Genomic DNA, 57,671 nt, shown 5'->3' on the forward strand with positions numbered 1-57,671 from the left:
TCGACAAAAATTGGCAGTCATCAACCGTCATCAACATTATCTTTTTTACATGTCTCCAAGGATTATTCCTTTACATAGTTTTAAATCCAAATTTAAGTTTTCAGAAGCTTTCCGCATTTCTGACACTTCACAAAAAAAGTCAGAAATGATACACTTTATCTATCAGTCCGGTTTCGGAGATAAGATTAACAGGCCATTTGCGGACTGACAGATACCAGCTATTACCATTCGTAAGGTCGCAGGCATGGCGTTTTGTTTCGTCAGGAGAAAACGGCGCCGCCTGGATGAAAGGAGTATTTATGGTAATTTTCTTTCTCGTTGTCCTGATTTTTATTGCTCTGTGCATCGTGTTTTCCTGTGTGCGGGTTGTTCCGCAGGCAAATGCGTATATTGTGGAGCGGCTGGGAAAATACACGGCCACCTGGGGTGCCGGACTTCATCTGAAAGCCCCTTTTATTGAGAGAGTGGCAAAACGTGTATCCCTGAAGGAACAGGTACTGGATTTTCCGCCTCAGCCTGTAATCACCAAGGATAATGTCACGATGATGATTGACTCTGTTGTGTTCTGCTACGTCTTTGATCCGAAGCTTTTTACCTACGGCGTGGAAAACCCGATTGCCGGACTGCAGAATCTTTCCGCGACTACCCTGCGTAATATTATCGGGGAGATGGAGCTGGATCAGACGCTTACCTCCCGCGACAGCATTAACCGGAAGATGCAGGCCATTCTGGACGAGGCGACAGATCCCTGGGGAATCAAGGTAACACGTGTAGAAATTAAAAACATTCAGCCGCCGAAGGAAATTGAAGAAGTTATGACGAAGCAGATGCGTGCCGAGCGTGAGCGCCGTCAGACGGTTCTGGAAGCACAGGCCCATCAGGAGGCGGTTGTCAGCCGTGCAGAGGGTGATAAAAAAGCCAAGATACTCAGTGCCGAAGCCGAGAGAGACGCGCAGATCGCGCTGGCGGAAGGCCGCGCAAAATCAATTCTTCTGGTCTACCAGGCAGAGGCAGACGGACTGAAGGCACTGAAGGATGCGCAGGCGGATGATTCTGTCCTGAAACTGAAGGGGCTGGAGGCTCTGAAGGAGGTTTCCGACGGCCGTGCAACAAAGATTTTCATGCCCTCTGACCTCTCCGGTATTATCTCTACCCTGGGCGTGGCTTCGGAAGCTCTGGGAATCGGAGATTCCACACCTGTAGACCATAACCCAAAACCCAGAACCCTTCCGGCTGCGGATCCCTGCATTACCCCGGAAACCAGCCGCGGAGGCAGGGAGGCTGCCGCAAGCAACGCGATGATGCAGGCGAATCTCACGGATCAGGCCAAGGAATAGGAGCTGCTGAAGTTGAAGAAACTATCTGCTATATCCGACCCAGTTCTGCACGCGGAAGAAAAATATCGGGAGAGCTTTTTCACCGCTGAGACGGTTTTCCCCTGGCAGCCATATGCCTCCTACTGTACAACCGGACAGTTTGCCAGACTGGAAAAGGGCTTTGTCCGGCACTGCGGACCCACGGCTGTTACAAACCTGGTGCTGATGCTCCGTGCCAGATTTCCTGAAGCTGCGGAGACCGCCTCCCCGGAGGAAATATTCTTGCGGTCAGCCGCCATCGGAAAAAGGCTTTTGATCTACCACAACATGGATCTTTTTCATTTGTACGGCGGAACCAACAATCTGCTGGCCGGAATCTATATAGAGAAATGTCTGCAGTCCTTTGGTTTTCCCTGCCGGATCCTGAATTATTTCGGCAGTCGGCCAATAGCGCATGACGGCAGGCTGAGGCTGATCCGGAGAATTCCGGCAAACCCGGCCACCATGGAGCAGGAGCTGCGGAAGGGAAGGATTCTCTACCTGATGCTGCACCATCACCGCTGCTATGGAAGCCACCATGTCATATGCAGCGGATTCCGGATTCTGAAATCCGCTTCTTCGGGAAGGGAGGAGCGTTATTTCCTGATCGCTGACGGGTGGAGCAGGGCTCCCCGGTATCTGGCGGCTTCCGAACTGGGATTCTGCAGCTACTACTCTGTTTTCTGAAGAGGTTATCCTGTCTGTACAGAGTCCGTATGTAGATAAAGTGGATAAATCCGCCCAATCGGACTGCCCGGACGAGGAGCCCGACAAGAAAAAAGATATCGGTCAAAAGCAGGAATCGAGAGGTAAGAATTGAGAGAGCAAAACCCGCACCGGTAAGAATACGGTGCGGGTTTTTGAGACTGAAACGGTGTTTTACTGCATTGCCTCTTTAATGGCCGCCTCCAGGATATCCAGTCCTTTTTCCATCTGCGCGTCGGTGATGCACAGCGGCGCCAGGAAACGAATGACATTGCTGTAGGTTCCGGCATTTTCCATCAGCAGGCCTTTCTGAAGGGCAATCTGGATAATCCTTGCCGTGAGTTCTGTGGCCGGCTCCTTCGTCTGCGGATCCTTCACAAACTCAATACCGATCATGGCACCCATGCCGCGGATATCGCCGATGACGGGACATGTCTTCTGCAGCTGTTCCATGCGGCTGCGCAGCATTCCGCCGATATGGTTTGCCTTTGCCGGATAATCCTCTTTTTTGAAAATCTCCATGGTTTTCAACGCAGAGGCGCAGGCAAGCGGATTTCCGCAGTACGTGCCGCCGATGGTTCCTGCCGGAGCCGCATCCATAATTTCCGCCGAGGCTACAATCGCGCTGATCGGGACACCGGCTCCCAGTGACTTGGCAGTCGTCATGATGTCCGGCGCGCATCCGGCTTCTTTCCAATATTCGGAGGCATAATATTTTCCGCTTCTGCAGTTTCCGCACTGAACTTCATCCGCGATCAGCAGAATACCGTTCTCATCACAGATTTTACGCACTGCCTTTACCCAGGCCATCGGTGCGGGGATAAAACCGCCTTCGCCCTGAATCGGCTCCACGATCATGGCGGCTACTTCCTTCGCCGGCGCACCCTCGTCAAACACCCGGTTCAGCTCGTCCAGATAGTACCGGACAGCCTCTTCCTCCGTATAGCCCTTCGGCGCGCGGTACAGATAGGGATAAGGCGCACGGTAAATTCCCGCCGGGAATGGTCCCATGCCCTGTGCGTAGGCTTTTTTTGCCGTAAGCGCCATGGTCAGGTTGGTTCTTCCGTGGAATGCCCCGGTGAAGCAGATAATGCTCTGCCTCCCGGTATATGCCTTTGCAATTTTAATGGCATTCTCATCGCACTCCGCCCCGGAATTCGCGAAATAAGCTTTTTTCTTGTCTCCCTTTACCGGAGCCAGCTCCGCCAGCTTCTCCGCCAGCTCGACATATCCTTCGTGAACAATGACATTGAAGATGGTATGAAAATATTTCTCTGACTGCTCCTTCACAGCCTCTACAACCTCCGGCCTGGAATAGCCGATATTCAGAACACCGACTCCCCCGACCCAGTCCAGAATCTTATTTCCGTCCAGATCCTCAATCATAGCGCCTTCGCCGCGCTTGATGCAGACCGGATAGGTCTTTCCGCAGAGCGCCTTCGGGATCGCCGCGTCCCTTCTGGCAAGGAGTGCCGAGGATTTCGGCCCTGGTATTTTTTCGGTAACAACCTCTGGTAATTCTTCTGCAAGTGACATTTTCTTCTGACTCCTTTGCAAATGATATATTCTGCCTTGAAGTATACTTTGCTTTTTTTTGCTCTACAATACTTGCACTTTAGCACAGTGTACTGTTAAACAGGCAGTTTCTGCTTCCCGCATTTTACAGAGAAACAGCCCTTGGGATTTCCAGATCCTCCCCCCGAAGCGCCAGCCGATAGAGCTCCGCTATCTCATCTCTGGAAAGAGCCGCCGGATTATTTTTCAGGTTTGCAGCAGATACCCGGATACAGTTATCGGCCAGCCAGTCGGTATCCTTCTCCTCAATGCCCAGATCCGCAAGCGTGACATCCAGTCCGATAGCTTTCAGCAGTGTGCGTACTTTCCACGCGCAGTCCTCTGCCGTATAGCCTCCCAGAATTCTGGCCAGGCGTCCGTATTTATAACGGCTTTCTCTGCAGTTAACCTCCAGGGTGACAGGCGTAATCGCCGCCAGTCCCAGCCCGTGTGTTACATTCTTCAGGCCGCTGACCGGATGTTCCATGGCATGGGCAAGGGTCACCCCGGCCGTACCGATCACCATCCCTCCGATTGTGCTGGCAATCGAGAGTTTCTCCCATGCCTCATCGCTCTCCCTGCCGTTGACCAGATCCGGAAGGTTATCCGCAATCAGAGGAATAGCATACAGACACAGGGCGTCCGTAAACGGGGTAGCGTTGTGAGCCGTGTAAGCCTCCATGCAGTGGCAGAGCGCGTCGAATCCGACGGCCGCCAGCGTCCGCTTCGGCATGGTCTTCATGCAGTCCGGATCCACCAGGGATGCCTTTGCCACAATGGCAGGACAGCGCAGTGATTTCTTGTCTCCGTTATCCGGGTTGGTAAAGACAGCAAATCCGTTTCCCTCCGAGCCTGTTCCGCAGGTTGTCGGGATAAGAACCAGCGGAAGCGCGCTGTCGCTGCTCTTCTTGCCGTAAATGTAGTCTCTGATATCCCCTTCGTTGACTGCGGCAAAGGCAATTCCTTTCGCGGCATCCATAATGCTGCCGCCGCCGACGGCGACAACCACATCACAGCCCTGTTTTCTTGCCAGCCCGGCTCCTTCCATCGCCGTGGTGGTCAGCGGATTGGGCTCTGCCTTATCAAAGAGAACTGTTTCCATTCCGGCTCTCAGAAGGCTGTTGTTGACCTTGTCATAAAGCCCGGATTTTTTTGCGCTGGAGCGTCCGGTCACGATCAGGGCTTTTCTGCCGTATTGGCAGGCAAGATTTCCGGCCTCCGCAATCTTCCCTCTTCCGAACACAATATGCACCGGAAGGTAGTAGTTGAAGGACAGTTCCGGACGGATCTCCTCTGCCTTCCTCTCAAACGAAAGCGCAACCAGGGGCTTTTCTCCGGAAACAGCGGCGGCAGCTTCTCCGCCTTCTTCCTGCGCGGCTTTCTGCGCCGAGCCGTCCAGCTCCGCGTTCCAGATTTCCTTCAGTGTTCCGAACTTTTCTTTGTAACGGTATTTGCAGACAGCGTAGAATACGACGCCGATGCCCGCCCATCCGAGGATCAGGGACCACTCCACAGGAGCCAGTGTAGCGCCGGAACCCGGAATCATATACATCACACACATCATGCCGGACATGGCAATGGCCATAAACCCAACAAATTTATAATATTTTACTTTGTAGGGCCGTTTCATCTCCGGTTCCTTTTTCCGGAGAATCACAAAAGAAATGGCGACCATGCAGTAAGCCAGACAGCAGGCAAAATTTCCGGCATCCACAACCCAGACCAGCATTTTCCGTCCGAGGAAGGGAGCCAGCATACTCAGTACGCCGATCAGCAGAAGAGCCGCAATGGGGGACTTGTATTTTTTGCTCAGAGTACCGAACACCGGCGGGAGCATGTAGGACTTTGCCATGGAATACATAGCCCGGCTTCCGCCGATCAGGAAGGAGTTCCAGCTGGTGATGATTCCGCAGAGTCCTCCGACAATCAGCACCTTGGCCATGACAGAGCTGTGAAAGGCCAGAGCCATGGCATCTGCCGTGACCAGGCCGTTTCCGCTGTTGGAGGCGGCAATGGTCTGCGCGTTCATCACGTAACCTACGGCGAAAATAACCAGTACATAAAAGCCGACCGCCAGAACAATAGACAGAAGCAGCATCTTTGCTATTTTTTTCAGGGGAACATTGATTTCCTCCGCCGCCTGCGGAATTACATCAAACCCGATAAAGAAGAAGGGGCTCATCATGGCGACCTTGATAATGTTGCTGAATGCCTCGCCGCCGGAATTTCCGACAAATTCCTGTCCGGCAAGGTTAGCCGGGCTTCCGCTGAACAAAGATGCCACAATCAGCAGTATTCCGGCTCCCCCAATAATAACGGTAAGTACCGTCTGCAGGACAGCGGCTGTCTTCGCGCCAAGCAGATTGATCAGTGTGATAACCGCCGCGGTGATAATTGCGACGCACAGCCAGGAGGCATAGACATCAAAACCGGCCACGGTGTACAGATATCCTTTCAGGAAGGGCGGATATAAATAGGTAATAATGGTCGGCATGGCGCATGCCTCGAAGCACACAACGCTGACATACCCCAGAATAATTGCCCAGGTGCAGACAAAAGAGCCTGTCGGCCCCATCGCCCGGTAGCTGAACACATGCTCGCCGCCGCACTCCGGCATGGCCGGCGTCAGTTCCGCGTAGGTAAGCCCGATAAAAAAGATCATGATTCCGCCGATGACAAATCCGAGCATTGCCCCGAATACGCCTCCTGACTGAATCCAGTCCCCGGAGGAGACCACCCATCCCCAGCCGATCATGGCTCCAAAGGCAATTACCAAGATGTCCCAGGCACTGAACACCTTGTTAAATTCCGATTCCTGTTTACTTCCCATACTCTCTGTCTCCCTTCTTTGCAAAGCCACCGGCCGCTGCCCGTCCGCCGGGAAGAAAAAGGATGCCGAAAAAGGAGTTCTGTCCTCTTGCGGCATCCTTGCCCTGACTGTTTTTTTATAGAATGATACGGATGTCAAAAGTATCTTCTGCCGCCTGCCTGCAGGCATGCCTGGCGCCGGACTTTTGACACTGTACTCATAGAATGTTACTTCTCGTGCAGCATTTCGATCAGCATCAGAATATATTTAGCGGTTCCCTCCCAGCCCAGCATACTGCTGTCAATCAGCAGATCTCTTCCATGCCGGTCTCCGCGGTAGGTTCCGGTAATATATTTATGCCGCTCATGCAGCTGGATATCGTTGCTGTCAATCATATCCAGTGCTTTCCCCCGATCCACGCCCAGCTGCTCCATGACAGAGCGGACACGAGTTTCCTTTGGCGCGTAGATAAAAAGATTCAGCACATCTTTGCGATCCTGAAGAATATAATTGGCGCTTCTTCCTATGATGACACAGGGACGCTCCGCCATCTTCTCGATCGCCTGCTGCTGCAGGTAAATGACCTTGTTGGTGAGATTTGCGTACCGCGGTCCCAGCGTGGTCTCAAATTCATACTGCACCCGCTTCTCCGTGTCCGCCTTCTCCACCAGTTCTTTGTCCACACCGAGCTGATGTGCGATTTTATCCACCAGATCACGGTCGTAATATTCGATCCCCAGCGTTTCCGAGAGCATCTTGCCAATCTGGGGGCCTCCGGCTCCAAACTCGCATCCGATGGTAATTACCTTTTTATCCATCGTCTCCTCCTTTCTTCCTGAAAGCTGTACCTTCTCTTTCAGGCAGAAAGCGTTTCAATGGATTTGCGGATAATATCGACTGCCTCATCACACTGTTCCTTTGTGACAATAAGCGGAGGAACCATCCGGATGACGCTGCTTCCGATCGCCGTGATAAGCAGATGGTTGTGGAAGCACTCATGCTTTACATCCACGGAATTCAGGGTTCCGTCAAATTCCACGCCTACAAAGAGTCCCTGCCCTCTGGCCTCCTTTACATGAGGAAGTGTTCCGAGTTTTTCAATAAAGTATGCGCCGACCTCTCTGGCATTTCCCGCAAGATCCTTATCCAGAATTTCATTGACCTCGGCAAGCGCGGCCGCACAGCAGACCGGATGTCCGCCGAAGGTTGTTCCGTGGGAGCCCGGTGTAAACGCCGCCGCCACTTCTTCCGTCGCGCAGATGGCGCCGATCGGCATTCCGCCTCCCAGAGCCTTTGCCATAGAGACGATATCCGGTTTAATTCCGTAGTTCATATAGGACATAATCGCGCCGGTGCGCCCCCATCCGGACTGAACTTCATCCAGAAGCAGAAGAATGTTCTTTTCATCGCAGAATTTACGGAGTCCTGTCAGGAATTCCTTTGTGGCCGGATGGACGCCGCCCTCGCCCTGTACCGGCTCTACCATAATGGCAATGGTGTTCTCCGTGCACTTGGACTTGAAATCCTCCAGGTCATTAAATTTCGCGTAGGAAAATCCCTCGGTCATCGGCCCGAAACCAATCTGGCAGGCATTGTCCGGCTGTCCTGTGGCGGACATGGCGCCGAAGGTTCTGCCATGGAAGCTGTCCTCAGCGGTAACAATATGGTATTTCTCCGGACCGTATTTTTCTACCCCGTATTTTCTGGCCATCTTAATCATGGCCTCGTTCGCCTCTGTTCCGGAGTTCTGATAGAAGATCTTGTCCATGCCGATGGTGGTGCAGATTTTCTCCGCGAGAAGAGCCTGCGGAATGGTGTACGGATAGTTGAAGGTCTGCATCAGGTCCGCCGCCTGATCCTGCACAGCCTTTACCACTCGCGGATTGCAGTTTCCCGCCGCATTGACTGCAATGCCTGCGTAGAAGTCAAGATACGGTGTTCCCTTTTCATCGTACATATACATTCCGCGCCCGGTCTCCGCAAGAAAATCGAACCTCTCATAAGTCTCGATCATATATTTTTTAACTTTATCCTTAATATCCTGCGCTGTAAGTCCCGTATCCTTTAATCTCATGGTTTAAGCCCTCCATCTTTCTGCTCCGGATTCTGCCGGTCTGTTTCTTCCCTTCCGGGTACAGCCGGACATCGTTCTCTGCCGGAGAAATTAAAACGACAAAAGGCAATGATGCGGGATATTCCCTCAGCACCATTGCCTTATGCTTTATATTTTATCCATCCGCTCCGGGGATTCCATGGGACGAAACACAATTTTTTTTGTGTTTGAACACAAAATCCGCATGACAAAACCCAAAAAAACATCTATGATGATGCCTGGGAGTTTCAAAGAAACAGAGCATCCGTGGCATCCTTTGATGTCAAAAGTTCACAAATCACAGGACAGGATTAGATTAGGGAGGAAAACCGATGGCGGTTGAGATGGAAAAACTGATTCAGAAATATCCCGGCAGTGACCTGAAGCTTCTGGCAGGAGAAAAGGGAATTCACGCTCAGGTGACCTGGGTCCATGTGTCGGAACTTCCCAATCCCGGCTCTTTCCTGAAGGGAGGGGAGCTGGTGATCATGACCTGCGTATGCATTGATAAGAAAAATCCGGAGGAGTGGCTGACCAGCCAGCTGGCGTCAATCCGGCAGGCAAAGGCGTCCGGAGTCATTCTGAACGTGGGCGAATATCTTCCGGAAATACCGGGGATCTGCATCGATTTCTGCGAGAAATATGATTTCCCGTTGTTTTCCCTCGGCTGGAGCACGGATCTGCAGGAAGTCACACGGCCGCTCTGCTCCTACATTATCCAGGAAAATGAAAGAGAGCACACCATCAGCAACGCATTTAAGAACGCGATCTTCTTCCCTAACCGCCAGGATCTGTATGTGGTTCCTCTCTCAGACTATCATTTTGAACCAGGCGACCGCTACGCGGTCTGCACCCTGAGCATCGGAAATCCCTCCTCCGAGCCTTATCAGGAGGCCGGAGAGCTGGTTCAGGAGATCCGGGCAAGGCTGAAATACCGCCAGAAAAAGGCATCTGTCTTTACTGCGGATAAGGAAATTGTCGTCGTTTTATGTTCCGATTCCTCAGACGAGGTGCACCGCACTGCCGAAGACCTTTTCTCGCACCTGCGGCAGAGCCTTTCCGGCGGAGAAAACCTTTTTGCAGGCGTGGGAAAGCTTACCAAAAGCGTCCGCTGTATCTATAAAAGTTATCGCCATGCTTCCTCCATCCGGACTCTGCAGGAAAGGCGCTCGGTCGCGCTTACCGACTGCTTCTACGATAATCTCGGAATCTACGGTCTGCTTCTGGGAATTGAAGATGAGGACATTAAAAAAGATTATGTCTCCCGGATTCTGGGTCCCCTTCTTGACTACGACAGGAAAAAAGGCAGCGACCTGACCGGGGCGGTCCGTCTCTACCTGAAAAACGGAGGCAGCATACAGGATACCGCCTCCGAACTCTTTATTCATAAAAACACGGTTACTTACCGGATAAACCTGGCGTCTCAGATTCTGAACATAGACCTGTCCACCCTAAACGGAAAAATGCAGGTGCAGCTTGCGCTGCTGATCCATGATATGGACGCCTGAGAACGCAGGAGGAAGATCTTCCCCTTATTCCGCCTGTCCCCGCAGCTGCTCGTTCAGGATATCCAGCATATCCTGAGTATCCAGGCCGTGAGTCATGCAGGCTTCGTCCAGCGTTTCCATCTGTGAGACGCCGCAGCCGATGCAGTGCAGGCCGCAGCTGGTCATTACCGGCACAAGAGAGGGATACTGCTGCACAATATCTCCGACGATCATGTCGCCGCGGATAAGCTCATTACTCGTTCCCATAAAAGTCTCCATATCCTCCTGAACAGTCCCGATTCCGGCAATGCCGAAATACTTGATCAGCACATTTGCCACATTCGGGGACAGAAAAGCGGGAAGCGTCGGTCCCAGATGGATGTGCTTGATATCAAGGTAAAGCAGCGAGAGCAGAACAATAACGGCTTTCTGCTCGTACCACGCGATATTGTAGACAATCGGCAGCTGGTTCAGGTTGTCAAAACCAAATGCCTCCTTCAGCTTCAGGGCAATCTGCACAAGGGAATACGAATCATTGCACTGCCCCGCGTCAATGACCCGCGGAATCCCGTTGATATCTCCCAGACCCAGCTTGTTGTACCGGTATTTGGCACAGCCGGCGGTAAGGATTACGGTATCATCCGGAAGCGCCTTCGCGAAGTCCGTATAGTACTTTCTTGCCTTGGAGCGGCCGTCACAGCCGGCCATTACGACAAATTTTTTGATTGCCCCGCTCTTAACAGCATCCACAATCTTATCCGCCAGCGCCTCCAGCTGATTATGGGCAAAGCCCACGACCAGTTTCCCGTTTTCCAGCTCTTCCGGCGGCTGGCAGGTCTTTGCCATTTCGATCAGCGCGGAAAAATCCTTATCCCCGTTCTTATCCTCTTCAATATGCACGCAGCCCGGATACCCCGCGGCTCCCGTGGTGAAAAGGCGATTTTTGTAGCTGTCCTTCGGCGGAACAATACAGTTGGTGGTCATCAGGACAGGGCCGTGGAAGCTCTCAAATTCTGTCTTCTGCTGCCACCACGCGTTCCCGTAATTTCCGGCAAAGTTCTCATACTTTTTGAATGCCGGATAAGCCTGCGCCGGAAGCATCTCTCCATGTGTATACACATCCACGCCGGTTCCCTGCGTCTGGTCCAGAAGCATTTCCAGATCATGCAGGTCATGGCCGGAGATCAAGATTCCGGGATTTTTCCGCACCCCTGTGGAAACTTCCGTGATCTCAGGATTTCCGTAGGATTCCCGGTTTGCGCTGTCCAGAAGCGACATGCCCCTGACCCCGTAGCGTCCGGTCTCCATGACCAGAGCCAGAAGATTGCCTCCTGTCATATGGTCATCCAGTGTCTGCGCCAGCGCCCGCTGCATAAACAGATCCACATCCGTGTCTTCTTTTCCCAGCTGGTTCGCGTGATAATTATAGGCCGCCAGTCCCTTTACACCGTAGGTGATCAGTTCGCGGAAGCTGCGGATATCCTCGTCCTTCGAGGAAAGAACGCCTACGTCCGGACCGGATGCCTTCTCTTCATAAAGGCTTTCGCCCCCGCTCCAGCGCGCAGCCGCCGGAAGCTCATCCTTCTTTTCCACCTGGGCAAGCAGTCCGTCCTTTACCTCCAGCGTGCGGCTGATCTGGCGGACAATCACTTCCCTGTCAAAATTGGCATTCGTGATCGTCGTAAACAGGTTTTCTGTTACCAGCCTGTTTACCGATTTGTCTACCGTCTTATTCTCCCTGCGAAGCTGTGTCGTCACCGCGGAAAGTCCCTTGGTAACATAAACCAGCAGATCCTGCATGGCCGCAAGCTCCGGTGTCTTTCCGCAGACGCCGCTGACTGTGCAGCCGGTTCCGCCTGCCGTCTCCTGACACTGATAGCAAAACATTTTATTTTTATTCTCCATTAAAATAATTCCTCCTGGATAATCTGTATCAATCCCGCGTCCTCTTCTGAGGCAAGTTTTACGAACCCTCCGCGGATCCCTTCTGCTTCAAAAGTATCTGCAGCTATTATTCTGCCCCGCGAAACCGGTCATGTCCGTAACATATGCAACACAGCCTCCGGGCTTCTTCAGCAGTTCCCGCCGTTTTGTCCGACACGGTCCTCCCGGATCAGAATCCGGAGAGCTTCTGCCGCTGTACGAATTGCCCCTGTCGTATCATGCACCTGCGGGTTCGGCAGTCCTGCCTTTTCCCTTTCCTGGCAGGCAATCGTCAGAAGCACCGTTCCCATGCGGACGTGCAGGGCGGATGCCGCAATCATAAGGGCGGCGGACTCCATCTCGCTGCCCAGAGCCCCGCATTTTACCCATGCGTCCCATTTCTGAAGGAGTTCCGCCCCTACGGGCTTTTTCTCCGGTTCATGCTGGCCGAAAAAGGAATCCTTGCACTGCACGACTCCCAGATGATACAGAAATCCGCAGGCATCCGCGGCTTCCTTCAGGGCAGCCGTCACAGAGAAATCCGGGACCGCGGGAAACTCAATCGGCGCATACTCCCGTGAGGTTCCCTCCATACGGATTGCCCCCGTGGCAATAATCAGGTCTCCTCCCCGGACATTTTTCTGCATGCCGCCGCAGGTGCCGACGCGGATAAAGGTATGCGCGCCGCAGCGCACCAATTCCTCCAGGGCAATCGCCGCCGACGGTCCGCCGATTCCCGTAGAGGTCACGCTGACCCTCTCCCCTTCCAGCAGGCCGGTATAGGTAGTAAACTCCCTGTTGGACGCCACCTTTTCCGGCTTCTCCAGATAACCGGCGATTTTTTCACACCTTCCGGGATCTCCCGGAAGGATTACATACTTTCCGGTGATGTCCGGAGAAAGCTGCGTATGATACTGCTTCCCGGAACCTTCCGCGTAATCAATCATGGCAAACCTCCCGGTGCAGCCTTACACCGTAATAACCAGCTTCCGGTTGCTCCTTTTATAATGCCGGAATTCCACGCCGGCTGCCTGAAACATCATTTTGGACGCCATGACAGAGGGCGTTTTGTCGTACTTGTCGTCATCGTAAATGACCGTCCGTATCCCCGCCTGTATGATAGCCTTGGCGCATTCATTGCAGGGAAACAGGGAAACATAGAGCTTAGAGCCCTCCAGGCTGCCTCCGCGGTAGTTCAGAATCGCGTTCAGCTCGCTGTGCGTCACATAGACATATTTGGTTTTCAGCGGATCCGGATTCTCTCTTGCCCAGGGAAAGCTGTCATCCGAACACCCTCTCGGAAAACCGTTATATCCCATCGACAGGATCTTATTATCCGCGCTTACAATGCAGCAGCCGACCTGGGAATTCGGGTCCTTGGACCGCATGCCGGCCAGCTTGGCCACTGCCATAAAGTATTCATCCCAGCTGATATAATCTTCCCTTTTATCTGACAACACGCACCTCCGGGCTTTTTATTTTGTGCCGAAAATCCGGTCCCCTGCGTCTCCGAGTCCCGGAACAATATATCCGTTTTCATTCAGATGGTCGTCCAGGGCGCCTACCACAATATCCACATCCGGATGCTCCTTCTGGAGTCTGGCCAGGCCTTCCGGTGCGGCGATAATGCAGAGGAAACGGATATTCCTGCACCCATGCCCCTTCAGCCGCTCAATGGCGTCACAGGCAGAACCGCCGGTCGCAAGCATCGGATCCACAACAAAGACATCTCTCTCCTCGATGTCCGCGGGAAGTTTGCAGTAGTATTCCACAGGCTTCAGCGTTTCGGGATCCCGGTACATGCCGATATGCCCGATTTTTGCGTTGGGAATCATTTCCTCCATGCCGGGAACCATCCCCAGCCCCGCGCGGAGAATCGGCACAATGGCAAGCTTCTTGCCCGCCAGCTTCTTCACCGTTGTCTTTGCGATCGGTGTCTCGATCTCCGTGTCTTCCAGCTCCAGATCCCTGGTGGACTCGTAGCACTCCAGCATGGCGATCTCTTCTACGATTTCACGGAACTCCTTTGTTCCGGTGTCCGACCTGCGGATAATTCCGATCTTGTGCTGAATCAGCGGATGATCCATGATTGTAAGTTTTCCCATCGTTTTTTCCTCCTGCCTGTATCTATTGTTTTTATGCCGTCATTTGCGGATTCCATGTTCTGTCAGGAACCTCTTCTGCTTTTATTCTCCGTAATATTTTTCCAGCTTTTCAATTCTCCTCTTGTGCCGCTCTTCACCCGAAAAAGGTGTGTCCAGGAACATATCGGTAATCATAAGGGCAAGCTCCGGGCCGATCACCCGTCCTCCCAGCGTCAGCACATTGGCATCATTATGCTCCCTGGTTTTCTGCGCCGAATAGCAATCCGAGCAGAGCGCCGCACGGATGCCCCGCATTTTATTCGCGGCAATGCACACGCCGATACCGGTCCCGCAGATCAGGATTCCCCGGCTGCAGGTCCCGTTTTGGATTTCCCTGCAGACAGCCTGCGCATAGTCCGGGTAGTCCACGGATTTTTCGCTAAAACATCCGCAGTCCTTATACTCCAGTCCTCTCTCGTCCAGATGCTTTTTGATTACCTGCATCATGGCATACCCGCCGTGGTCACAACCAAGTGCTATCATTTTTTCCTCCCTCATGGCTCTTCAGGCCTGTAAGATTTTATGCCCGGCCGCTTTAATCAGCCGGTTCATGACCGCTTCCCCAAGTTCCGGGGTCTCAAAGGACTCCGTGTAAATCAGATCCACGCCGTCTGCGTCAAAATCCCGGAGGATTTCATAGAGATGGCGGGCAATCGTCGCCTCATCCGCGCGCGAACCTACACAGCGCACATCTCCTTCCGGATATTCCTGCCTGCTCTCCGATGTGCAGATCACCCCGACCTTTTTCCCTTTGTCCAGATTTTCCCTGACAAGCCTGCGGATTGCCGCCGCAGCCTTCGCAGGTTCCCCTTCCACGATTGTCATGTCAGCTTTTGGCGCGTAGTGACGGTACCGCATGCCGGGAGCCTTCGGACGCACATGGACGTTCTCGGACTGAATACCGGGATCCACCCGCACCAGCCCGAGAACCTCCTCCAGCATTCTTTTATTCAATCTTCCCGGACGGAGAATGACCGGAACCTCCTCGGTGAAATCCACAATCGTGGACTCCACGCCGATCCGGACCTGTCCGCCGTCAATAATCATGTCAATTTTATCCCCCAGATCCTCCTCGACATGAGAAGCCAGCGTCGGACTGGGCCGCCCGGACGTATTCGCGCTCGGCGCCGCCACATAGCCGCCTGCCTGACGGATCAGCTCTCTGGCAATGGCATTATTCGGAAAACGAACAGCTACCGTATCCAGTCCCCCGGTTGTCTCCAGCGGGACAATCTCCGACTTCCGGAAAATCATGGTCAGCGGGCCGGGCCAGTAGGCAGAAGCAAGCCTCTCGGCAGCCTCCGGGACCTCCGTTACCAGCGGGTAGAGAGCCTTTTTGTCCGCGATATGGACAATCAGCGGATTGTCCGACGGTCTGCCTTTTGCCGCGTAAATCTTCCGGGATGCCTCCGGATCCAGCGCATTTCCGCCAAGCCCGTAAACCGTCTCTGTCGGAAAAGCCACAAGCCCCCCGGCCCGGAGAATCCGTCCGGCCTCCTCCAATGCCTCCTGATCCAGCGCGTCCTCTGACATTTTTACCAGCTTTGCACGACTCATTTAATTTTCTTCCTCTTCATGTGAAAAGAGATCATCCTCCGGCATATCGCTCACGATACGCTGAATGCTTTTATACGAATTCATGAACTGCCGCTGCACCTTGTTGAACATGTCCAGAACATGGTTCAGCTCTTCCTGCGCGGCATCGTATTTCTGCTTGCCCTCCCGGTTCTTCTCATCAATCTTGCGCTGTGTCTCCTCCAGCGTCTTCCTGGCATCCGCCTTCGCGTCCTCGCGGATGCGGGCAGCCTCCCGGTTTGCCTCCTCCAGAATTCTGGCCTTTTCTTCCTCTGCCCGGCGGTTCACTTCCTTGGCCTTTACCTTGGCCTCAAAGACCAGACTTCCGATAGTGTCGTAATTATCCACATAAGACTGATACTTTTCGCGGATATCCCTCTCCATGCGAAGGATCTCCTGATCCTTCTCATCCAGGGTTTTCTGAATCTCCGCCATCTGCGCGTCTTTTTCCGCCAGTTCCTTTTTGGTCTTTTCCAGTTCCTCCCGGACATCAGACAGCTCCTGCTCCTTGCTCTTGATGTCTGTCTCCAGCCTGTTTTTATCGGAATACGCGTCGTCCTGCAGCTTTTTTACCGCCGCATCCACTTCTTCTTTATCATAACCGCCCATCAGAGTGGTCTTGAACATGTCTTCTGCGTCTGCCATAAATAAGCACCCCTTTCTGCTTACTGCAAATATTTATTTATAATCTCCCAGATATCGTCCCTCTCAAAACCCAGCCTCCAGGAAGCGACTCCTGCCAGATCATATTTCCGGATCAGCTGCATCTTGGCCTCGACCGATTTTTCTTCCTCCATCCAGATGCTGTACGTAGCGTTCTCATCCGATGTGCTTCCGGTATACTGTCCTGCCTCCGAATCCCATGTCAGGGCAATGTTATGCTCCGACACAAACTGATCCGCCTGATCCATGCCGAAAGCCTCGCAGTTCAGTCCGGACTCTCCCGCATAGGCGGTCCAGCCCCGGCAGTAAAACGGAATCGCGTTGATCACCTGGGCCGCGGGGACTTCCTCCAGCGTGTCCGTGATCCCCTTCTCCACGAACGGAAGAGAGGCCACGCTCCCTGCCTCCTCCGAGGAAGCCGTGTGCTCGTCATAGCCCATGATGACAATATAATCACAGAACTTCGCCTGCTCCGCCCGGTTATAGTATTTTGTAAAGTCCGGCACATATTCGTCCACAGAGATCACCAGATTCTGCTTATGCGCGGCCACACACAGTTCCCTCAGGAACTGAAGGTACTGCGGAACCTGCTCCTCGGTGATCGTCTCTATGTCCACGTTGATGCCGTCAAAGCCGTTGTCCGAGGCGGACTGCAGCAGCTGGTCAATAATCTTCTGCCGAACAGCCTGTTTCTTCAGAAGCTCGCCGGAAGAAAAGTCTCCCCCGTAGACATCCTGGAGCGTCGGCCATACATCCATCCCGGCGGCATGCGCCTGCTGGACATACTCCGGAGACGCCAGGGAATTCAGATTTCCTCCCGCGTCCGCGTAGGTGAACCAGGTGGGAGAAATCGTGTTCAAACCGGCGGCGTTTGATGTAAGAGCGGAAAACTCCGCGTTATTGTCTGTGCTGCTGACATACTGCCAGGAGAGATTGATCTTATGGTCCAGCGAAATCCGGTCAAACTGGAACCGGGAATCCGTCGTGTGGGAAATGGCGCTGCTGTCCGCTTCCTCCAGATAAGTATCCTTGACATAACCCAGATACCCGTCTGAGGTGGAAACCTTATACCAGTCCCCCGCCCGCTCCAGGAGGACAACCAGATCGCCGGTCTTCACATAAGTAAGGATTTCCGCCTTCGGGCCTCCGCGGTACCGCACCTGCGTGTCAGCGGTCACCTTCTCCACCGAAAGGCCGCTCCATTTTGTCCTTGCCGTCACTCTCCATGGATCCGGAAGGATTTCCATGTCTATGTCCGAATTTTCCTGCACACATTCCGCGGAAATATACGGTGTCTGCCCATCCAGCAGGACGACACCGCTCCCGTCATCCGGCGTCCAGCTTTCGGTTCCCGCCGGAAGAGTCAGCAGCAGGCTGCCGCTGTCCTCCTCCCAGTAGAACGCGCTGTTCAGACTGCTCCAGACCATGGAATACGGCAGATAAACCTTTCCGTCACGGACAATCCCCTTGTCCTCCTGGATCGCGTCATTCACAATCACGGCCGCCTGGTCTTCGTTCTCCAGCCCGTAATAGTCCATCTTGTTCATCTCTGTCTTATTCAGAGAAGTCCGGTTATAAAGAACGACCGCCGCACCGAGGATTAATACCATGACTGCCAGGGTAAAAATGAGCGCCAGCGGCGATCTTTTTCTTTTTTTTCTGCTCATAAGATTCTATCACCAAAAGTTGCACATGCCGCCTGTCCCGGCACCTCCTGCAGTGTCCCTTTCCCGCCTCATTTCTCTGTCGGTTATCTATTGTAGCATGTCGGAAAATCGGATGCAACAAAGCCGCGGATGATGATAAACGGCTTGCTTTATGTCGTCCTGCGCCCTATAATAAAACCAGGCCGATAAACTGCAGTACCGTTCCGATAAGGAGGTGAGTCTTTCATCGTTTGGGAACAGGCGGACGTTTCTGTCGGTTTTTCGCATCAGTCTTTTCTGTACTATCTTTTCATTCAGCAATTCCCTGCTGCCACGCGGCGGCAATTTTCAGTTTTTATCACAAATAACCATCAACTGCTTCAGGAACACCACTGCATGGGCAGGTCGGATGCGGCCGGTCTCGGACAAAGACAGAGCTTTTTCATGCAAAAAACAGGAAAGGATCGCTTCTCCTTCTGTCGTCTGAACCAGTGCGGCCGTCATTTTCTCTGCCTGTCGGTCCCAAGCTTATTCTGAAGTCTGCGCCACCGGATACATCTCCAGCCCTGTCAGTCCCTCTGACTTTTTCTGCGGCTCTGTCCCTGTGGAAGCGGACGGATTCCTTAGGGGGAGGTGTGTTATGCAAAAAAAGCAATCAAACAGAACCCGGCTGAATAATGTTCCCGACCCGGATCTTGCGGAGGAAGAGGAAAGCCTGCTTCTGGAGCTGATCGGATACAGTCACAGGGGCGTTGATCTGACGCTGAACGGACACCGGAGGACACCGCTGCAGATCGCCCACACGGTCGTACACGACTGCGAAGACGGTGCTTCCTATATGCGGGACTACAGCACCGGTCCGGGAGGAAATGTGAGAAAAATCAACTTTACCAAAGTCCGGAAACTATAGCGGTATGTCCGGATAGGACGTCCGGCAGCGCATGCGTCCTGCGCCTGTTCCCTCCAAAGAATTCTGCTTTTAATCGTAAAATTTCAACCGGAAAACCCGGAATTGTGCCATGCACAGGTCCCCTGCGGTGCACAATCCGGGTTTTTCCGGCGTCCGGGTGCGCCCGGAACACGAATTCTTTTCTTTACAATCAGGACCCCTGTGGTTATACTGTGGGCGAGAGGATGTGATGAAGATGAAAATCGAAAAACTAAGTGAAAATCAGATCCGCTGCACACTGACCCATGAAGACCTGAACAGCCGGAATATCCGCCTGAGTGAGCTGGCCTATGGTTCTTCCGCCGCCAGGAAATTATTTCAGGATATGATGCAGGAGGCAAGAACCGCTGTCGGTTTTGATACCGGTTCCTCCCCGATTGTCATAGAGGCAATTCCCACTTCCAGAGACGCGCTGACACTGCTGATTACAAAGGTGGATGACCCGGAGGAGCTGGACGCCCGTTTCTCCCGATTCACCCGGTCTGAGGATTCTTCAGATTCCGGCAGCTATTTTCTGGGCGCAGATGATGTGATGGAGCTTTTTCAGCGGATCTACGAGGCGCGCTCATCGGCAGAAGCCGATAAAAAAGAAGCGTCCGCAGAGGCCATGCCGCTTTCCGGATCGGACGCCATACAGAAGGATGCCGGAAAGGAAAAGGGCGGAGACGTGGAAAAGGAACCCATCAATCTGGTGGAATCCTTCCATTTTGACACGCTCGACGATCTCATTCTTGCCGCGCACAATCTGGAGCGCTATTATTCCGGAAAGAACACGCTTTACCGCCGCCATGAAAATGGAAGGCAGTATCAGCTGATCCTCCATCAATCCGGCATGGAGCCGAAGGAATTCAATAAAATCTGCAATATTCTCTCCGAGTACGGCAGGGGCGAAAATTTTACGCCGGCCCAGGAAGCATTCCTGCGTGAGCACGGGGATGTCCTGATGGCGGATTCCGCCATCCAGCAGCTGGCAAAGCTGTAAGCAGCCGGAAACCGGCTTTCGGTTTCGGTGCGCGGTTCGGAAAATAGTGGAAAACAAAAGCGGAACAAAAGAAAAAAGCACCCCTGGAGGTGCTTTTTTCTTTTGTCCGTATTTGCCCCGGACCTTCTGTTTTATTTTTTATCCTTTGTCAGATACTCTTTCATGCTCTGAAGAGCCTTTTCTTCATCGGAGCCGTCTGCGGTGATGGTAACACGTTCTCCGTTGTCCAGACCAAGCGTCATCATTCCCATGATGCTCTTCGCATTCACGTTCCTGCTGCCGCTCTCCAGATGAATGGAGCTTTCGAACTGACTTGCTACCTGAACCAGCATAGCAATGGGCCGGGTCTCCAGTCCGCTGGCCAACTGAATAACGACACTGTCCTTAACCATCTATGTTTCCTCCTCGTGTGTCTCTCTCAGCCGATCCGCTATAGCGCTGAGCTTCCTCAAACGGTGATTGACACCAGATTTTCCTACAGGCGGATCAAGATACGTACCTAACTCCTGTAGAGTCGCTGTGGGATATTGTAACCGAACTTCTGCTATTTCGTCAAGTCTGTTTGATAATTTAGACAAACCTATTATCCTGTTTATGTACAAAATGTCCTCGATCTGTCTCGCAGCCGCTCCCGCCGTTTTCTCAATATTGGCCGTCTCACAGTTAACCCGGCGGTTCACATTGCCGCGGACCTCCCTGACCACGCGGATATTCTCATAATTCAGAAGGGATACCCTGGCATCCATCAGTCCGAGCAGGCTGCCGATTTCTTCGCTGTCTTTGACATATACGACAAAATAATTTCTCCTTCGGAATGTCCCCGGCCGGATGCCCAGGACATCCAGCAGAACCGAAACCTGCTCTGCCTGATAAGCGGTTCCGCACAGAATCTCAAACTGGTAGGAGCGGTCCGGGTCGCTGATTCCCCCGGAAGAAAGAAAGCATCCCCGCAGGAATGCCCTCCTGCAGCAGCCTCTCTGCAGGGGAACCTGATGGATCCAGACTCCTTCCCGGAACTCTTCCAGATGCAGCGCCTGCAGCAAGGCATCCGCCCGGTCCTTTCCGGCCAGAATCCGGAACCGGGATGTTTTCCGTCCTTTTCCACCATCCTGCCGCTCCAGCCGGACAGGTTCCCGGAAACAGCGGCGGATCAGGCGGAATGCCCGATCTGCCACAAAGGAATTCTCCGTATCCATCATAACAACTTCTTCCCCGTCCGCCTGCCGTCCGTCTGCTCCGGTTTTTCCCGCTGTCCTGTCTTGAAACAGGAACAGGGAGGTCAGTTCCGCAATCTGACAGTGTCTTCCCCCTCCTGTCTGTCTGCTCAGCTCTTCCTTTACTTCACTGGAAAAAGACATGGTTCATTCCTTTTTAAGAAAGCTGTCCTTCTGGATATCCCTGTGTTCGATCCGGATTCCATACTCATGCGAATCCTTCAGCCTGGAAAAAAGCTCTTCCGCCAGCGTCACCGAACGGTGCCTTCCCCCTGTACAGCCGATGGAGATGACCAGCTGCGTCTTTCCCTCTTCAATATAGTTGGGGATCAGAAAACGGATCAGGTCCTCCAGCTTGTCAATAAACTGCCCAGACACCTCATACTGCATGACAAAATCGTGAACCGGCCGGTCCTTCCCGGTCAGCTCCTTCAGCTCCGGGACATAATAGGGGTTTGGCAGAAAGCGGACATCAAAAACAAGATCCGAATCCGCCGGAATTCCATACTTAAACCCGAAAGAGAGAACCGTGATCATCAGGCTTCTGAAATCCTGATCCTGAATAAAAATCTTCTCCAGCTCTGTCTTCAGGTCCCTGGTCAGAAGCTGGCTGGTATCCAGAATATAATCCGCGTCTTTCTTCAGAAAGCCGACGGCTTCTCTCTCTTTGCGCAGCCCGTCCTGCACCCGGCCTCCGCGGGCAAGAGGATGGCTTCGCCTGGTCTCCTTATAGCGCTTGACAAGCGTCGTGTCGTCCGCGTCCAGAAACAGAATCCGGAACGGGATTCCCTTTTCTTTGAGATCCGCAAGAACATTCCGGAGATTGGAAAAATCGCTGCTCCGGATGTCCACGCCCATGGCGACGCCGGAAGCCTTGCCCTCTCCGCCCTCGCGGACCAGCTGGACAAATTTGTCAATCAACGGAACCGGGAGATTATCCACGCAGAAATATCCCATATCCTCCAGCATTTTCAGCGCAGTGGTTTTCCCTGCGCCGGACATTCCCGTTACCAGCACAAGTTCTGTTGCCATAACCCCCTCCTGTTCTGTCCGTCCTCTATTCTTCCGTCATCGGGTTTTCCTCAAAACCCAGGAACCGGATCTCCGGTTCCAGCAGAACGCCGGACTGCTTCTGCACGACAGACCTGACATGACGCATCAGCCGGCAGACCTGCTCCGCGGAGGCGTCTCCGCGGTTAATCACAAAACCGCAGTGTTTTTCAGAGACCTGGGCATCGCCGTCCCGGTATCCCCGCAGTCCGGCATCCATAATCAGTTTTCCCGCGTAATATCCCTCCGGGCGCTTAAACGTGCTTCCCGCGCTTCCAAACTCAAGCGGCTGCTTTGCTGTCCGGGCAGCCCTCAGTTCCTCCATCCGCGCCCTGACGGCTGTTCTGTCTCCCGGCTGCAGCTCTGCTTCTCCTTCCAGAACAATCCAGCCGGATTTCTGGACACGGCTGGTACGGTACCCCATATCCAGCTGATCCTCCGGAAGTTCAAGAAATTCCAGCCGGTCATCCAGAACCAGAAGCCCCTTTAACACATTTTTCAGTTCTCCGCCGTAGGCGCCGGCATTCATGGCCGCCCCTCCGCCTATTGTTCCCGGTATTCCGGACGCAAACTCCAGACCGGAAAGCGCGTTCCGTTCCGCCTCGGCGGCAATTTTTGAGAGCAGGGCACCTGCCTGCGCGCGGATTCTGTTCCCGCACACAGAAAGCTTCTGAAAATTATGGTCCAGCTGGATGACAACACCCCGGAAGCCGGAATCCGCAACAAGAAGATTGCTTCCGTTCCCCATCACAAACACGGGAAGCCCTTCCTCCCTGCAGAACTGCAGAACTGCCCGCACCCCTTCGGGATTGTCCGGAGTCACAAAGAAATCTGCAGGCCCTCCGATCCGGAAGGTTGTGTGCTTCTTCATAAGCTCCTGTTTTTTTACCTGGTCAGGTCCCGCGATCCGACACAACTCCTGAAATATCATTTCATCCATTTTCATTGCGGTATTCTGCTTCTCCCCCACGGCTTGTCTGCCGTCCGCAGGGAGCGCCCGCATGCCGCTTAACCTCCGTATCCGTTTTCGACGCCTGTACCGGCCGTATCTGTACCGGTTCCCGTAGTGTCTGTGCCTGTATCAGCCGTATCCGTACCGGTTCCCGTGGCGTCTGTGCCTGTACCGGCCGTATCCGTACCGGTTCCCGCCGTTCCCCCGGTGCTGCCAGTGGTTCCATCCGAAGCAGTACCCGACGCGCCCTGCCCCGAACTGCTTTCTTTTACGGTTCCTCCCAGTTGCTGGATCATGCCGGACGCGTAAGAGGAATAGTCCGTATCTGGCATGTTGTCAACAATCAGCTGCCAGGCCGTTATTGCCTTGTCCGTGTTTCCGGCATTGGTATAAGCATTTGCCAGAAGACTGATAATATCAAAATCATCCGCCTGGATATCAACCGCCTTCTGCAGAGATTCCGCCGCGGCCGCGTAATCTCCCTGGTAATAAGAATTTTCCCCGTCCTGCACATAGGAGTCATAGGCATTGCTTCGGGACGCGTCGTAAATGGTAGTGTACAGGTTTTTCGCGTCCGTGGAAAGCAGGGAGCTGTCTACATTCTGCAGCTGGTCGATCACATCCGTGTAGTTCTCGGATTCATAGGACTGATAGGCCTTCAGCAGCGCTTCATACGCTCCCGTTGTCGTCTCGGCACTGGACTGGTCCTGTGCAGCCTTATCCGCGGACGACTGTGACTCCTGTATCTGGCTCTGCAGGCCGGAGATTGTATTCGTCTGTTCGGCAATGGTATTGCTGTAATCCGTCAGCCTGCTGTTTGCATCCGCGGAAGCCCTGGAAACCGCGGCGGGAACTGCCAGAAAGAATACAGCCAGAACCCCGACCGCAATGCCGATCAGCAGATTCATCAAACTGACATAGGGAGGCGTTGCCCGGAAAAAGACATTTCTCCTTTTTACCCGGTCGGACTCGCTCTCCTCCAGCTCCTCTTCCCGGCGCTTTTTCCTGTTCTCCGCTCCCGTCTGCTCCTCCACTTCACGAAGGTAAAGGCGGGTCACAGGATTGCACACATCGACAGCCTCTGCTTTTTTCAGCGCGCGCCTGGCGGCGGAAAGCTTTCCGTTGTTGATCTCAATCAGAGCCATCAGCTGATAAGCCCTGACAAATTTCGGGTTCAGGACAACGGCTCTGCGCAGCCTGATCAGCGCAATATCATCATGCCCCTCCCGGCAGGAACGCAGTGCCTCATTATACCCGCGGATGCTCCGGTTTCTGTTCTGAAGCTCTCTCTGGTTTTCCCTGACTCTCCGGATATATTCGGAGGCGGGATTTCCGGCCGGTTTCAGATTGGAGCTGATAATCCACTCCTGCAGAGCGGCTACAGTCTCCCCCGTCTCCATATAAATCAGCCCGAGCAGATTTCTGGCGTCCGTAAAGGATCTGTCCAGGTGCAGGCAGATTCGGAGCTTTTCAGCTGCTCCGGACAAATCCCTGACCTTCGCGCGGTCCAGTCCCTGGTTATAATACCGGCGGGAAAGCTGCCGGATTCTGTTTTCTGCGTAGTCCATGCGGCTTACTCCTTGCTTTCCGTGGCTCTTCCCGCTTCTTCTGCCCTGTCCTCTCCGGCGTGCTCCATCCTGTTCTGCCGGAACAGGTCCAGAAGATCTGACATATCCTCATTCCGGATGGATTCCTCTACATTTTCCACATCCAGACAGGGAGTAAACTTCTTCAGTTCCTCTTCAAAATTCAACATGTTATACTCCTCCCGACCGGGCCGCATGCCCCTTTTTTACTCCCCCTGCCCCGCGGTCTTGCCTGTCCGCCAGGCGGACCGCAGGGGATGCATCTGTCCCTCTCGTCACTTCTTTGCCAGATGGCTTTTGATCTGCCCGGCCAGATACAGGGAGCCTACGCAGAAAAGCATACCGTCTCCCTTTCGGGAACACGCAAGGTCAAATGCCCTGCCGACATCCGGCTCCGAATATACTTCCTGCTGCCCTGCCCTGGCAAACTCTTCCGCCAGTATCTTCTCTGAAATACAGCGGCTTCCCTCAATCCGGGTCGTAATGACCCGTTCGGGATGAATCCCCTCCACAATCTCACGAATCATATCCGCATGATCCTTGTCCGATACGGCGGCAAAAAGAACGGTGATTTCATAATTTCTGTGAAATTGGGAAGCAGTCTTTACAAACTGGGCGATTCCGTCCGGATTATGGGCGCCGTCCACCACAACACCGGGCAGAACCGTCTCCATCCGGCATGGCCATACCATTTTGGAAATTCCTTCGGCAAGCCTGCCCGCCGGTATTCCATGATCCTTCTGCAGAATCAGCATGGTAAGAAAGGCCAGGGAAGCATTCATCATCTGATATTCCGCGATCTGTGGTATCTGCAGACGGAAAGTTTCTGCCTTTCCGCCGCTCTTCTCATCCCTCCAGGTAAAATCAAAGGCAATTCCCTCTGTTGTTGTGCGGACAGGACGGCAGCAGTCCTGCGTCAATTCATAGCACGGGCTGTCCAGTTCTTCTGCCCGCCTGCGTATCACTGCCGCGGCAGCCCTGTCATGGCCGTCAAAAATTACCGGGACCCCTTTTTTGATAATCCCTGCCTTCTCGCCGGCAATTTTCTCTGTCGTATCGCCGAGATACTCTGTATGATCCAGACTGATCGACGTGATCACGCATGCCATCGGATGACGGATGACGTTGGTCGCGTCCAGACGTCCGCCAAGCCCCACCTCCAGGATGATATAATCGGTATCCGCCTTTTGAAAAATCAGAACGGCCATCAGAAACAATGTCTCAAAATAAGTCGGATGGCTGCCGCCTTCCTGCAGGAATTCGTCGATCGCTTCTTTTACTTTTTCAAACGCCCAGAGAAAGGTATCATCATCCACCTCTTCCGTCCCGATCTGAAACCGCTCATTGATCCGTACCAGATGAGGAGAGGTAAAGAAACCGACCCGGTATCCGCCCTCCGCCAGCATGGCGCGGAGATAGGCGCAGACGCTTCCTTTTCCGTTTGTCCCGGCCACATGGATGATTTTTTTCCCGTTTTCCGGATGGCCCAGCTTGTCCAGCAGACGGTCGGTATGCGTCAGAGAAGTATCCGCCGCAAATTTACCGATTCCTTCAATATAATTGACCGCTTCCTCGTATGTCATCTTCCCTCTCCCCGCATCTTTCCCCTTGTCCCTTCCGGGAAACCGGATGCTTAAGCTCCAAGCTGGGCCAGACGCTCCTGCACCTGTGCCATCATGCTTCTGTATTTTTCAAGCTTAGCCTGTTCTTCCTCCACCTTGGCTTTGGGAGCCCGGCTCATAAATTTCTCATTTCTCAGCATTCCGTTTGAGCGCGAGATTTCTTTTTGCAGGCGTTCCTCTTCCTTCTTCAAGCGGGCGCGTTCTTTCTCCACATCCACCAGCTCCGCAAACGGAATATAGATTGTTGCTCCCGGAATGACCGCGGATATGGCATCGTCACCAATTCCGGCCTTATCCTTCTGCAGCATGGTGTGATCCGCTTTTGCCAGGAAGGAGAAGAAGCTCTCGGAGCGCCGGAAGGTGTCCAGAATTCCTTCATCCTCCGAAACCACAAATACATTGGCTTTCTTTCCCGGCGGTACCTGGAGAGACGTTCTGACATTGCGGATTTCGGTTACCGCGTCCTTAATCAGCTCCACGCCTGCCGCATCCTCCGGAAAACTCCAGCCTTCACGGAACACCGGCCAGGAGGCTGTCATAATCGTCTCCTCGTCCGGATTCAGTGTGCAGTAAATTTCCTCTGTAATAAACGGCATAAACGGATGCAGCAGCTTCAGCGCATCGGACAAAACCTGACGCAGAACCGCCAGCTTGCAGAGCTTTTCCTCCTCTGTCCCGCTGTACAGGACCGGTTTGGACATCTCAATATACCAGTCGCAGAATTCCTCCCAGATAAAATCGTAGACTTTCTGGACCGCGATCCCCAGTTCATATCGGTCCATATTGTCGGTGACATCCGCAGCCAGCTGGTTTACCTTATCCAGAATCCACCTGTCCGGAGCCGTAAGCCTCTCCGGATCAACGGTTTTCGGCACATCCCTTCCTTCCATATTCATAAGGATAAAGCGGGATGCATTCCACACCTTATTGGCAAAATTCCGGCTTGCTTCCACCCGTTCCCAGTAAAAACGCATATCATTTCCGGGAGCATTTCCTGTCATCAGGGTCAGGCGGAGGGCGTCCGCCCCGTATTTGTCAATAACCTCCAGCGGATCAATGCCGTTCCCCAACGATTTGCTCATCTTGCGTCCCTGGGAATCCCGCACCAGTCCGTGGATCAGGACATGATGGAAGGGAACCTTCCCCGTCTGTTCAATGCCGGAGAATACCATCCGGATGACCCAGAAGAAAATGATATCATACCCGGTTACCAGCACATCCGTGGGATAAAAATACTCCAGTTCCGGCGTCTTGTCCGGCCATCCCAGCGTGGAAAACGGCCAGAGTGCGGAAGAAAACCAAGTGTCCAGTGTGTCCTCATCCTGCTTAAAGTGATGTCCTCCGCATTTCGGACAGGTATCCGGCGCCCCGCCCCTGCGGACAACAATTTCTCCGCAGTCCTGACAGTAATAGGCCGGAATCCGATGTCCCCACCAGAGCTGGCGGGAAATACACCAATCCTTGATATTGTCCAGCCAGTGCTCATAGGTTTTTCCGTAATTTTCCGGAACGAAGGACAGCTCTCCTCTGTGGTAAGCATCCAGTGCCGCCTGTCCCATTTCCTTCATGCGGACAAACCACTGCGGCTTGATCATAGGCTCCACCGTCGTATGGCAGCGGTCATGCGTTCCTACCGCATGGGTGTGCGGGACCACCTTCACCAGAAGCCCCAGCTTTTCCAGATCCTCCACCATGGCCTTGCGCGCCTCATAGCGGTCCATGCCCGCATATTTTCCGCACCTGTCATTCATGGTGGCATCGTCATTCAGAATATTGATTTCTTCCAGCCCGTGCCGTTTTCCCACCTCGAAATCGTTTGGATCATGCGCGGGGGTGATTTTCACGCAGCCTGTCCCGAACTCCTTATCGACATATTCATCGGCAATAACCGGAATCTCCCTGTCTGTAAGCGGAAGCTTCAGCATTTTTCCGATCAGATGGCGGTATCTCTCGTCCTCCGGATTAACGGCAACAGCAGTATCCCCCAGAAGGGTTTCCGGACGTGTCGTTGCTATTTCTACATATTTTCCCGGTTCGCCGACAATCGGGTAATTGATGTGCCAGAAGAAGCCGTCCTGGTCCACGTGCTCCACTTCCGCATCGGACAGAGACGTCTGGCACTTCGGGCACCAGTTGATAATCCGGCTTCCTTTATAGATCCAGCCTTTTTCATAGAGACGGACAAAGACTTCCTCCACCGCTTTGGAGCAGCCCTCGTCCATGGTAAAACGCTCCCGTTCCCAGTCCGCGGAGGAACCCAGTTTCCGGAGCTGCTTCATGATCCGGCTTCCGTACTCGTCCTTCCACTGCCAGCAGTATTTCAGGAATTCGTCTCTGCCGATCTCGTGCTTGTCAATTCCTTTTTCCTTCAGCATGTTGGTAACCTTGACCTCTGTGGCGATTGCCGCATGATCGGTTCCGGGCTGCCAGAGAGCCTCATATCCCTGCATTCTCTTAAAGCGGATCAGAATATCCTGCATGGTATTGTCCAGCGCATGACCCATGTGCAGCTGCCCCGTGACATTTGGCGGCGGCATAACGATACTGAACGGTTTCTTATCCGGATTCACCTTTGCGTGGAAATATCCGTGATCCATCCATTTCTGATAGAGCCGGTCCTCCAGCCCCTTGGGATCATAGGTTTTTGCCAGTTCCTTACTCATAATTCTGATCATCCTCCCGAAGCTTCTATCCTGTCTGCGCCGGCATGGCGTTCCCTGTTCCAAGTACTGACATCGGTTACCCTGTCGTCACTTCTACCATAATAAAAGGGTACCCGATATTCGTCAAGAAAAGGATTCCTGAAAAAAGTGCAAAAAAAAGACCCCCGCGGGTCCTGTTCATTCCTGTTCTGTCTGTGTATGCCAGATGGGGTGTCGTCCTTCGGAGCCGGCCTTCTGCCAAGCGGAAAACCAGACCATCATTCTTTACATGCGGAGGAAAACGATGCGGTATAGACATCAAACCTGACTTCCGAAGTATTTCACCCTGCCGTTTAACCATGTATAAATTCCGTCAGGTTCCCGGCTGAGTGATTTACTCGTTCAGGCATTCCATATCGTACAGAAATGGATGGAAGACTTTTCACGGAAGCTTCAGCCCTCACTCATCAGGCAGGTTTCCTGGCTTACGGATCGACGCTCCTGTGTGCCTTCTCGCATGCACCGCATACAATGGCATATTACACATTACTCCCCGCTTACAGTGACCGGATCGTCCGGGATTCTCACCCGGTTCCCTCTCGGCAGCGACAACTGCCTCACCTGAAAAGTTGATATGGAATTCATACACAACCATACGATAGCACAGAGGACTGTACCTGTCAAGAGACCGGCGGGCATACCGCTGTCCTCTATAAGCCCTCCTCTGCCGCGCTTCTCGCCAATTCGGAGCGGATGATGCTGTCTTCGTAAACGGCAGCAAAACAGACACGGACAGGATGGCAGAAGCTCTTTGTTCTGCCATCCTGTCCGTAAAAAAGATATTTTTCTATTTCTTTCAGCGTTTCGACTGCACGTCCGCCTCGTATTTGCGGATCTCATCGAACCAGCCCTCTGCGGGAGAGCCGCATACTTCGTTGTAGTAATCCCACACAAAACCGAAGGGCAGGATTCTTGCCGCTTCCTGGTCCACCATCAGCTGGGTGAAATTCCCCGCGTCCTGCAGCTCTTTCAGATGGTCGTTCGGCAGCAGCATGGCATTGAGCATCGCCTTCTGCCAGCTCCGGAACCCGACTGTCCACGCGGAAACACGGTTGATGCTGGCATCAAAATAATCCAGTGCCATGTGCACTCTGTTCACTGCATGATTGCGGACAATCTCCTTCGCCATCTCCTTTGTCTCGTCATCAAACAGGACGACATGGTCGGAGTCCCATCTGACCGGACGGGTGATGTGCAGGGCAATTTCCGGGAAGAAGCACAGCAGCGCCGGAATTTTATCGGAAACAACCTCTGTGGGATGGTAATGCCCGTTATCCATCAGCGGCATGCATTTGTCGCGGTTAAATGCAGCGTAGCTGAGCGCAAACTCAGCGGAACCGGAGGTGTAGGATTCTACCCCGATGCCAAAAACCTTGGACTCCACGGTCGGTTTTACCTTGCTGAAATCGTAGGGCTCCGAAAGGATCTGGTCAATCGAATCCTTGTAGCGCATTCTGGGACCCATGCGGTCTGCGGGAATATCCTTCAGCCCGTCTCCCGTCCATATATTCATAACCGTGGGCACGCCGGTCTGCTCCGCAAAATAATTGGAAATGCGGACACAGCATTTTCCATGCTCAATCCAGAACTTCCGCACGGATTCATCCGTGCTGGACAGGTTCATGCCGTCCGCGCCGACAACCGGGTAAGAGAAAAACGTCGGGTTAAAATCAATCCCCATTTTGTGCTCTTTTGCGAAATCCACCCATTTCTGGAAATGCTTCGGCTCCAGCTTGTCTCTGGTTACGGTCTTCCCGTCCTCAAAGATCGCGTAGCTGGCATGGAGGTTCAGCTTTACCTTACCGGGAACCAGGGACATCACTTTTTCGATATCCTGCATCAGCTGTTCCGGCGTTTTTGCCCTTCCCGGATAGTTTCCGGTTGTCTGAATGCCTCCCGTAAGCGGACCGTCCTGATCAAAGCCGGTCACATCGTCCCCCTGCCAACAGTGCAGGGAAACCGGAACATTTTTCAGCGTCTCGATGGCCTGATCGGTATCCACACCGTATTTCGCGTACTCTTCCTTCGCGATTTTATATTTCTCTTCTACAGTCACGTGATAATCCTCCTTTTTTTCTTTTCATAAATGGAATCTTTCTGCCGCATGCGCGCGGGGTCGTTTATACATAGGCAGCCACAACAGGTACGAGGCGCAGTCCTTTACTGGCGGACCGACCCGTCCGGATTGTAGACCTTGATGCCGAAGGAAGCGTGAATATTGTCTCTCGCCTCTTCCACACTCTTAAACTCTCCTGACTTCAGCATCTGCGCCGTGATGTTTCCGATGGCGGTTCCCTCGCCGGGACCGGCGTGGATTTCTTTCTTTGTCGCCCTGGCCGTCAGACGGTTCAGGTAATCCGCATTGGAGCCTCCACCAACAATATGAATGCGGGAATACGTCCTTCCGGTAAGCTCCTCCAGTTCCCCGGCTGTCTTCGCATAGCAGTCAGCCAGCGAAGTATAGATCACCGTCGCCAGCTGCCCGAAGTTCTCCGGCACTCTCTGACCAGTTCTTCTGCAGTAGTCCTTAACCTCCTCCGTCATATTATCCGGGGAAAGGAAACAGTCGTCGTTGCAGTCCACGCGGGACGGAAAATCCTTCTCTTCTTCCGCCATATCGCAGATCTCGGAGAAGCTGTACTGATCGTTCACCTCGTGGCGGACGGACTGAATCATCCAGAGTCCCATGATATTTTTCAGATAGCGGAACCTGTGGTCATAACCGCCCTCGTTGGTAAAATTCATCTCACAGCTTTTTCTGGAGGTGTCCGCCTGTTTTCTCTCCACGCCCATCAGAGACCAGGTACCGGAGCTGATATAGATAAAATCGTCATCGTTCGCCGGAACCGCAAGAACTGCGGATCCTGTGTCATGCGTACAGGGAACGACAACTTCCAGATCATACCCGATTTCTTCTGCGACCTCCGGACGCACACTGCCCAGGCTGGTTCCCGGCATAACCACCTTCTGGAATATTTTTCTGGGATAGCCAAGCCGGTCGATCAGTTCCCAGTCGTAATCATTGGTTTTCGCGCTGATCAGCTGACCGGTCGTGGCTTCCGTGTATTCGTTCACCTTTTGCCCTGTCAGAAGGAAATGGAAATAATCCGGTGTGTAGAGCAGGGTTTCCGCCTTCTCCAGATAATCCGGATGCGTTTTCTTCACCGCCATCAGCTGATAAACGGTATTGAAGATAGCCTTCTGGATGCCGGTGCGGGAGTAAAGCTCATCCAGGGAGATGATTTTATAAACCTCCTCATCCATACCTTCTGTCCTGTGGTCCCGGTAGCCGACATAATTTCCGATCGGTTTGTCCTCCTTATCCAGCAGGACAAAGTCCACACCCCAGGTATCCACGCCCACACTGCAGGGAATTTTCCCGATCTCGCGGCATTTCTTCAGCCCGGTGATGACCTCTCTGAAAATACGGTCATGCTCCCAGCAGAGCTCCCCGTCTTTTTTCACCATCCCGTTCTGAAAACGATGAACCTCCTGAAGCTGCATCTTCCCGTTTTCCATCCATCCGAGCATGACACGGCCGCTGGACGCTCCCATATCCACTGCTGCGTAATACTTCGTCTCCATTGTAAAACCTCCTTTGCACTTACGTGCTTCCTTCATTGATAATAACTGCTGTACATATAAAATAGAAGAACCCTTTTTGTCCAAAAAAGGTCCTCTCTTGCATAAACGTAAGTCTGAACCCGCACCCGGTCAGTGTGCCGTGATCTGTTCCAGGATTTCCCTGCTTTTCAGCGGCCGATCCAGAATTTTCTTCATATGACGGTTCAGTTTTTTTTCCAGCTCTCTCAGCACTTCCTCCTTTACCTGGAAGGTAAATAGCTTTTCCAGCGGACTGTACATGATGTACCGGATGGTATAGAGGACGCCCGGGGCGGCATGCTCCGTTTCCGGGGCGTACTCACCGTTGATGGTCATCAGACGCAGCTCAAAAATACGCCTGACCAGTCTGTCATCCAGGTTTGGATTCAGAAGCGCCTTCATGGACAGATACAGAAGGTTCAGCATATCGGTGGCATCCAGCCCCTCTCTTCCGTAGTATCCGGCAAATTCCAGGAAATAATATCCGTAATAGACACCGGGGATTTCTCCGGCCAGCTCTGTAAAATAGTTCCGGATGTCGGTTCCGGTAAGGTTATAGGATGTCCTTCCGGCAATCACCGTAAAGGAACCGAAAACAAACGGGTTGGCCGCTGCCATCAGGACGCTGTTCTGTCTTCTGGCCCCTCTGGCAAAGGCACTTATTTTCCCCAGCTCCCGCGTCAGAATGACCACCCTTTTATCATATTCCCCGATGGGCGCGGCAGACAGTACCATGCCGGAAACGGTTAAGGTATCACTCATAGTTCTTTTTTATCATATCCGTAATTTTTCAGCAGGATATCGCTCTCCCGCCAGTCCTTACGGACCTTGACCCAAAGCTTGAGGTTGACATGGCCGTCCAGCATTTTTTCGATATCCTGCCTGGCCTCTGTCCCGATTTTCTTGAGCATGGCCCCGTTTTTGCCGATAATGATTCCCTTGTGCGATTCTCTCTCACAGATGATTACCGCTTCGATATCCGTGACGCTTCCGTCCGGACGCTCCCGCATTTTTTCGATCACCACGGCAATCCCGTGGGGAATCTCCTGCCCCATGGACCGAAGCGCCTTTTCCCGGATCATCTCCGCCGCGATCTGCCTGACGGGCTGGTCGGTAATGGTATCCTCGTCGAAGAAACGGGGGCCTGTCGGCAGCACCGCGAAAACCGCGTCCAGGACCAGGTCCAGGTTGGTGCTGTGAAGAGCGGAAACCGCTACCGTGTCAGCAAACCGGCAAAGTCCCCGGTAGGCCTCCATGGTTTTGGCAACCTCTTCCTTTCTGCAGCGGTCCGTCTTGTTAATAACCAGGATGACCGGAAGCCCCGACCGGCCAAGAAGCCCCGCTATGTGCTGCTCCGCGGCGCCCACAAAATCCCCCGGCTCAATCAGCCAGAGGACCGCGTCCACATCTTTCAGCGATTTTTCCGCGGCGTCCACCATGTACTCGCCCAGGCGGTTTTTGGCCTTATGGATCCCAGGCGTATCCAGAAACACAATCTGCCCGCGCGCGTCATTATAGACGGTGCGGATCCGGTTTCTGGTCGTCTGGGGTTTTCTGGACGTAATGGCAATTTTCTGCCCGATCAGGTGATTCATCAGCGTGGACTTGCCGACATTCGGCCGGCCGATCATGGCCACATACCCGGATTTTAACTGTTCTGCCATAGCTCTCCTTCTTCAGCCCTGAACCAGCGGCCGGATGACCGAAAGCACATCTCCGTCTTTTTCCAGGACGGATTCGCTTCCGATGACACAGCGGTTATCCGCGTCGAGAACTGCCTGCGCGGCAGCCGACAGCTTCCGGATATCCTCCGGCCGGGCATCCAGCACTTCCTCCCGCTCCTTCTGAAAATCCGCTTCCGTCAGTCCCGCAAACCAGGATGTCATGGCCAGATCTCCCTTTGCGGCGGCATTCAGGGGTGTATCCAGCTCGCTGATCGCACCGATGATATATTTTGTCATGGTACGCTCATCCGCCTGAAAATTCTTCAGATAATCCGGAAGCCCCCGGTAAACCTCAAGCGTGCGTTTCAGATGCGGATCGCGGTAAGAGACCAGATAGCTCTCCCCGGATCTCCGGAACGCGCTCATGCAGCCGTAAGCTCCTCCCAGCACCCGCAGATTCATCCACAGATAGTCATAATTCAGAATCACGCGGAGAATGCGGAAGGCGCCCGTATATTCACATCCGGCCGCCCGGAAATTTCCGGTCTGGGCGACATACTGCACCTGCCCGGAGGTTTTGAAGCCCTCATTTTTCTGCTCCGGTCTCCAGGTAAAGGCACCCTTTCTGCAGGGAGACGCGCAGAGGCTTTTTTTCAGAAGCTCCACCTGCTCCGCGGCCCCGTCGAATCCGCTGTCATCTGCCGTCAGGCTGACATACAGGTTTTCCGGGCGGAACAGAATCTTCATCAGCTCCTGCAGCTTTCCGACAAGTGCTTCCTTCTCTGAATCAAAATTCTTCTCCAGATTTTCAATCAGACGATAGAACTCGATTCCCCCGGTCCGCTCCGACCAGGCGCCCAGAAAGGACTGGCTTGCCTGCGCACGGCGCACGGCAGAGGAATGGCCGGCTGCCGGAATCGACTGCTGCATGCCGGATTTAATGCCTGCCACAATCTCATAGAGCCGTTTGGTGTCGTCCAGACAGGAGCGGCAGAGAATTTCCTGAATCATCCGGAACACGAACTCCTGCTGCGGCAGAAGATATTTCGCGCTTACCGTAAACATCCGGTAACCTTTGTTGTTATCCCTTCCTTTATCCACCTGGAGGCTCTGCAGGGCAAAGCTGATACCTCCTGTACTGGCATTGATCTCATGGAACAGCTCCCCGTAGGAGTAGTTTTCTGTCCCGATCATCCCCAGGACGCCCCGCAGCAGTCCCAGATACGGAACCAGGTCATCCGGAACCTGCTCCGTATTGAACATCAGCCGCAGGTAGCCGATCCCGTTGGTATCATATTTTTCCTTCAGAAAAACAGTCTCCCCGACCCGGCACTCCTGTGTGCAGAGATGCAGGTCCGCGCTTCTGCTGATATCCGAGCGTTTCAGGACGGGAAGGGAATCCATCGCCTCCGGAGAATCCGGAGCCTCCTGGTAAGCCTTCAGCTCCTCGGTCTCCTTGATGATCTCGCTGATCTGGTCCGGTGTAAGGGAAGCCTTCTTTTCCGCCAGCTTCCGCGCTGTCCCGGCGTCCTGCTCCGCCGCCAGCCCCCGCTTCGGAACAAGTGTCACCACCGCGGCATGCGGATTCTGCAGAAGCCATTTCCGGATCAGCTGCTCAAAATAATCGGTCTGCGCCTTCTGCTTGAGAGTCTCAAACACCTGCAGCTCCTTCAGATAATCAAAGGGCTTTTTCCAGTCATAGAGCCAGCTGTCAAACATATCCAGCACATAGAACAGTCCCTTGGGGAAGGATGCGTAATCTGCCTCGCGGAACCGGAACTCGTAATAGTTAATTCCGGAATACAGGGCTTTCTTCGGAATCCCGCTGACGGTCAGTTCCTCCAGCGTATCCCGGATAATCTTCAGGAACCTGTCTTTGTCCTTTTCGTTGGCATTCTGGGCGATGATGCTGAAGAAGGGCTGCAGGGTTCCGTCATTATAGGCGCCCTCCACATTTTTGCAGATGCCGGAGTCCAGAAGAGCCTGTTTGACAGGCGCCCCGGGGGCGTCCAGCAGGACATATTCCAGAATGGAAAAAGACATATTAAGCAGGGTATCCGAATAGTCTCCTACCACAAAGCTCTCGGAGAGATAGGTGTTATCCTCTACCGGCTCGTCCTCCAGGACAGGATATTCCATGGAGACATCGCAGTTTCCGGAAAGCGGTTTCTGGAAAGGAATCTCCGAATCCACGGAGATCCTGTCAAATGCGCCCAGATAGGCCTGATCCAGCCAGCGCAGCTTCTCCTCCATATCCATGTTTCCGTAGAGGCAGATATAGCAGTTGGACGGATGATAATATTTTCTGTGGAAATCCAGGAACTCCTCGTAGGTCAGCTCCGGAATTTCTTCCGGGTCGCCGCCGGACTCCACCCCGTAGGGCGTGTCGGGAAACAGATGATTTAAGACCGCGCGGTTCAGAACCTCCTCCGGAGAAGAGAAAGCCCCCTTCATTTCGTTATAGACCACGCCGTTATAGGTAAGAGGATCGGACTCCTTTTCCATCTGGTAGTGCCAGCCCTCCTGCCGGAAGATTTTTTCATTCCTGTAAATGTTCGGATAAAAGACCGCATCCAGATAGACATCCATCAGGTTCTGAAAATCCGTGTCATTGCAGCTGGCAACCGGATAGACCGTCTTGTCCGGATACGTCATGGCGTTCAGGAATGTATTCAGCGACCCCTTTGCCAGCTCCACAAACGGGTCCTTCAGCGGAAACTTTCTGGAGCCGCAGAGCACCGTGTGCTCAATAATATGGGCTACACCGGTAGAATTTTTCGGCGGGGTCCGGAAACCGATGGTAAACACCTTGTTTTTATCATCATTGGCCAGCAGGGCAATCCTGGCCCCGCTTTTTTTGTGAACCAGAAGAGAAGCATCCGAGTGTACGTCTTCAATTCTCTCCTGACTGATCAATTCGTAAGCATCCAGCATGCACGCGCTCTCCTCTCTGCTTATACATTGGCATACCGCACCTTCATCTGCTTCAGCTGCTCTCTGTTCAGACGGAGATTGAATCCACCCGGATTGATGACCACGCCCTCTGCCTTGGGCACCAGAAGCTTCTCCAGATAATCATAGCCTGTCGGCCCGATCTGAAGACGCCTTCCCGTCGTTTTCGCGTTGAAGCTCTTGAACTCCGTGAGATCCGTGTAAACCGGCTGGAAGAATTTCCCGTCCTTTGTCTGCACCATGGGAATTTTTACCTTTCCCTGCTGCTCCTTGTTCTGCGGGTTCCACTCCCCGGGCACGTCCGTCGTGTCAAAGGAGATAATCAGGCGGGCATGAAAGAGATTATGAACCATCTCCTCCTCCATTCCCTGAAGACGTTTTGCCTCTTCCGGCGTGCGCTTCACCGGACGGCTCAGTTCCTGCATGAAATAAAGGCCGGTCAGCTGAAGCTCCGGATTCGCCCTGGGAATCACGTCCTGTTCCAGTTTCTCCATATCCGGCTTTTCCGCAAGCTTGTCCAGTTCCACGGTGACAGGAGCTCCCTCATCCTGGACAACAACAGCATTTACGCTGTAAAGATAAAGACTTTTCAGGGCCGCGTCCAGTTTTTCCTGCGGGATCTGGACGGCCTGCAGCAGAATCTTATTCTGCGTATAGGGCACCGCAAATTTCTGCGCCGCTGCAGCACTGGTGAAAAGATAGACCTGGTCGTTAAACGTTTCGTCGTCACACTCAATAAAAGGACGGTGTGTGAACCCCGAATAAAGCATGAAGATTTCCTTAAATGTACGGATCCTGTGGATCATAAAACTATTATCTACTACCATAATAATTCCTTTCTCTGATACGCTTTCTACAGTATAACATGCAGATTTCACCTTCGCAATTCTTCAGGCTTTCTTCCGAGCCGTGTCATTCCATCAGCTCGGGAAATCAGCTCATGAAAGTATTTTTTGCGGAATATGACATCTGTATTCAGGAAACGGTCAAACAGGAACCGGAAATTTTCAGCGGAAAAGGCGGGGCACCGCCATGCGATGCCCCGCCCGGAATAACCTTATTCTGTTATTCTCTCCTGTCTGATCAGTCCTGATCTGCTCCGTAAAGAGTAACCAGCTTGTTCAGATAGGTGTATCTGTCTTTTGCTTCCTGCTCGGACTTATTCTGCAGTCTCTCTGCCTTCTCCGGATTTGCCCTCTTCAGGGAGTTGTAACGTACCTCTCCGTCAAGGAATTCCTTGTAGGAATCTGTCGGAGCCTTGGAGTCCAGAGTGAACGCAGCCTTGCCCTCGGCCTTTGCCGCCGGGTTGTAGCGGAACAGATGCCAGTATCCGGCTTTCACCGCCAGCTCTTCCTCTGTGATGGACTTGCCCATGCCCTTCTTGATTCCATGATTGATACACGGAGCGTAAGCAATGATCAGAGAAGGTCCGTTATAGGCCTCTGCCTCTGCGATGGCCTTTACCGCCTGATTGTAATCGGCGCCGATAGCGATCTGCGCGACATACACATAGCCGTAGCTCATGGCGATAGAAGCAAGATCCTTCTTTCTGGTCTCCTTGCCGCCTGCAGCGAACTGGGCAACCGCGCCGGTCGGGGTAGCCTTGGAGGACTGTCCGCCGGTATTGGAGTAAACCTCGGTATCTACAACCAGGATGTTAATATCTTTTCCGGAGGCGATGACATGATCCAGTCCGCCGAATCCGATATCATATCCCCAGCCGTCTCCGCCGAAGCACCACTGGGATTTCTTGGACATAAAGTCTTTGTTCTCCAGAATGTACTTCGCCGCGTCGGACTCATTTCCGGTAAGCAGGGCAACCAGCTTGTCGGTCGCCACGCGGTTGGTGATTCCGTTGGAGAATGTATCAATCCATTCCTGGCACGCATCCTTCAGCTCGCCATCTGCGGAAGCCTTGACCTCTTCCACTCTGCGCATCAGTGCAGATCTGTGCGCGTTCTGCGCCAGAAGCATTCCGTAACCGAACTCTGCGCCATCCTCGAACAGAGAGTTGGACCATGCCGGCCCTCTTCCGTTGGCATCGACCGTGTAAGGTGTGGACGGAGAAGAGTTGCCCCAGATGGAAGAACATCCGGTTGCGTTTCCGACGTACATTCTGTCACCGCAGAGCTGAGTGATCAGTTTTACGTAAGGTGTCTCGCCGCAGCCCGCGCACGCGCCGGAGAACTCCAGCAGCGGTTTCTTGAACTGGCTTCCCTTTACTGTGGTGATTTTGAATTTCTCCACAACGTCATGCTTCTCCGGAAGCTTGACGGCGTAATCAAATCCGGCCTGCTCTCCAAGTGCTTCCTCCAGAGGAGTCATGGTAAGGGCTTTCGCTCCCTTCTTGCCCGGACATACGTTTGCGCAGGAACCGCATCCTGTACAGTCAAGGGCGGATACCTGGATGCCGAATTTATACTGCTTCATTCCTGTCATATCCAGGCTCTTGAATCCTGCCGGGGCAGCCTCCACCTCTGCGGGTGTCATGGCAAACGGACGGATCGCGGCGTGCGGGCATACGAAGGAGCAGCGCGCGCACTGGATACAGTTATCCGGATTCCAGACCGGAACATTTACGGCAATTCCACGTTTCTCATAGGCGGATGTGCCGGACGGAGTAGAGCCGTCCACATAGGGAAGCACATCGGAAACCTTCAGGCTGTAGCCTTCCTGCGCGCTTACCTTGGACTGGATGTTGTTGACGAAATCAACCGCGTCCTGACGTCCCTCGGAGGCATGGGTGAAATCAAGTCCCTCGTCGGCAGCATTCTTCCAGCTCTCCGGTACCTTGACCTCTACAACCTGCTTTGCGCCCTCGTCGATAGCCGCCCAGTTTTTCTTTACAATCTCATCGCCCTTGCGGCCGTAGGTAGCCTTTGCGGCAGCCTTCATCAGCTCGATGGCCTTCTCTTCCGGAATGATCTTCGCCAGCTTGAAGAACGCGGACTGAAGGATGGTATTGATACGGGTCGGACCCATGCCGACTTCGATACCGATCTTCACACCATTGATGATGTAAAACTTAATGTTGTGGTTAGCGATATAAGCCTTTACCTGGCCGGGCAGATGCTCTTCCAGCTCTTCCTGTGTCCAGGGGCAGTTCAGCAGGAACGTACCGCCGTCAACCAGCTCCTGTACCATGTTGTACTTGCGGATATAGGACGGATTATGGCATGCCACAAAGTTTGCGCGATGAATCAGGTAGGTAGATTTAATCGGCTTCTTTCCGAAGCGAAGGTGAGACATGGTAACACCGCCGGACTTCTTGGAATCATAATCGAAATAAGCCTGTGCGTACATATCTGTATTATCGCCGATAATCTTAATGGAGTTCTTGTTTGCTCCGACCGTACCGTCCGCGCCAAGTCCCCAGAACTTGCAGTTGATGGTTCCTTCCGGCGTGGTAACAAGGTCCGGGCCTGTCGGCAGAGACAGGTTTGTCACATCATCAATGATACCGATGGTGAAGTGAGCCTTCTCGGTATTGTCATAGACAGCAACGATCTGGTTCGGGGTGGTATCCCTGGAGCCAAGGCCGTAGCGTCCGCCGAAGATCTTAACATCCTTGAATTTGCTGTCCTTCAGGGCTTCTACAACATCCAGGTACAGCGGTTCGCCGTGAGCGCCCGGCTCTTTTGTCCTGTCAAGGACGGAAATCTGCTTTACTGTGTCCGGAATAGCTTCGATCAGATGCTTCGGAGAGAACGGTCTGTACAGACGTACCTTTACAACGCCGACCTTGCGTCCCTGCGCGTTCAGGTAGTCGATGGTCTCCTCGATGGTATCGTTGACAGAGCCCATTGCGATGATGACATGCTCTGCGTCCGGAGCCCCGTAATAGTTGAACAGCTTATAGTCTGTGCCGATCTTCGCGTTAATCTTGTCCATATAGCCCTGGACAATATCCGGAAGAGCGTCATAGAATTTATTGCAGGCCTCGCGTGTGGTGAAGAAGATATCCGGGTTCTGCGCGGAGCCTTCCTCCTTCGGATGTTCGGGATTCAGCGCGTTTGCGCGGAACGCCTTCAGGGCATCCATATCCAGCATGTCGCGGAGGTCTTCATAATCCCAGGTCTCGATCTTCTGAAGCTCATGGGAGGTACGGAATCCGTCGAAGAAGTTAATAAACGGAACCCTGCCTGTCAGCGCAGCCGCGTGAGCGACCGGGGTCAGGTCCATCACTTCCTGAACAGAGGACTCGCACAGCATAGCGGCGCCGGTCTGGCGGCACGCGTATACGTCAGAGTGATCGCCAAAGATGTTCAGCGCGTGGGTGGCAACGCAGCGGGCAGAAACATCGAATACCGCGGGCAGCTGCTCACCGGCAATTTTGTAAATGTTCGGGATCATCAGAAGAAGACCCTGGGAAGCCGTGTAGGTAGTGGTCAGGGCGCCGGCTGCAAGAGAGCCGTGTACAGCGCCTGCGGCACCAGCCTCAGACTGCATTTCCGTAATCTGAACCTCCTCGCCGAACAGGTTCTTTCTGCCCTGGGTGGCCCACTCGTCTGTGTGCTCCGCCATAGGGGATGATGGTGTGATCGGGTAGATCGCTGCCACTTCGGTAAACGCATAGGAAGCATGAGCTGCCGCTGTGTTACCGTCCATGGTTTTCATTTTTCTAGCCATCGTAACTTATTCCTCCTTATATAGCTATAAAAATTGGTGCCTTTTTTGCATACAGATTCAGTATATCACTTTTTTATTTTTATGTCACGGAGGGGGCAGATGTACTGTAAAAAAAACACGTAAAAAATACGCCGGACAGGTATCCTGACCGACGAATTTTCTCAGTTTTTTTCAGGGAGCGGCTCCCTGTGATTCGTCACATGCCAGCGCAGCACGGCGGCCCCGATAATAACGGCATAACCCAGGAAACTGACGGCATCCGGATACTCCCCAAGGAAAAGCGCCCCGAGCAGGGCCGCAAAAATAACCTGGGAATAATCAAATACCGAAATTTCCTTCGCCGGCGCGTAGGTGTAGGCCTTTGTGACGCAGAGCTGGCCGCCCATGGCGGAAAAGCCCGTCGCCAGAAGGCAGAGAAACTGCCGGACTGTCATGGGCTGGAACTGCGCGACCGCAAAGGGAAGGGTGAACAGCGTGGACGCAGCGGAGAAAAAGAACACAATAACCGGTCCCCGCTCCCCGCGCACGCCGAGCAGGCGTACAAAGGTATAGGCCAGACCTGCTCCGAGTCCGCCGCACAGCCCGATAAATGCCGGACCCGCCGCCATGGAAAAGCCGGGTCTTATCACGATTAAAGCGCCGGTAAATGCCAGCGCGACACAGGCCCAGTCAAATTTTCTGGCTTTTTCCTTCAGGATAAAGATAGAAAACAAAATCGCGAAAAACGGCGACATTTTATTCAGCATGTTGGCATCCGATATAAGCAGGTGATCCACGGCGTAAAAATTGCAGATTAAACCGACCGTTCCCCCGGCTGCCCGCAGAATCAGAAAGGGCAGGCTTCCCTTTTTGATTTTCAGTTTTTCCTCTGTCCGGAGAAGAATAATCAGAGAGACGACAGAGGCCACCAGATTGCGGAACAGCGCCTTTTCCATCGTGGGCAGGCTGCCTGCTTCCTTCAGGAAAAAGGTCATAAGGGCGAAAAAGAATGCCTCCAGCAGCACATAGAGAATGCCCCTGTTTTTATTTTTCAGGGGCGCCGCGGCCGCCGCATTCCTTTCCGCCTCCGGATTTTTCAGATGACTGCTCAAAGCTTTGTAATCAGGATGCAGTTCGGCGTATCCACCTTGTTCGGTTTGCCCTTCTGCACCAGGATATTCTTCTCGTAATCAATGGTAAATGTCGTGATGGTATTGGACTGGTTGTTGCAGCACGCAATATGCTTTCCGTCCGGGAACAGGGCGATATGCTTCGGATATTCACCGCTGATGGGCAGCGCGAATTTCTTATCCAGCAAACCGGTCTCCTTGTCAATCCGGTACATGGCCACCGTGTTGTCCCCCGCCGTGGACGTAAACAGATAATTTCCGTCAAGAGAAACGCACATGCCGGAAGCCGCATCATGGATCTGGTCTACGTTATCGGATGTCGTGCTGATCGTCTGGATTTTTTCAAACTCCGGGGTCTTTCCGCTGTCCGTATAGCGGAATACATCGACCACATTGGAAAGCTCATAGAGAAGATACGCAAAACGTCCGTCGCGGCTGAACCGCAGAAGTCTCGGCCCGGATTCTCTGGGACAGCGGAGAATATCCACCATCTTCAGCTTGTCCCGGTTGGTGATCTGATAAAATTTCACCTGGTCGATCCCGTTATCCACCGCGCAGAGATATTTCTGATCCGGCGTCATCATCACACAGCTTACATGGGGACGGAAATTCCGTTCCGCCACACTGCCGATTCCCTGATGGAACACCCCGTCCATGACAGAACCCAGACGGCCGTCCTGATGGGTATGGACCAGCGTCACCTTCCCGTCGTGATACCCCGCGACAAACAGGTATTTTCCGCTCTTATCCACAGAGACATAGCAGCCTCTCATGCCGTCTATGTCAATCTGGTTGATCATGGTCAGATCCCCGGTCTCACGGTCTATGGAAAATACCGCAACCCCTTCATCCGCGATGGAATACAAAAACTTCCCGTTTACAGACCGACAGAGGTAGGAAGAATTATTTACGGGAATGATCTTTTTCTCTTTCAGTGTTCCCTCTTCCACATTCACATCATACAAGTGAATTCCCACACTGCTGCCATGGGTGTAGGTACCGACATAGGCTACATATTTGTCGCTCATCGGGCAATCCTCCCTTTTTTCTGCTATACTTGCCTTACTGCTGATTTCTGTGATCTTTCACAGCCTGCCTCCCCGCCCGTCCGGCGCAGCCCTGCCTGTGAAATGCTGGAGTCAGTATAGCACGAAACAAGGAGAAGTGACAATGATCAGAAAGGAATCGGAAAAGAATGGAACGCATCCTGACTTACCGGATACAGAAGAATGACAGCGGAAAATCTGTTCATGAATTTCTCCGGGGTCTCGGCTACTCCCGCCACATTCTTCTGTCCATGAAACCGGATCCCATGGCGGTCATGAAAAACGGTAAACCGGTAAGGATGTCCGGCGCGCTGCAGGAAGGAGACGTCCTCCGGATAACGGTCCGTGATGAATCCTCCTCGGAGAATATCGTTCCGGCCCCCGTACCCTTTGACATCGTGTTTGAGGACAGTGACCTTCTGGTTGTCAGCAAGCCCTCCGGCGTGGCGATCCACCCGGCCGTCAGCCATCCTGCCAATACGCTCGCGAACGGAATCGCCCTTTATTTTAAGGAGCAGGGAATCCCCTATGTTTTCCGCTGCATTAACCGCCTGGACCGGGACACCACCGGCCTGCTGATCGTAGCCAAAAACAAGGTAAGCGCCTCCATCCTCGAACGGGATCTCAGGCAGAGGGAGATCCACCGCACCTACCTGGCTGTCGTAGAGGGGATCCTTCCCGAAAGCGGAACCGTTCACGCTCCTGTCGGAAGGAAAAGCAGTTCCCTGATTGAGCGGTGCATCGACTGGGAGAACGGAGACGCCGCAGTCACACATTTCCGCAGACTGTGCGCTTTCCCCCTCTGTACCCCTGTAAATAATGAAGCAGAGACGTCCTCCGGAGCCTTATCCGGGCAGCTGTCTTCCGCGGTTTCCCCGTCTGCCCCTGTGCTTTCCCTGGCGGAGCTGCATCTGGAGACCGGGCGGACCCACCAGATCCGGGTACACATGGCGCACATCGGCCACCCCCTCCTGGGAGATACCCTGTATAACCCGGAGGGCCTGCCGGGCATCAGCCGGCAGGCCCTCCATTCATGGAAACTGGATTTTATTCATCCGGTGACAAAAGAACCGATGCATTTTGAATCCCCGCTTCCCGCAGACATGAGTGCTGTGGTAAATGTACCATGGCAGACGGGTTTGAACGGATAAACCAGGAACCGTTCCGTCCTCGTTTAATCCGGATAGACCAGCCGCTCGTCACTGTCCTCTGCAATCACAGACAGGTCTCTCTCCAGATACCGCCCGGCCAGCCAGGACGCCATGGAAAGATTCTGATCCAGGTAATTACCGCAGTCCCTGGCCGCCGCACCGGGAATCTCCCCCTTGTAATCACGGATAAAAGCAAAGGTGCGTTTCACCAGCTCCAGGATATCTCTGGATTCATAATCGCCGGAGAGAATCAGGTAAAATCCCGTACGGCAGCCCATCGGCCCGAAATAAATAACCCTGTCCGCGTATTCCGGATCATTCCGCAGGAAGGTGGCGCCGAGATGCTCAATCGTGTGGCATTCCGCCGTATTCATCACAGGCTCCCGGTTCGGGGCAGTCAGCCGCAGATCAAAGGTCGTCACGATTTCATCTCCCACATGATCCTTCCGGGAAACATAAATGCCCGGCATCAGCTTCAGATGGTTTACTGTAAAACTGGCTATTTTTTCCATATTTCCCTCCGTTTTCCCCTCGGCCGCTTACTCTTTTTCTTCGGTGCTGTAGCCGTCCGGATTCATCGTCTGCCATCTCCAGGAATCTGCGCACATATCATCCAGGTCATACTGCGCCTTCCACCCAAGCTCTTTTTCCGCCTTGTCGCAGTTGGAATAGCAGGTGGCAATGTCGCCGTCTCTTCTGGGCCGGATCACATATTTCAGCTTGTGCCCGCAGGCCTTTTCAAACGCATGGATGACGTCCAGAACCGAATATCCCTTGCCGGTTCCCAGATTACAGATAAATACGCCGTCGTTTTTCGCCAGCCTTTCCACCGCCTTGACATGCCCCTTGGCCAGATCCACAACATGGATATAGTCGCGCACCCCGGTTCCGTCCGGCGTATCGTAGTCATCTCCGAACACATTGACTTCCGGAAGCTTTCCGATCGCCACCTGTGCCACGTAGGGAAGCAGGTTGTTCGGAATCCCCTTCGGATCCTCGCCGATCAGCCCGCTTTTGTGGGCTCCGATCGGATTAAAATACCGAAGCAGGATGACATTCCACGCAGGATCTGCCGTGTGAATATCCGTCAGGATCTGCTCCTGCATCCATTTGGTCCATCCGTAAGGATTGGTGCAGGTCCCCTTCGGGCACTCCTCCGTGATCGGGATCTGCGCCGGATCCCCGTAAACCGTGGCCGAGGAGCTGAAGATAATATTTTTGCAGCCGTGATTTCTCATCACATCCACCAGATTCAGAAGTCCCCCGATGTTGGTGTGATAGTACTCGACCGGCTTATGCACCGATTCTCCTACCGCCTTCAGGCCCGCAAAATGAATGACCGCGTCTATCTTGTTTTCCTCGAAAATTTTCTCCACCGCGGGCTTATCCAGCATATCCGCCTTGTAGAACTTCAGGGATCTGCCGGTGATTTTCTGAATTCTGTCAATCGCCTTAGGACTGGAATTGTAAAGATTATCGAACACAACGACATCATATCCGGCATCCAGAAGCTCTACACAGGTATGACTTCCGATATATCCCGCACCGCCTGTCACTAAAATAGTCATTTTATCCTCCTCCCTGCCGCTCACAAGTATTCGCATTCCCGTGCCGCCGGTTGCGTCACTCCATGCTCATACTTGTTGTTGTTTCCGGAGCTCAAGCTTCCCGGTCTGCATGCAGCCCGTCAGCTTTTGCTCCGAAACTGGACTCTCTCGTTATACATGTATAGTTAATGTATAAGTCCCCGCGTCACTTCGCTGCTGTGCAGCTCTCGTGCCGCTCACAAGTATTCGCATTCCCGTGCCGCCGGTTGCGTCACTCCATGCTCATACTTGTTGTCGTTTCCGGACCTCAAGCTTCCCGGTCTGCATGCAGCCCGTCAGCTTTTGCTCCGAAACTGGACTTATACATTTATATTATCATAGCACGCGGCTTGTTTTCCTGCATCCGGAAATTAAGTCGTCATTTTCCGTTTTCTCTCTTCGACACCCGGTTCCGGCCTTTGCCGTCCGGCCTCCCGCTCCGGTAATAGTAGAACATATACTGCTGGATCACCCCCGCATAGGGAGAATACAGGCCCCGGTCAAAGCCCTCCGGATACTGATCCTCCAGCACCCGGCTGATCCAGACATCTACCGGGAAGAAATCCAGGCGGTGGAACCCAAACAGAGCCGTGCAGCTTGCGACCTTTACGCCAACCCCTTTAAACCCCATCAGACGGTTCAGAAGATTCTCATCCGACAGTTTCTGCAGGCTCTCCTGCGGGCTCTTCTGTCCGTCGGCGCCGGCCATCTCTGTCCACTGCCGCACCGTCTCCCGGATGTAGGGCATCCGATAGCCCAGACTGCAGCTTGTTTCCCCTTTCTCCTTCCAGGAGCACGCTTCCTCTCCGCATTTCCGGCACCGGAGACGCAGCAGCTGTTCCGCGGATGGAAAGGAAAAGACATCCTCTCCGTCAAAAGTTCCCAGAAAATCGCCTGCCACGCGGCAGAGCTTTTCTACACAGGACTGGATAGCCGGTATGTTTTTTCTCTGCGAAAGAATAAAAGTGATCAGCGTCTCAAAGGGATCCTGCCGGAGAATCCGGATTCCCTTCCCGTAGTCCGCCGCCGCAGACAGAAAACAGTCGTCCTTGGGTATCCTTTCCCGGATCTGCCGGTAACACGTAGGAAAATCCAGATACCCGCTCCAGACCTTCCGGAATTCCTCCTCTGTACAGGATGCCTGCAGAATATTGTCTTTTTCCCGGAGATACAGCACTCTGCCGAACGCTGTAATCCGATAGTACCGGTCATCCAGACGCTTCCAGCGGAAACACTGTCCGCTGTCCGCTATTTTATTCAGATCCAGATCATCCGTCAGTTCCATTTCAAGCATATCCGTCTCGCTCCTGCCGTTCCTTATAGCTGCCCGGAAAGATAGCGCTTGTGTTCTCCCCTGCGGAAAACCTCCATCATTTCCGCTGTCAGCGAACAGTGCTCTTCATCCTCCGGAACCTGGTCCGGAGTGAACCATCCCGCCTCGGAAAGCTCATCCTCTTCCAGAGTTATGGTTTCGTTCGAGCCGTCCAGCTCGCAGAAGAAGCCCATCAGGAGTGTTCCCGTAAACGCCCAGGGCTGGCTCTTATAAAAGTGAAGATTCTTCACCGGCAGCCCGACTTCCTCCATCACCTCACGGTGAACCGTCTGTTCAATGGTTTCCCCGGTTTCCGCAAATCCGGCAATCAAGGCGTAATTTTTATAGCTCCGCCCCGCATATCTGCTCATCAGAAGTTTTCCGTCATGAACTACCGCGACAATCACGGCAGGACAGATCACCGGATAGCGGGTTCTCCCGCATTTCGGGCAGCGCATCATCCGTTCCTTTTCATCATGAACCATCGGTACACCACAGTGACCGCAGAAGCGGCTCTCCTCATACCACTGGGCAAGGCGGAATCCCACCATTCCCGCAAAGGCTCTATCCCCCGGCCGTCCCCCGCGGAAGATCCGGATATTCTTAAACCGGTATCCGTCCGGAGCCGGGAATCCCGCTCCAGAGCCGCTGCCCTCCTCTGCAACAAAATCCGGATCATTCTGTGTTTCTTCCGTGCTTTCCCCGGAAACCGGAACGCCCAGAAAAAAACGCTCCTTGTCAATTCGGAACAAATACTGGAATTTCATTTGATTTTCCGGAAAATCTGTCACCTTCGGATAGTAAATCATTCCCCTGCTGTCCTGCTTCAGAAGAACCGACTGTCCTCTGCAGACCAGCACCGTGTCTGTCTTACGCGGGTAATAGTGAAAATACTCAATATGAAATTGATGTGGCTCGATATCCTGAATCATCCACTCTGCCTCCGTACTTGCCTGTACCGCTCCTCACACCGGCGCGCGCAGAAAAATTTGCGGTTGCTTCCGTGACCGCACCCTGTGACGAATCTCCTACCTGCACACAGGGAAAACATCCCTCCTCCGCACGGCACCGCTGCCCCGATAAGCGAAAAGGATTATTGCATCAGCCATCCGCTGCAATAATCCTTTTCCCTGTTAATCCCTGACCTTAATATGTGCCTCTCGCAGCTGCATCTCCGTTATTTCCCCGGGTGCGCCGCACATCAGATCCTGCGCGTTTCCGTTCATTGGGAACGGAATGACCTCACGGATATTTTCTTCCCCGCGCAGCAGCATAATCATACGGTCGATACCCGGAGCCATGCCCGCGTGCGGCGGCGCCCCGAACTGAAACGCGTTGTACAGCGCGCCGAATTTTTTCTTCAGGTCTTCCTTTGTATAACCCGCGATCTCAAAGGCTTTTTCCATGATCTTAACATCGTGGTTCCGGACTGCGCCGGAAGAAAGCTCCACGCCGTTGCAGACAATGTCGTACTGATAAGCCAGAATATCCTCCGCATTCTGATGCTCCAGCGCATCCAGTCCGCCCTGGGGCATAGAAAACGGGTTGTGGGTGAAAATCATCTTTTTCTCTTCCGGATCATACTCGTACATCGGGAAGTCGTTAATGAAGCAGAACCGGAAGGCGTTTTTCTCCATCAGTCCCAGACGCTCTCCCAGCTCATTCCTGATCTGTCCCGCGAACAGGGCTGCCTGTTTTTCCTTGTCGCTGATAAAGAAAAGTGTGTCGCCTGCTTCCAGCCCTGCCAGGTCCATCAGTTCCTTCTTCATATCAGACGGAATAAATTTGTCGATCGGTCCCTTGTAGGACAGATCCTCCTGCACCTCGAGATAACCCAGGCCGGGCATGCCGATAGAATTCGCAAAGGCAAGCAGCTTCTCATGAAAGCCCTTGGACATCTCCGCGTGAACCTTGATCGCGCGGACGGTTTTCTTCAGGAACGGACGGAACGTACATCTCTGGAAAAACTCTGTCACATCAATGATTCGTAAGGGATTCCGAAGATCCGGCTTATCCGAACCGAACTCCAGCATCGCCTGCTTATAGCTGATGATCGGATAGGGCGCTTTGGTGACAGCCGCGCCCTCCGGCGCAAATTTTTCAAAGGTCTGGGTCAGCACCTCTTCGCCGACACGGAAAACATCCTCCTGTGTGGCAAAGCTCATCTCGAAATCCAGCTGATAAAATTCTCCCGGAGAACGGTCCGCACGGGCGTCCTCATCACGGAAACAGGGTGCAATCTGGAAATATTTATCAAACCCTGACACCATCAGCAGCTGCTTGTACTGCTGCGGTGCCTGCGGAAGCGCATAAAATTTTCCCTTGAATTTTCTTGACGGCACAATGTAATCCCTGGCTCCCTCCGGCGAAGAGGCGCAGAGAATCGGCGTCTGGATCTCCAGAAATCCCATATCCGTCATCTTCTGCCGCAGGAAGGAAATCACGCGGGAACGGAAAATCATGTTGTCCCGCACCTTCGGGTTTCTCAGGTCCAGATACCGGTATTTCAGCCGCACATCCTCCCTGGTTTCCTTCGACGTGATAATCTCAAAAGGCAGCTGCTGATAAACCTTCCCGAGAACCCGGATGCTGCTGGCATCCAGCTCGATGGTCCCGGTGGGAATCTTCGGATTATAGGTATCCTCGTCCCTGTGCTCAATCAGTCCCTCGACGCTGATGCAGTCTTCCTTCGTGAGACCTTCCAGAAGGGAGGTGTCCCGCAGAACAATCTGCATGACTCCGTACATATCTCTCAAATCCAGAAACGATACACCGCCGTGATCGCGGATGTTTTCAATCCACCCCGCAAGGCGGAGCGTCTTGCCGACATCCTCCTCGCTCACCTGATTCAGCACACGGTCTCTGTATTCCCTTGACAGCTGCTCCATGTCCAAATTTTCCTCCATACTCTGCTGTTCCATGATAATGATCACGCGGCATGCCCGGTAAAGCAATTTCCGGCTGCCGCTGTTTTATTATACTTCAGATCAATTTATTGATTATAACTGTCCATCTCGGCGGCTGTCAACCGTATTCCGGCGCAGATGCGCGGAATTCCGGACCAGCAGCGGAATCACACTGAGCAGTGCTCCTCCGACCAGCCCTCCCAGATGCGCGTTCACATCAATGCCTGCCGTCTGAAATCCTGCCCACAGGGAAAGAACGATATAGATCACCAGCCGGCGAAGCGTCAGATCCTCCAGTTTTCCGTGATGCATCAGAAGCGCCACCAGCATGCCTCCCATCAGGGCAAATACGGCCCCGGAAGCACCTGCGGACACGGAGTAATCCCCGCCGCGCAGTTCCATAGCCATAGAAAACAGGTTTCCGCAGAGACCGCCTCCCAGATAGACCAGAAGGAATCCGATTTTTCCCAGGTATCTCTCCATAAAATCACCGAGGAAAAAGAGGGCGAGCATGTTGCTGAAGAGGTGGCCGGGGCCAAAATGCAGAAACATGCTGGTGAACAGCCGGTAGTACTCTCCTTGCCGGATCAGCGGCGTGTAGGCCGCGCCGAGTTTTATCATATGCTGAACATCGTCACTTCCTCCGGTGGCCTCGGCGTAGAAAAATACCGCCACGTTTATCACAAGAATGACAAGCATCACCCAGCTCTTTTGTTTCCGGTGAAGAATCCGCTCCAACGCGTCCTCGCCGGAATCATATGGTCTTTCCATCTGTCCCTTCCCTCCTGTTCAGACAACAGGTGTTCATCCAATAAGCCGCAGAATTCCACAAAAATCCACAAAACCCTCTGTGGTCTTATTGTCACATTTTCTGCTTTGTGCTATGGTTAACCTGTCAATAGAAACAACAGCACCTGATTGTCACGGAGCACTTGTCATGGACCGTTTTCATATTCTTACAGACATCTATTTTGGAGATCACTCCCTGGACCGTCTGAGCAGGCTGGACTGCCAAAAGGCTTTTATTGTCACAGACCCTTTTATGGTTCAGTGCAATGCCATCAGCAATATCACCACACCCTTGCAGAAAGGGAATATTCCCTTTGAACTGTTTACGGATGTCGTGCCTGACCCGCCGGTCGCAAAGGTGGTAGAAGGTGTCAGCTCCTTTATCAGCTCCGGCTGTGATCTGATTATCGGTGTCGGCGGAGGTTCCGCCATGGATCTGTCCAAATCTATCCGGAAAATGGCAGAAAACATTGACAGGCAGAATCAGAAAGTCCACATCCGCCTGATCTGCATTCCCACCACCAGCGGAACCGGAAGTGAAGTAACCTCTTTTGCTGTCATCACCGACCCGGAAAAACAGGTAAAGATCCCTCTGAACTCCGAGGACATGGCTCCCGACGAGGCGATACTGGACGCGGTTCTGGTAAAAAGCGTTCCGGCAAATGTCACGGCGGATACCGGTATGGATGTACTCACACATGCCATAGAGGCATATGTAAGCACGAAACACAACGATTTTTCCGGGGCGCTTGCCGAAAAGGCAGTGGAAATCTGCGGACAGTATCTGTTTCGCTCCTTTGCGGACAATAATGATACCCATGCCCGCGCAAAAATGCACACAGCCGCCACCCTGGCCGGCCTTGCGTTTAATTCGGCCTCCCTCGGCCTGAACCATGGCATGGCGCACCAGCTAGGCGCGCATTTCCATATTCCCCACGGCCGCGCAAATGCCATGCTGCTTCCTCTTGTCACAGAGTACAACGCAGGAATCTCCGCATTCACCCGCAACAGCGACCTTCGGAATAACCTGGAAGCTCCCTCGCCCGTGGTCGAGCGATACTGCAATATCGCCAACATGCTTGGCCTGTCCAGCTTCAACGAGGTTATGACCGTGCACTCTCTGTGCAATTATCTGAAGTACATGGCCGAATCCATGGGAATTCCCCAGCATCTCTCGGAAATTCTGAAAATATCCAAAAAAGAATATGAAACGCATATAGAATCCATGACCGATGCCGCCCTGAAGGACGCCTGCACAGAAACTAATCCGCGCCGCCCCTCCAGAGCCGATGTGACAGAGCTGTACCGGAAATTATGGTGACACCGCAAAATGCCGGTGTCTGCCCCGGTGTCTTTCCGTCTCAGCCTTCATCATAATATTTCATCCGGTCACTGAGATAGCCCGGCTCGTTGTAGATCAATGCCATAAACTCCACATCACTGTCCGAATTGTTTTCCAGGCTGTGAAACTGTCCGACTTTAATCAGGCATACGTCTCCGGCATGGACCTTCGTAACGGAATGGTCATTGTCGATAAAATCCGCCTCGCCCTTCAGAATGTAATACGGCTCTGTGTCGTGCCTGTGCTGGTGCCAGCCTACCGTGGAGCCGGGAGGAAGAATGACTCTGGCATACATTCTCCCGTGTCCGAGCATCTCATCTTTTGTCACCACATGACAGACCTTCGCCGGTCCCTTCCCTCCGGCAAGCCCGTTTACCATTTCCACCTGTTCTTTTCTGACCATCTGCTTCCATCCTTTCTGTTCTGTCTGAAATAAACCGTCATCACGTGAGAGCTGCTGCAGCCCTTCGCCTGTCCAACGAAGGCGTCAGTGCAGCCATAGCCGGCGGACAAGAAGCCGCAGCGCCTCTTTACCCGTCCTGTCATCCGGCGGCCAGTTTTCCTGTGGCCATCCTGCAGGGCGGACGGAATTACTTAATCAGGATACCGCATCTTCTCTCTGCCTTCCAGGTCTTTCCAGATAAAGCACCCGTTTTCCCAGATCATGTACCCGTGCCAGGAGCCTTCCTTCGGAATGGATACAGAGCCCGGATTCATATAGATATAGCCCTCATGTTTCCGCAGCGCCGGCACATGGGTGTGTCCGCACAGAAGGATTTCACCTTCGGAAAGGGGCAGCGGAGAATCCTCGCTGTAATGATGGCCGTGCGTGACATATACCGTCTGGCCGCCGTCGGCCAGCACAAGATAATCCGCCAGAATCGGGAAGTCCAGCACCATCTGATCTACCTCCGTATCACAGTTTCCCCGGACACAGATATAATTTTTCTTCTCATTCAGCATGGCAAGGACAGCCTTCGGGCTGTATTCCTCCGGGAGATCGTTTCTGGGCCCGTGATAGAGAAGATCCCCCAGAAGAACCGCCTTATCCGGCTTTTCCCGGCGCTGGACCTCCAGCAGCATTCTGCAGTATTTCGCGGATCCGTGGATATCCGATGCTATCATCCATTTCATCCTGCCAGTTTCCTTTCTTTCCTGTTTGTCCGTTTCGTGTTATGATCCAGTAAGCGGAAACACTGTACTGGTTTCCTAATGATAACACATATTCCGGCGGCAGCCAAAAGCAGAAAGGAGAGAGGCGCATGAATCCGTGTATTTTTCACGCAGATGTCAATTCTGCCTTTCTCTCCTGGTCTGCAGTGGAACGTCTGCAGAAGGATCCCGGCGCGCTGGATCTCCGGAAGGTACCCTCGGCAGTGGGCGGTGATATTTCAAGACGCCACGGGATAATAACCGCTAAATCCATCCCCGCCAAAAAATACGGCATCCGGACCGGGGAACCGGTCGTCAAGGCTTTGCAGAAATGTCCCGACCTGATCCTGATTCCGTCATCCTTCCAGACGTACCGGAAATTTTCCTCTGCTTTTATCCGGATTTTGAAACAGCACTGCTCCATTGTGGAACAAGCTTCGATCGACGAAGCTTATCTGGATATGACCGGAGAGCTCCGAAGGGACATGGAAAGAGCGGTCCGCCCGGACAGTTTCCGAAACCCGGCGCAAAACGGGTTTCCCCAGGAAACTGCGCTCTCAGAGGAAGAAAAAATGTGGCGCGCATGCGCATGGCAGGAAGCGCTTTCTATTAAAAATGAAATCCGGGACACCCTGGGTTTTACCATCAACGTAGGGATAGCCAAAAACAGGCTTCTGGCCAAAACCGCAAGCGATTTCTCCAAGCCGGACAAAATCCATACCCTCTATCCGGAAGAAATACCCGCAAAGCTCTGGACGCTTCCCATCGGGGAGCTGCACGGCTGCGGGCACGCCACGGCGGAAAAGCTGGAGCAGATTGGGATTCACACCGTAGGAGACGCCGCGCATGCCGACCGAAAACTTCTTCAGTCCTTACTCGGCGAAAAAGGCGGCATCTATATCTGGAACAGTGCAAACGGGATCAGCTCGTCTTCTGTGCATGCCTCCCATGACGAGGCAAAAAGCATTTCCAACGAACTGACCACCCGCTTTGACATTACAGCCGATAACTTTGAGGAAAATGCCCCTCCCCTGGTTCATCGGCTTTCCGCCAGTGTCGCCCGGCGGCTGCAGAAGGCAGAGCTCTACGGAACAACCGTAGGGATCAGCGTAAAAACCAATGATTTCCGCCGCTATTCCAGACAGCTGAAGCTTCCGGAATCCACCGACAGGGAGAGTGATATTGAAACCATCTCCCTGAGGCTTCTCCGCCAGCTGGTTTTCGGTACCGACGGCCTATTTGCCTCCGGAAAAGGCGTCCGGCTGATCGGCGTTGCCGTTTCCGGCCTGGATCACGGAGACTTCCGGCAGATGAACCTGTTTGACTACATGGAAAACCATCAGGAAGAGATAAAAAAAGCTGAACGGAGAAAAAAACTGGATGATATGCTGCGGGAAATCCGCGGCAAGTACGGAGAAAGTTCCATACACAAAGGAACAGACAGCCGGTAAGCAGCATTGCACCATTCATAATCATGATAAGCGGCAAAAAGCACTTCTGGCCCTGTCATCACTTGAAAGAAATGCATTTGGGGCAAATACAGGAGATATCAAACGCATGGAATATTTTGACGTATACAATGACAAAAAAGAAAAAACAGGAAAGATTCTTCCCCGGAAAAACAGCTTTCTGAAGGAAGGGGAATACCAGTTGATTGTTCTTGGAATCGTAGAAAGAAGCGACCACACCTTTCTGATTACCCGCCGCGCCCTGGATAAAAAGTGGGCGGCCGGGGACTGGGAAGTTTCCGGAGGCGGCGCCCAATCCGGCGAGAGCTCTTTCCAGGCCATTCACAGAGAGATTCTGGAGGAAACCGGTCTGGACATCTCCGCCGCAGAAGGCGGCCTCATTTACACCTATAAGAACATTGATCTCGACCGCGGAGATAATTATTTTGTGGACATGTACCACTTCCGGATGGATTTTGAAGATGGCGATATACATCCGCAGGAATCCGAAACAGAGGGATACGCCATCGTTCCTTTTTCGAAAATTGAAAAGCTGGGAAAAGAAGGACACTTTCTTCACTACGAGCGAATTCTGCAGGGATTTGCCGCTGAAAATTATCAGATACAGGATTGATCCTTTATTAAAGTTTTACAGATGCATTTCTTCTGCTGTTCCTGCGACAGCCTGAATAAAACGGAAAGGACCCGGACTTGATCAAAGCAGACCTGATTACCGGATTTCTGGGATCCGGCAAAACAACCTTTATCCGCGGCTATGCCTCTTATCTCCTGCGTCAGAACCGGAACATTGCCATTCTGGAGAACGATTACGGCGCCATCAACGTCGATATGATGATGCTGAAAGATCTGGAGGGCGATCACTGTGACCTGGAGATGGTAATTGGCGGAAACGACTATGACACGCACAAACGCCGTCTGAAGTCCAAGCTGATTACGCTGGGCATGCTGGGCTATGACCGGGTACTTATCGAGCCATCCGGTATTTTTGACGTGGATGAATTTCTGGACGTCCTCCGCGAAGATCCTCTGGAAACCTGGTATGAAATCGGCAGCATTATTTCCATCGTTGACGCAAAGCTGAGTGACAGTCTTTCGGATGAATCCGAATATCTCCTCGTCTCACAGACAGCCGATGCCGGTGCTGTTGTTCTCTCTAAAACCCAGGATGCTTCTGACGAAGACATCCGAAGAACCATGGAACACCTGAACCGTGCTTTCCGGAAGTTTCATACAGACAGGATTCTTACAGAATCTGATCCTGTGCTGAAAAAGCCCTGGGATTCCTATACAGAAGAAGACTTCCAGACAATCCTGCATGCCGGATACCAGCTCCGGGATCATGTGAAAATGCCTCTGGGCGAAGACAATGCGTACCAGTCTCTGTTTTTTATGAATGTAGACGGGCTTACTCCGGAAACCCTGGCCGCAAGGGCAGGACAGCTTTTTGCGGACAGTTCCTGCGGCCATGTCATCCGACTGAAGGGATACCTGTCTGCCGGAAAAAATACTGAAGATCCATGGATCGAAATAAACGCCACAAAGGATAAAACAGAAATCCGGCCCGCCCGCGACGGACAGGCCGTCATCATCGTAATCGGGGAACATCTGGACAGAGAAAAAATCGGCGCGTACTGGAACTTTCAGTACGGAAGCGGAAGAGAACTCCTCCCGTAAACTGGTATAAACCGCTGTAAAAGAAGATGTACCTGGAAAGGAATTTTTCCATGAAAAATATTGTGTGTTTTGGTGATTCCAACACCTACGGCTATGACCCTCGCGCTGCATTCGGAACCCGTTATCCGGATGGAACTTACTGGGTAGACATTCTGCATGCCAAAACCGGGTGGAAATTCTGGAACATGGGCGTCTGCGGAAGAGAAATCCCTCATACTTCCTTTCAGATTCAGACAGCCTGCGCCGAATTGGCCGCACGGGAGCCGTCCGCAGACGC

General features: G+C 53.1%; 50 protein-coding genes and 1 riboswitch (1 of these 51 running past the window's edge). Of the genes, 12 read left to right on the forward strand and 38 right to left on the reverse strand.

Annotated features, from left to right (window positions below; genetic code table 11):
* From FYJ60_RS12455 to FYJ60_RS05120, 3 genes are all read left to right on the forward strand, one after another.
* On the forward strand, nucleotides 1–208 hold a 208-nt coding region (locus FYJ60_RS12455), incomplete at its 5' end, for a hypothetical protein (protein WP_205838973.1).
* A gap of 91 nt (nucleotides 209–299) precedes the next feature.
* Nucleotides 300–1,337, forward strand: a complete 1,038-nt coding sequence (locus tag FYJ60_RS05115) for an SPFH domain-containing protein (protein ID WP_154457597.1) — start codon at nucleotides 300–302, stop codon at nucleotides 1,335–1,337.
* Between the two features lie 12 nt (nucleotides 1,338–1,349).
* Nucleotides 1,350–2,042 (forward strand): hypothetical protein, encoded by a 693-nt coding sequence (locus FYJ60_RS05120; protein ID WP_154457598.1) that lies wholly within the window; start codon nucleotides 1,350–1,352, stop codon nucleotides 2,040–2,042.
* A 192-nt stretch (nucleotides 2,043–2,234) separates the two neighbouring features.
* On the opposite strand, the gene FYJ60_RS05125 is transcribed toward FYJ60_RS05120, so the two are convergent.
* The 4 genes from FYJ60_RS05125 to FYJ60_RS05140 all read right to left on the reverse strand — a co-directional run bounded on the left by FYJ60_RS05125 (nucleotide 2,235) and on the right by FYJ60_RS05140 (nucleotide 8,497).
* Nucleotides 2,235–3,596, reverse strand: a complete 1,362-nt coding sequence (locus FYJ60_RS05125) for an aspartate aminotransferase family protein (RefSeq protein WP_154457599.1) — start codon at nucleotides 3,594–3,596, stop codon at nucleotides 2,235–2,237.
* Between the two features lie 124 nt (nucleotides 3,597–3,720).
* Nucleotides 3,721–6,444 carry a bifunctional amino acid transporter/iron-containing alcohol dehydrogenase gene (locus FYJ60_RS05130; protein ID WP_154457600.1) on the reverse strand — a complete coding sequence of 908 codons (2,724 nt, stop codon included), beginning with the start codon at nucleotides 6,442–6,444 and terminating at the stop codon, nucleotides 3,721–3,723.
* Between the two features lie 206 nt (nucleotides 6,445–6,650).
* The gene (locus tag FYJ60_RS05135) at nucleotides 6,651–7,241 is read right to left on the reverse strand and encodes a cytidylate kinase-like family protein (RefSeq protein ID WP_154457601.1); all 591 of its coding nucleotides are present in this window, start codon (nucleotides 7,239–7,241) and stop codon (nucleotides 6,651–6,653) included.
* 38 nt (nucleotides 7,242–7,279) lie between these two features.
* Complete coding sequence (locus tag FYJ60_RS05140) at nucleotides 7,280–8,497, reverse strand: aspartate aminotransferase family protein (protein WP_154457602.1); 1,218 nt, start codon at nucleotides 8,495–8,497, stop codon at nucleotides 7,280–7,282.
* Between the two features lie 350 nt (nucleotides 8,498–8,847).
* On the opposite strand from FYJ60_RS05140, the gene FYJ60_RS05145 reads away from it, so the two are divergent.
* Nucleotides 8,848–10,023: a PucR family transcriptional regulator gene (locus FYJ60_RS05145; protein WP_154457603.1), complete on the forward strand. Its 1,176-nt coding sequence runs from the start codon at nucleotides 8,848–8,850 to the stop codon at nucleotides 10,021–10,023.
* Between the two features lie 24 nt (nucleotides 10,024–10,047).
* Here FYJ60_RS05145 and hcp read toward each other — a convergent pair whose 3' ends face one another.
* From hcp to FYJ60_RS05190, 9 genes are all read right to left on the reverse strand, one after another.
* The gene (gene hcp, locus FYJ60_RS05150) at nucleotides 10,048–11,907 is read right to left on the reverse strand and encodes a hydroxylamine reductase (protein ID WP_154457604.1); all 1,860 of its coding nucleotides are present in this window, start codon (nucleotides 11,905–11,907) and stop codon (nucleotides 10,048–10,050) included.
* A gap of 167 nt (nucleotides 11,908–12,074) precedes the next feature.
* Nucleotides 12,075–12,872: a uridine phosphorylase gene (gene udp, locus FYJ60_RS05155; RefSeq protein ID WP_154457605.1), complete on the reverse strand. Its 798-nt coding sequence runs from the start codon at nucleotides 12,870–12,872 to the stop codon at nucleotides 12,075–12,077.
* 21 nt (nucleotides 12,873–12,893) lie between these two features.
* Nucleotides 12,894–13,382, reverse strand: coding sequence for a deoxycytidylate deaminase (locus FYJ60_RS05160; RefSeq protein ID WP_154457606.1), 489 nt, complete (start codon nucleotides 13,380–13,382; stop codon nucleotides 12,894–12,896).
* An 18-nt stretch (nucleotides 13,383–13,400) separates the two neighbouring features.
* A complete protein-coding gene (gene upp, locus FYJ60_RS05165) occupies nucleotides 13,401–14,030 on the reverse strand; it encodes a uracil phosphoribosyltransferase (RefSeq protein ID WP_154457607.1) in 630 nt (209 codons plus the stop codon).
* Between the two features lie 81 nt (nucleotides 14,031–14,111).
* Nucleotides 14,112–14,552 (reverse strand): ribose 5-phosphate isomerase B, encoded by a 441-nt coding sequence (rpiB, locus tag FYJ60_RS05170; RefSeq protein ID WP_154457608.1) that lies wholly within the window; start codon nucleotides 14,550–14,552, stop codon nucleotides 14,112–14,114.
* 21 nt (nucleotides 14,553–14,573) lie between these two features.
* Nucleotides 14,574–15,626, reverse strand: coding sequence for an L-threonylcarbamoyladenylate synthase (locus FYJ60_RS05175; RefSeq protein WP_154457609.1), 1,053 nt, complete (start codon nucleotides 15,624–15,626; stop codon nucleotides 14,574–14,576).
* Nucleotides 15,627–16,289, reverse strand: a complete 663-nt coding sequence (locus tag FYJ60_RS05180; protein ID WP_154457610.1) for a GumC domain-containing protein — start codon at nucleotides 16,287–16,289, stop codon at nucleotides 15,627–15,629.
* Nucleotides 16,290–16,309: 20 nt separating this feature from the next.
* Nucleotides 16,310–17,974: a glycosyl hydrolase family 18 protein gene (locus FYJ60_RS05185; RefSeq protein WP_154457611.1), complete on the reverse strand. Its 1,665-nt coding sequence runs from the start codon at nucleotides 17,972–17,974 to the stop codon at nucleotides 16,310–16,312.
* A gap of 327 nt (nucleotides 17,975–18,301) precedes the next feature.
* Nucleotides 18,302–18,457 (reverse strand): hypothetical protein, encoded by a 156-nt coding sequence (locus FYJ60_RS05190; RefSeq protein WP_154457612.1) that lies wholly within the window; start codon nucleotides 18,455–18,457, stop codon nucleotides 18,302–18,304.
* A 136-nt stretch (nucleotides 18,458–18,593) separates the two neighbouring features.
* Here FYJ60_RS05190 and FYJ60_RS05195 point away from each other — a divergent pair, with 136 nt between their 5' ends.
* The gene (locus FYJ60_RS05195) at nucleotides 18,594–18,863 is read left to right on the forward strand and encodes a hypothetical protein (protein WP_154457613.1); all 270 of its coding nucleotides are present in this window, start codon (nucleotides 18,594–18,596) and stop codon (nucleotides 18,861–18,863) included.
* 229 nt (nucleotides 18,864–19,092) lie between these two features.
* Nucleotides 19,093–19,884 carry an adaptor protein MecA gene (locus FYJ60_RS05200; RefSeq protein ID WP_235903338.1) on the forward strand — a complete coding sequence of 264 codons (792 nt, stop codon included), beginning with the start codon at nucleotides 19,093–19,095 and terminating at the stop codon, nucleotides 19,882–19,884.
* Between the two features lie 131 nt (nucleotides 19,885–20,015).
* On the opposite strand, the gene FYJ60_RS05205 is transcribed toward FYJ60_RS05200, so the two are convergent.
* The 17 genes from FYJ60_RS05205 to FYJ60_RS05285 all read right to left on the reverse strand — a co-directional run bounded on the left by FYJ60_RS05205 (nucleotide 20,016) and on the right by FYJ60_RS05285 (nucleotide 43,995).
* Nucleotides 20,016–20,276, reverse strand: a complete 261-nt coding sequence (locus FYJ60_RS05205; RefSeq protein ID WP_154457614.1) for an HPr family phosphocarrier protein — start codon at nucleotides 20,274–20,276, stop codon at nucleotides 20,016–20,018.
* On the reverse strand, nucleotides 20,277–21,242 hold the full coding sequence (whiA, locus tag FYJ60_RS05210) for a DNA-binding protein WhiA (RefSeq protein WP_154457615.1): 966 nt from the start codon (nucleotides 21,240–21,242) through the stop codon (nucleotides 20,277–20,279).
* A 3-nt stretch (nucleotides 21,243–21,245) separates the two neighbouring features.
* Nucleotides 21,246–22,130: an RNase adapter RapZ gene (gene rapZ / locus FYJ60_RS05215; protein ID WP_154457616.1), complete on the reverse strand. Its 885-nt coding sequence runs from the start codon at nucleotides 22,128–22,130 to the stop codon at nucleotides 21,246–21,248.
* A gap of 25 nt (nucleotides 22,131–22,155) precedes the next feature.
* Nucleotides 22,156–23,094 (reverse strand): UDP-N-acetylmuramate dehydrogenase, encoded by a 939-nt coding sequence (gene murB, locus FYJ60_RS05220; RefSeq protein ID WP_154457617.1) that lies wholly within the window; start codon nucleotides 23,092–23,094, stop codon nucleotides 22,156–22,158.
* Between the two features lie 62 nt (nucleotides 23,095–23,156).
* Nucleotides 23,157–24,668: a tetratricopeptide repeat protein gene (locus FYJ60_RS05225; protein ID WP_154457618.1), complete on the reverse strand. Its 1,512-nt coding sequence runs from the start codon at nucleotides 24,666–24,668 to the stop codon at nucleotides 23,157–23,159.
* 5 nt (nucleotides 24,669–24,673) lie between these two features.
* On the reverse strand, nucleotides 24,674–24,856 hold the full coding sequence (locus tag FYJ60_RS05230; protein ID WP_154457619.1) for a hypothetical protein: 183 nt from the start codon (nucleotides 24,854–24,856) through the stop codon (nucleotides 24,674–24,676).
* A 105-nt stretch (nucleotides 24,857–24,961) separates the two neighbouring features.
* Nucleotides 24,962–26,269, reverse strand: a complete 1,308-nt coding sequence (locus tag FYJ60_RS05235) for a bifunctional folylpolyglutamate synthase/dihydrofolate synthase (RefSeq protein ID WP_154457620.1) — start codon at nucleotides 26,267–26,269, stop codon at nucleotides 24,962–24,964.
* A 50-nt stretch (nucleotides 26,270–26,319) separates the two neighbouring features.
* Nucleotides 26,320–28,971 (reverse strand): valine--tRNA ligase, encoded by a 2,652-nt coding sequence (locus FYJ60_RS05240; RefSeq protein ID WP_154457621.1) that lies wholly within the window; start codon nucleotides 28,969–28,971, stop codon nucleotides 26,320–26,322.
* A 432-nt stretch (nucleotides 28,972–29,403) separates the two neighbouring features.
* Nucleotides 29,404–29,590, reverse strand: a riboswitch (cobalamin riboswitch).
* A gap of 216 nt (nucleotides 29,591–29,806) precedes the next feature.
* Nucleotides 29,807–31,066: an L-rhamnose isomerase gene (locus tag FYJ60_RS05245; protein ID WP_330579116.1), complete on the reverse strand. Its 1,260-nt coding sequence runs from the start codon at nucleotides 31,064–31,066 to the stop codon at nucleotides 29,807–29,809.
* A 104-nt stretch (nucleotides 31,067–31,170) separates the two neighbouring features.
* Nucleotides 31,171–32,595, reverse strand: a complete 1,425-nt coding sequence (gene rhaB, locus FYJ60_RS05250) for a rhamnulokinase (protein WP_154457622.1) — start codon at nucleotides 32,593–32,595, stop codon at nucleotides 31,171–31,173.
* Between the two features lie 129 nt (nucleotides 32,596–32,724).
* Nucleotides 32,725–33,375, reverse strand: coding sequence for a DNA repair protein RecO (recO, locus tag FYJ60_RS05255; RefSeq protein WP_154457623.1), 651 nt, complete (start codon nucleotides 33,373–33,375; stop codon nucleotides 32,725–32,727).
* A complete protein-coding gene (gene era, locus FYJ60_RS05260) occupies nucleotides 33,372–34,277 on the reverse strand; it encodes a GTPase Era (protein WP_154457624.1) in 906 nt (301 codons plus the stop codon). The genes recO and era overlap by 4 nt, the downstream gene beginning before the upstream one ends.
* Nucleotides 34,278–34,289: 12 nt before the next feature.
* Nucleotides 34,290–37,211, reverse strand: coding sequence for an insulinase family protein (locus FYJ60_RS05265; protein WP_154457625.1), 2,922 nt, complete (start codon nucleotides 37,209–37,211; stop codon nucleotides 34,290–34,292).
* Between the two features lie 20 nt (nucleotides 37,212–37,231).
* Nucleotides 37,232–38,056: an SseB family protein gene (locus FYJ60_RS05270; protein WP_154457626.1), complete on the reverse strand. Its 825-nt coding sequence runs from the start codon at nucleotides 38,054–38,056 to the stop codon at nucleotides 37,232–37,234.
* 256 nt (nucleotides 38,057–38,312) lie between these two features.
* Nucleotides 38,313–41,858 carry a pyruvate:ferredoxin (flavodoxin) oxidoreductase gene (nifJ, locus tag FYJ60_RS05275; protein ID WP_154457627.1) on the reverse strand — a complete coding sequence of 1,182 codons (3,546 nt, stop codon included), beginning with the start codon at nucleotides 41,856–41,858 and terminating at the stop codon, nucleotides 38,313–38,315.
* Nucleotides 41,859–42,019: 161 nt separating this feature from the next.
* The gene (locus FYJ60_RS05280) at nucleotides 42,020–42,949 is read right to left on the reverse strand and encodes a DMT family transporter (protein ID WP_272818875.1); all 930 of its coding nucleotides are present in this window, start codon (nucleotides 42,947–42,949) and stop codon (nucleotides 42,020–42,022) included.
* On the reverse strand, nucleotides 42,946–43,995 hold the full coding sequence (locus tag FYJ60_RS05285) for a lactonase family protein (RefSeq protein WP_154457628.1): 1,050 nt from the start codon (nucleotides 43,993–43,995) through the stop codon (nucleotides 42,946–42,948). The genes FYJ60_RS05280 and FYJ60_RS05285 overlap by 4 nt, the downstream gene beginning before the upstream one ends.
* A gap of 167 nt (nucleotides 43,996–44,162) precedes the next feature.
* Between FYJ60_RS05285 and FYJ60_RS05290 the strand changes: the two genes are divergently transcribed.
* The gene (locus tag FYJ60_RS05290) at nucleotides 44,163–45,164 is read left to right on the forward strand and encodes an RluA family pseudouridine synthase (protein WP_154457629.1); all 1,002 of its coding nucleotides are present in this window, start codon (nucleotides 44,163–44,165) and stop codon (nucleotides 45,162–45,164) included.
* A gap of 23 nt (nucleotides 45,165–45,187) precedes the next feature.
* Here the strand turns inward: FYJ60_RS05290 and FYJ60_RS05295 are convergent, their stop codons facing one another.
* From FYJ60_RS05295 to FYJ60_RS05320, 6 genes are all read right to left on the reverse strand, one after another.
* Entirely contained in the window at nucleotides 45,188–45,676 is a 489-nt protein-coding gene (locus tag FYJ60_RS05295; protein WP_154457630.1) for an S-ribosylhomocysteine lyase, read from the reverse strand.
* A 27-nt stretch (nucleotides 45,677–45,703) separates the two neighbouring features.
* Nucleotides 45,704–46,732: a UDP-glucose 4-epimerase GalE gene (galE, locus tag FYJ60_RS05300; protein ID WP_154457631.1), complete on the reverse strand. Its 1,029-nt coding sequence runs from the start codon at nucleotides 46,730–46,732 to the stop codon at nucleotides 45,704–45,706.
* A 397-nt stretch (nucleotides 46,733–47,129) separates the two neighbouring features.
* A complete protein-coding gene (locus FYJ60_RS05305; RefSeq protein ID WP_235903339.1) occupies nucleotides 47,130–48,044 on the reverse strand; it encodes a DNA-3-methyladenine glycosylase family protein in 915 nt (304 codons plus the stop codon).
* A gap of 23 nt (nucleotides 48,045–48,067) precedes the next feature.
* Nucleotides 48,068–48,994, reverse strand: coding sequence for an NAD(+) diphosphatase (gene nudC / locus FYJ60_RS05310; protein WP_154457632.1), 927 nt, complete (start codon nucleotides 48,992–48,994; stop codon nucleotides 48,068–48,070).
* A 201-nt stretch (nucleotides 48,995–49,195) separates the two neighbouring features.
* On the reverse strand, nucleotides 49,196–50,950 hold the full coding sequence (gene aspS, locus FYJ60_RS05315; RefSeq protein ID WP_154457856.1) for an aspartate--tRNA ligase: 1,755 nt from the start codon (nucleotides 50,948–50,950) through the stop codon (nucleotides 49,196–49,198).
* Between the two features lie 111 nt (nucleotides 50,951–51,061).
* Nucleotides 51,062–51,739, reverse strand: a complete 678-nt coding sequence (locus FYJ60_RS05320; protein ID WP_154457633.1) for a rhomboid family intramembrane serine protease — start codon at nucleotides 51,737–51,739, stop codon at nucleotides 51,062–51,064.
* Nucleotides 51,740–51,905: 166 nt separating this feature from the next.
* Between FYJ60_RS05320 and FYJ60_RS05325 the strand changes: the two genes are divergently transcribed.
* On the forward strand, nucleotides 51,906–53,078 hold the full coding sequence (locus tag FYJ60_RS05325; RefSeq protein ID WP_154457634.1) for a 1-propanol dehydrogenase PduQ: 1,173 nt from the start codon (nucleotides 51,906–51,908) through the stop codon (nucleotides 53,076–53,078).
* Between the two features lie 40 nt (nucleotides 53,079–53,118).
* Here FYJ60_RS05325 and FYJ60_RS05330 read toward each other — a convergent pair whose 3' ends face one another.
* Both FYJ60_RS05330 and yfcE read right to left on the reverse strand, forming a co-directional pair.
* Entirely contained in the window at nucleotides 53,119–53,502 is a 384-nt protein-coding gene (locus FYJ60_RS05330) for a cupin domain-containing protein (RefSeq protein WP_154457635.1), read from the reverse strand.
* A gap of 191 nt (nucleotides 53,503–53,693) precedes the next feature.
* On the reverse strand, nucleotides 53,694–54,233 hold the full coding sequence (gene yfcE / locus FYJ60_RS05335) for a phosphodiesterase (protein WP_154457636.1): 540 nt from the start codon (nucleotides 54,231–54,233) through the stop codon (nucleotides 53,694–53,696).
* A gap of 128 nt (nucleotides 54,234–54,361) precedes the next feature.
* On the opposite strand from yfcE, the gene FYJ60_RS05340 reads away from it, so the two are divergent.
* The 4 genes from FYJ60_RS05340 to FYJ60_RS05355 form a co-directional block, all read left to right on the forward strand.
* Nucleotides 54,362–55,702 carry a DNA polymerase Y family protein gene (locus FYJ60_RS05340; RefSeq protein WP_154457637.1) on the forward strand — a complete coding sequence of 447 codons (1,341 nt, stop codon included), beginning with the start codon at nucleotides 54,362–54,364 and terminating at the stop codon, nucleotides 55,700–55,702.
* Nucleotides 55,703–55,808: 106 nt separating this feature from the next.
* On the forward strand, nucleotides 55,809–56,333 hold the full coding sequence (locus FYJ60_RS05345) for an NUDIX hydrolase (RefSeq protein WP_154457638.1): 525 nt from the start codon (nucleotides 55,809–55,811) through the stop codon (nucleotides 56,331–56,333).
* 77 nt (nucleotides 56,334–56,410) lie between these two features.
* Nucleotides 56,411–57,394: a GTP-binding protein gene (locus tag FYJ60_RS05350; protein ID WP_154457639.1), complete on the forward strand. Its 984-nt coding sequence runs from the start codon at nucleotides 56,411–56,413 to the stop codon at nucleotides 57,392–57,394.
* A 50-nt stretch (nucleotides 57,395–57,444) separates the two neighbouring features.
* Nucleotides 57,445–57,671, forward strand: the 5' end (the start) of a protein-coding gene (locus FYJ60_RS05355) for an SGNH/GDSL hydrolase family protein (RefSeq protein ID WP_205838974.1). 355 nt of this gene lie beyond the right edge of the window; the window shows 227 of its 582 coding nt (coding positions 1–227); the start codon lies at nucleotides 57,445–57,447; its stop codon lies off the right edge, out of view.

Origin of the sequence: Bilifractor porci, assembly GCF_009696005.1 — a bacterium.
Taxonomy (GTDB): Bacteria; Bacillota; Clostridia; order Lachnospirales; family Lachnospiraceae; genus Bilifractor; species Bilifractor porci.

Coding starts and splice junctions, on each gene's coding strand:
- FYJ60_RS05240 (WP_154457621.1), bottom strand. CDS start 28,971: ATGAGTAAGGAACTGGCAAAAACCTATGATCCCAAGGGGCTGGAGGAC.
- udp (WP_154457605.1), bottom strand. CDS start 12,872: ATGATTGATTACGCGGAAGGTTCCGGGAAGCAGTATCATACGCAGCTT.
- recO (WP_154457623.1), bottom strand. CDS start 33,375: ATGAGTGATACCTTAACCGTTTCCGGCATGGTACTGTCTGCCGCGCCC.
- hcp (WP_154457604.1), bottom strand. CDS start 11,907: ATGGAGAATAAAAATAAAATGTTTTGCTATCAGTGTCAGGAGACGGCA.
- FYJ60_RS05340 (WP_154457637.1), top strand. CDS start 54,362: ATGAATCCGTGTATTTTTCACGCAGATGTCAATTCTGCCTTTCTCTCC.
- nudC (WP_154457632.1), bottom strand. CDS start 48,994: ATGATTCAGGATATCGAGCCACATCAATTTCATATTGAGTATTTTCAC.
- nifJ (WP_154457627.1), bottom strand. CDS start 41,858: ATGGCTAGAAAAATGAAAACCATGGACGGTAACACAGCGGCAGCTCAT.
- FYJ60_RS05270 (WP_154457626.1), bottom strand. CDS start 38,056: ATGGTAGTAGATAATAGTTTTATGATCCACAGGATCCGTACATTTAAG.
- FYJ60_RS05125 (WP_154457599.1), bottom strand. CDS start 3,596: ATGTCACTTGCAGAAGAATTACCAGAGGTTGTTACCGAAAAAATACCA.
- FYJ60_RS05325 (WP_154457634.1), top strand. CDS start 51,906: ATGGACCGTTTTCATATTCTTACAGACATCTATTTTGGAGATCACTCC.
- FYJ60_RS05200 (WP_235903338.1), top strand. CDS start 19,093: ATGAAGATGAAAATCGAAAAACTAAGTGAAAATCAGATCCGCTGCACA.
- whiA (WP_154457615.1), bottom strand. CDS start 21,242: ATGTCTTTTTCCAGTGAAGTAAAGGAAGAGCTGAGCAGACAGACAGGA.
- FYJ60_RS05115 (WP_154457597.1), top strand. CDS start 300: ATGGTAATTTTCTTTCTCGTTGTCCTGATTTTTATTGCTCTGTGCATC.
- FYJ60_RS05305 (WP_235903339.1), bottom strand. CDS start 48,044: ATGCTTGAAATGGAACTGACGGATGATCTGGATCTGAATAAAATAGCG.
- FYJ60_RS05135 (WP_154457601.1), bottom strand. CDS start 7,241: ATGGATAAAAAGGTAATTACCATCGGATGCGAGTTTGGAGCCGGAGGC.
- FYJ60_RS05185 (WP_154457611.1), bottom strand. CDS start 17,974: ATGAGCAGAAAAAAAAGAAAAAGATCGCCGCTGGCGCTCATTTTTACC.
- yfcE (WP_154457636.1), bottom strand. CDS start 54,233: ATGAAATGGATGATAGCATCGGATATCCACGGATCCGCGAAATACTGC.
- FYJ60_RS05175 (WP_154457609.1), bottom strand. CDS start 15,626: ATGAGTCGTGCAAAGCTGGTAAAAATGTCAGAGGACGCGCTGGATCAG.
- FYJ60_RS05225 (WP_154457618.1), bottom strand. CDS start 24,668: ATGGACTACGCAGAAAACAGAATCCGGCAGCTTTCCCGCCGGTATTAT.
- rpiB (WP_154457608.1), bottom strand. CDS start 14,552: ATGATAGCACTTGGTTGTGACCACGGCGGGTATGCCATGATGCAGGTA.
- murB (WP_154457617.1), bottom strand. CDS start 23,094: ATGAAAATGGATGAAATGATATTTCAGGAGTTGTGTCGGATCGCGGGA.
- FYJ60_RS05195 (WP_154457613.1), top strand. CDS start 18,594: ATGCAAAAAAAGCAATCAAACAGAACCCGGCTGAATAATGTTCCCGAC.
- rapZ (WP_154457616.1), bottom strand. CDS start 22,130: ATGGCAACAGAACTTGTGCTGGTAACGGGAATGTCCGGCGCAGGGAAA.
- upp (WP_154457607.1), bottom strand. CDS start 14,030: ATGGGAAAACTTACAATCATGGATCATCCGCTGATTCAGCACAAGATC.
- FYJ60_RS05230 (WP_154457619.1), bottom strand. CDS start 24,856: ATGTTGAATTTTGAAGAGGAACTGAAGAAGTTTACTCCCTGTCTGGAT.
- FYJ60_RS05235 (WP_154457620.1), bottom strand. CDS start 26,269: ATGACATACGAGGAAGCGGTCAATTATATTGAAGGAATCGGTAAATTT.
- FYJ60_RS05180 (WP_154457610.1), bottom strand. CDS start 16,289: ATGGCAGACGCAGAAGACATGTTCAAGACCACTCTGATGGGCGGTTAT.
- galE (WP_154457631.1), bottom strand. CDS start 46,732: ATGACTATTTTAGTGACAGGCGGTGCGGGATATATCGGAAGTCATACC.
- FYJ60_RS05205 (WP_154457614.1), bottom strand. CDS start 20,276: ATGGTTAAGGACAGTGTCGTTATTCAGTTGGCCAGCGGACTGGAGACC.
- FYJ60_RS05290 (WP_154457629.1), top strand. CDS start 44,163: ATGGAACGCATCCTGACTTACCGGATACAGAAGAATGACAGCGGAAAA.
- FYJ60_RS05295 (WP_154457630.1), bottom strand. CDS start 45,676: ATGGAAAAAATAGCCAGTTTTACAGTAAACCATCTGAAGCTGATGCCG.
- FYJ60_RS05190 (WP_154457612.1), bottom strand. CDS start 18,457: ATGACGGCCGCACTGGTTCAGACGACAGAAGGAGAAGCGATCCTTTCC.
- rhaB (WP_154457622.1), bottom strand. CDS start 32,595: ATGGAGACGAAGTATTACGCAGCAGTGGATATGGGAGCGTCCAGCGGC.
- FYJ60_RS05265 (WP_154457625.1), bottom strand. CDS start 37,211: ATGCTGGATGCTTACGAATTGATCAGTCAGGAGAGAATTGAAGACGTA.
- FYJ60_RS05130 (WP_154457600.1), bottom strand. CDS start 6,444: ATGGGAAGTAAACAGGAATCGGAATTTAACAAGGTGTTCAGTGCCTGG.
- FYJ60_RS05285 (WP_154457628.1), bottom strand. CDS start 43,995: ATGAGCGACAAATATGTAGCCTATGTCGGTACCTACACCCATGGCAGC.
- FYJ60_RS05140 (WP_154457602.1), bottom strand. CDS start 8,497: ATGAGATTAAAGGATACGGGACTTACAGCGCAGGATATTAAGGATAAA.
- FYJ60_RS05345 (WP_154457638.1), top strand. CDS start 55,809: ATGGAATATTTTGACGTATACAATGACAAAAAAGAAAAAACAGGAAAG.
- FYJ60_RS05330 (WP_154457635.1), bottom strand. CDS start 53,502: ATGGTCAGAAAAGAACAGGTGGAAATGGTAAACGGGCTTGCCGGAGGG.
- era (WP_154457624.1), bottom strand. CDS start 34,277: ATGGCAGAACAGTTAAAATCCGGGTATGTGGCCATGATCGGCCGGCCG.
- aspS (WP_154457856.1), bottom strand. CDS start 50,950: ATGGAGCAGCTGTCAAGGGAATACAGAGACCGTGTGCTGAATCAGGTG.
- FYJ60_RS05320 (WP_154457633.1), bottom strand. CDS start 51,739: ATGGAAAGACCATATGATTCCGGCGAGGACGCGTTGGAGCGGATTCTT.
- FYJ60_RS05145 (WP_154457603.1), top strand. CDS start 8,848: ATGGCGGTTGAGATGGAAAAACTGATTCAGAAATATCCCGGCAGTGAC.